Raw genomic sequence first — 57,068 nt, forward strand, 5'->3', positions numbered from 1 at the left:
TGTCCGCCTCGTCTTGCTTTTGAACCATTTCGATGGCCGCGATCCGATGCGCGGTTCTCCAACGCCAGTCAGTCGACCCCCACGGACTGGCCCATGGGTGAAACAGTGACGATCCAGAAGAATTGGCAAGAATTGATTCGGCCGAACAAGCTCCAGGTCACGCCGGGTTCCGACGCGACCCGTTTCGCCACCGTGGTTGCCGAGCCGCTGGAGCGCGGCTTCGGCCAGACGCTGGGCAACGCACTGCGCCGCATCCTGCTGTCGTCGCTGCAGGGCGCCGCCGTGCAGTCGGTGCACATCGACGGCGTGCTGCACGAGTTCTCCTCGATTGCCGGCGTCCGTGAGGATGTCACCGACATCGTTCTGAACATCAAGGACATCGCGATCAAGATGCAGGGCGAAGGCCCGAAGCGCATGGTCGTGAAGAAGCAGGGTCCGGGCTCCGTCACCGCCGGTGACATCCAGACCGTCGGCGACATCGTCGTGCTCAACCCCGACCTGCCGCTCTGCACCCTGGACGAGGGCGCCGAGATCCGCATGGAGTTCACGGTCGCGACCGGCAAGGGCTATGTCGCCGCCGATCGCAACCGGCCCGAGGACGCGCCGATCGGCCTGATCCCGGTCGACAGCCTGTTCTCGCCGGTCCGCAAGGTCTCCTACAAGGTCGAGAACACCCGCGAGGGCCAGATCCTCGACTACGATAAGCTGACCATGACGATCGAGACCAACGGCGCGATCTCGCCGGAGGACGCGGTGGCCTATGCCGCGCGCATCCTGCAGGATCAGCTCAACGTGTTCGTCAACTTCGAAGAGCCGCGCAAGGAAGTCGCCCAGGAGATCATCCCGGACCTCGCCTTCAACCCGGCCTTCCTCAAGAAGGTGGACGAGCTCGAGCTGTCGGTGCGTTCGGCAAACTGCCTGAAGAACGACAACATCGTCTATATCGGCGACCTCGTGCAGAAGTCGGAGGCGGAGATGCTGCGCACCCCGAACTTCGGCCGCAAGTCGCTGAACGAGATCAAGGAAGTGCTGGCCCAGATGGGTCTGCACCTCGGCATGGAAGTGCCGGGCTGGCCGCCGGAGAACATCGACGAGCTGGCCAAGCGCTTCGAGGATCACTACTGAGCGGCTGGCGGGTAGCGATCCTATCCGCCACTCGTAACGACCGGGCGAACGCAGGCAGCCCACCTGAGCAACATGTCCGACGAACCGTCGCGGCAGATTGAAATGAAGGACTAAGACAATGCGTCACGGCAAGGTTCATCGGAAGCTCAACCGCACCGCCGAGCATCGCAAGGCGATGTTCGCCAACATGTGCGCCGCGCTGATCAAGCACGAGCAGATCGTCACCACGCTGCCGAAGGCCAAGGAGCTCCGGCCGATCGTCGAGAAGCTCGTCACCCTCGGCAAGAAGGGCGGCCTCGCGCTGCGCCGCCAGGCGATCGCCGAGATGCGCGATGTCGACCAGGTCAAGAAGCTGTTCGACGTGCTGGCGCCCCGCTACAAGGACCGCAACGGCGGCTACACCCGCATCATCAAGGCCGGCTTCCGCTACGGCGACAACGCTGCGATGGCCGTGATCGAGTTCGTCGATCGCGACGTCGACGCCAAGGGCCAGGACTCGGGTCCGGTGCAGGAGACGTCGGAAGCCGCATAAGCCGCTCCGATCCCGGTTTGCAGAACGGCGCCCTCGGGCGCCGTTTTTGTTTTGAGGGGCGCTCGTAGGGTGGGCAAAGGCGCTCCCGCGCTTTGTCCTCACGCGCGCTCGTCGGCGCGCCGTGCCCACCGTCCCACCCCGAATTCGCCGATCGACGTTGGGCACGCTGCCGCCTGCGGCGACCGTTTTGCCCGCTCGACGCTGCGGCACGGGGAGCGCCGCACGTGAGCACCGCAGAGCTGGACATCGCCCGCGAGCAGGATGATCCGCTCACCCAGCCCGGATCGTCCTGACAAAAGCATCGAGCTCCTGGCGGAGGCGGGTGTTGCCGTCCGTGAGGAGCTGCGCGGCGCTCAGCACTTGCGAGGAGGCCTCGCCGGTCCGCGAGGCGCCTTGCGTGACCTCGACGATGCTGTGGGCGACCTGGGCGGTGCGCTCGGACGCGCCCTGGATGTTGCGGGCGATGTCGCGGGTGGCGTGGCCCTGACCCTCGATTGCCGTGGCGACGTGCGAGGCGATCTCAGAGATCCGTCCGATGATGTCGACGATCGCGCCGATCGCTCCGACTGAATCCCGGGTCGCCGTCTGGATGCCCGCGATCTGCTCGCGGATCTCCTCGGTGGCGTCGGCGGTCTGCTTGGCCAGCGTCTTGACCTCCTGGGCGACGACCGCGAATCCGGCACCGGCTTCGCCGGCCCGCGCGGCCTCGATGGTTGCGTTCAGCGCCAGCAGGTTGGTCTGCTGCGCGATGGTGGCGATCAGCTGCACGACGTTGCCGATGCGCTCGGCGGCGGTGGCGAGCTGCGCCATCCGGTCGTCGGTCTGGCGGGCCTGCAGCACGGCATCGCGCGCGATCCCGGCGGACTCGTTGACCTGGCGTCCGATCTCGCCGGCCGAGGCCGTCATCTGCTCCGTCGCCGCCGCCACCCGCTGCACGTTGAGCGAGGCCTCCTGCGAGGCGGTCGACACCGCGGCCGACAGCGCCTGGGTATGGCGGGCCGTCTCGGTGAGGCCATGGGCCGACAGGGTGAGCTCCTCCGAGGCCGACGACACCGACGCGATCACGTGGCCCGCAGTGGCCTCGAACGACGCGGCGAGCCGCGCCAGCTCAGCGCGGTGGCGCTCCGCGGCGCGGCGATCCTCCTCGCGCCGGGCCTCGAGCTCGGCCGCGGCGCGCTCGCCGGCCTTGAGCTTGAACGTCTCCACCGCCTGCGCCATCGCGCCGATCTCGTCGCTGCGCCCGAGCCCGGGGAGCACGACGTCGAGCCGTCCCGCCGCGAGCGCGTGCATGGCGGTGCTCATGCTGTGGATCAGCCGCGCCACGCGCCGTCCGAACAGGATCGCGAACAGCGCCAGCGCCAGCGCGGTCGCCGCCGTGATCCAGGTCAGCAGCCTGCGCACCTCGGCCGCGCGCTGCTCCGCCGCCTGGCCGCGCAGCTGCGCCGCAGCGGCGGCCTGGATCAGCGCCGGGCGGACCCGGTCGAAGATCTGCTCGAGGTCCTCGGCCTGATCGTCGAGCGCCTGCCGGGAGACCGCGACGCCGGCAAAGGCCTGCTTGTAGGCTCGCGCCAGCGCCAGCAGCTCGGATCTGGCGGCCGGCGCAAGGGCGGACCGGCCGAGCGCGCTCTCGAACTCGCTCTCGCGCTCGTCGAACTGGTCGCTGAGCCTGTCCTCGGGATGCAGCAGGAACTCCTTCTCCAGCCGGCGCATCGCCAGCATCGCGAGCGTCAGCCGGGGCTCGTCGAGGCCGGCGAGCCGGGCTTCGAACTGCCGCGCCGCCGTCTGCAGCTTGCCGAGCAGGCCCTCGCCGGGGCGGAAGCCGAGGATGCGCTGGGCGCCGACGATGTTCTGGAAGCGCGTGGCGTAGAGATTGATGCCGCTGCGCAGCGAGCCGACCTGGCGGATCGGATCGCCGTCGGCCGCGGTGGCCGCGTAGGCTTCCACCGCATCGAGCGCGCGCAGCTCCTCCGCGACCCGCTCGGCATGCTTCGTGACCAGGCCCTCGTCATGGGTCCGCAGGAAGCGGGCCGCAAGCTGCTGGGTTTCGAGGAAGCCGTCGGATAGCGAGGCGATCTCCAGCCGGAAGCGCATGCCGTCGTCGGAGACGCGCTGGACCCGCGTCGCGTGCTCCAGGCCGCCGAGGCACAAGGCGCCGACGATCACGACACCGAGGGTGCCGAGCGCGGCGATTTGGGTGGTCAGGCTGGGCTGCAGCCTGCGCAGGACTCGGAAGGCGAGACTTTTGCGCGTCGCGTGCGCATGGAAGGGGTGCTGCATTCCTCTCACGTCGAACGTGCCGGGCGGCGGGATGGAAAGTGGGTGAAGGGGAGGGCCACTCAGGGGCGGGGTTTGCGACTACGCGGATACCGTGCAAATATTGTGGATTGATGACGCACTGCACCATGCTCGTCAGAAACAACCTTTGGGACCTGACATCGCTTCAGACCACCTGAAGAGGGAGGATCAGCTCTGCGTGCGGTGCGTTGGGTGTCGGCCCGCGGGTCACCCACATCGTGGGCTGCAGAACAACGGAGAGCTACCCATGAACATCGACCTTTCGGGCAAGACTGCGCTCGTCACCGGGTCCACCGCCGGCATCGGCTTCGCCATCGCTAAAGGGTTGGCAGCCTGCGGCGCGGAGGTGGTGGTGAATGGCCGCAGCCAGGGGCGCGTCGATGAAGCGGTCGCGCGGCTCAAGCAGGCCGTACCCGGAGCAAAGGTCCGCGGCGTCGCCGGCGATGTCGCCCAGGTCGACGGCGGCAACGCCATCGTCACCGCGGTCCCCGAGGTCGACATTCTCGTCAACAATGCCGGCATCTTCGAGCCGAAGGACTTCTTCGAGATTCCCGACGAGGACTGGAGCCGCTTCTTCGAGGTCAACGTGCTCTCGGGCGTGCGCATGGCGCGCGCCTACATGCAGGGCATGCTGAAGCGCAACTGGGGTCGCGTGATCTTCATCTCCTCGGAATCAGCGCTGAATATCCCGACCGAGATGATTCACTACGGCATGACCAAGACGGCGCAGCTTGCGATCTCGCGCGGCCTCGCCAAGTTGACGCGCGGCACCGGGGTCACCGTCAATTCGGTGCTGCCGGGTCCGACCATGTCGGAAGGCGTCGAGACCTTCGTCAAGGATCTTGCGCGCCAGAACGGCCAGTCGGAGGAGGAGGCGGCCTCGTCCTTCGTCAAGCAGCACCGGCCGGCCTCGCTGCTGCAACGCTTCGCCAGCGTCGACGAGATCGCCAACATGGTCGTCTATGCCGCGTCTCCGCAAGCCTCCGCCACCAACGGCGCCGCGCTGCGCGCCGAAGGCGGCATCGTCGACACCATCGCCTGAGGCCTGCGATGACGGCTTACGTCCTCTCCGAGGTCGAGGTCCGGGATGCCGAGGCGATGCAGCGCTACCGCGATCTCGCGGCGCGCTCGATCGCGCGCTATGGCGGCCGCTATCTGGTCCGCGGCGGTGCTGCCGAGACGGTCGAGGGCGGCCCGCCCGCGAAGACGTTGATCATCGTCGAGTTCCCGTCGATGGCGCGGCTGCGCGAATGGTATGCGTCGGTCGAATATGCCGAAGCTCTCGGTGAGCGCTGGAAGGCGCTGGACCGGCGGCTGATTTTCGTCGAGGGTGCCGCACCTGCGTAACGCCCGGACCGACGCCGCCCGATGTTGACGATCACTCCCCGCCGCAAGCGCTGGCTGAAGCTGACCTCGGCGCGCTGGCAGCGGCGGGTGCTGTTCGTCGCCGGCGGCCTCGTCGTCGGCGCCGCCGCAGTAGCCCTGGCGAAGCTCGCCGACGAGGCGCAGCTCGCCTTCAACTGGCTGCTGTCGCAGTCGCGCTACGCTTCGCTGATCGTCACGCCGGCCGGCTTCGCGCTGTCAGTCTATCTGACCCGGCGCTTCTTCCCCAACGCACAAGGCAGCGGCATCCCGCAGGCGATCGCCGCGCGGCACCTCACCGACACGAGCGCGCGCAGCCCGCTGGTGTCGATCCGCATCGCTATCGGCAAGGTGCTGCTGACCTTGCTCGGGCTGCTCTGCGGCGGCTCGGTCGGCCGCGAGGGCCCGACGGTGCAGGTCGGCGCCTCCATCATGTTCGCGCTCGGTCGTCTGTCGCCGCGCCGACAGCCGGGCCTGATCCTGGCGGGTGCTGCGGCCGGCGTTGCCGCCGCCTTCAACACGCCGCTGGCCGGCATCGTGTTCGGCATCGAGGAGATGAGCCGCGCCTTCGAGACGCGCACCTCGAGCCTCGTCATCGCCACCGTCATCGCCGCCGGCCTGACCTCGCTCGCGCTGATGGGCAACTACGCCTATTTCGGCTCGACGCCGATCGCGTTAGCCAAGGGCATCGACTGGCTCGCCGTGCCGATCTGCGGCGTCGTCGGCGGCGCCGCCGGCGGGCTGTTCAGCCGCATCCTGATCACCATGGCGCGCGGGCTGCCCGGGGCCGTCGGCCGCGCCATCAAGAGCCAACCCTTGCCGTTCGCGCTCGCCTGCGGCCTCGCGGTGGCGGTCTGCGGCATCGCCTCGGGCGATCTGGTCTATGGCACCGGCTACACGCAGGTGAAGGCGGCGCTGGAGAGCGGCACGCCGCTGCCGGCCGATTTCGGCGTGCTGAAGTTCCTCGCCACCACCTTCGCCGCGATCAGCGGCATGCCCGGCGGCATCTTCGCGCCCTCGCTCGCGGTCGGCGCCGGCATCGGCGCCAATGTCGCGAGCCTGTTCCACAGCACGCCCCTTGCGCCGATCATGCTGCTCGGCATGGTCGCCTATTTCGCCGGCGTCGTGCAGGCGCCGATCACCGCCTTCGTCATCGTCACCGAGATGACCGACAACCACGCGATGGTGGTGCCGCTGATGATGGCCTCGCTGATCGCCTATGGCACCTCGCGACTGATCTGCGAGGAGGGGCTCTACCACGCGCTCGCCAAGGGTTTTGTGGCCAAGGCCGAGGCGGCGCACGCGCCGAAACCCGGCGCTGCCTAGCGGCTGAAGCTTGGCGGTTCCTGATTCACCGGTGGTGACGCCGTTCGAGCGCTCCCAACTAATACGTCGCGCGGCCGCCGGAGATGTCGAACACGGCGCCGGTCGAGAACGAGCACTCCTCCGAGGCAAGCCAGGACACCAGCGCGGCGAGCTCCTCGACGAGGACGAAGCGGCCCTTCGGGATCTTCGACAGCATGAAGTTGATGTGCGCCTCCGTCATCTGGTCGAAGATCGCGGTCTTCGCCGCGGCCGGCGTCACCGCATTCACCGTGATGTTGTGCTGCGCCAGCTCCTTGCCGAGCGACTTGGTCAGCGCGATCAGGCCCGCTTTGGACGCCGAGTAGTGCGCGGCGTTCGGGTTGCCTTCCTTGCCGGCGATCGAGGCGATGTTGACGATGCGGCCATAGGCCTGCTTCAGCATGACAGGCACGATCGCCTTGGCACAGATGAACGGGCCGTCGAGATTGATGCGCAGCACCTTGCGCCATTCCTCGAGATCGGTCTCCCACACCGTCTTGTTGATGCCGGCGATCCCGGCATTGTTGACCAGGATATGTCGATGGTGCCGAACGCCGCCAAGGTCGCATCGCGCGCGCCTTCGACCGCCGCGCTGTCGGTGACGTCGACCTTGAGCGCCAGCACCTCGGGGCCGATCTCCTGGGCGGTCTTCTCGGCCAGCGCAATATCGTGATCCCAGATCGCCACCTTCGCGCCCGACGCCTTGAAGCGCTCGGTGATCGCGCGGCCAAACCCTTGCGCACCGCCGGTGACGACGGCGCAGCGATTGGCGAGGTCGATGTGGTTCATGGTATTCCCCCGTCATGTGAGCCACGCTTCTTGCGACGTGCCCAGTGCGCTCCCTCTCCCCGTCCTTACGGGGAGAGGGCTGGGGTGAGGGGCAGCCGCACGGGTGGTGTCCGTGGTGAGACCTGTACCCCCGTCACCCGGATTGCATCTTCGATGCAATCCGACCTCTCAGCGCGAGCGAAGCTCGTCGCGCCCCCGCATCCGCCTACGCTCCTAGAGCTCCGGCGGACAAGAGCGGGGACAGGTCAGAGTCACAACGTCCAGCCGCCGTCGATCGTATGCGCCACGCCGGTGGTGAACGCGCTCTCGTCGCTGGCGAGATAGACCGCGAGATGCGCGATCTCCTCGGCCGTGCCGAGCCGGCCCATCGGCTGGCGCGAGACAAACATCTCGAGTCCGTTCGGGCCCGCGGCCGCCGCGCGTCCGAGCAGCGACGGCGTCTCGATCGTGCCGGGGCAGATGCAGTTGCAGCGGATCTTCCGGGCGACGTAGTCCGCCGCCACCGAGCGCGTCAGCGCCGCCACAGCCGCCTTGGTCGCCGCGTAGACGTAGCGGTTCGGCGCCGCCTTGAACACGCCGGCGGCCGAGGCGATGTTGACGATGGCGCCGCCGTTCTCGGCCAGCATCTTCGGCAGGAAGGCGCGGATCGTGCGGTGCATCGACTTGACGTTGAGGTCGAAGGAGAAATCGAAGTCGTCGTCGGAGCAGTCGAGGATGGTGCCGTTGTGCACGAAGCCGGCGGCATTGAGCAGGATCTCGACCTTGCCCACCCGTTCGGCCATCGCGTTCACGGCCGCCGTATTGCGCACGTCGAGCGTCGCGACCTCCGCGATGCCCTCGGCCTTCAAGGTCGAAAGACCCTTCTCGTCGATATCGGTGGCGAACACGGTCGCGCCCTGCCGCGCGAAGGCAATGGCGCAGGCGCGGCCGATGCCGGCGGCGGCGGCGGTGACAAAGGCGCGCTTGCCCTTGAGGCGGTCGGACATGGGGTCTCCCTGAAGTACATTTTGCTCTTCGTCATCGTGAGCGCAGTGACGCGATCCAGGGCTGTGCGTGCGGCCCTGGATTGCTTCGTCGCTTCGCTCCTCGCAATGACGGTGGCTGGCTTTGTGCCGTGTGTCTAGTGATTATGCCTGGCGACGCCGACAGTGCCAGCGATGTTCTGGTACCGCGTCGCGATCTCCATGCAGGCGCCGGTGGCCTGCTGGCCGACGGTGTTGCGATAGAGCTCCTGCCAGGGCGTCTGGTTGGCCGGGTGCGGGAAGCCCCCCCGGGCCTTCAACTCGGCGTGGCGCTTGGCAACCTCCTCGTCGGAGATCAGGATGTTGGCCGAGCCCTTATTGAGGTCGATGCGCACCTTGTCGCCGGTCTTGAGGATCGCCAGGCCACCGTCGGCCGCCGCTTCCGGCGAGGCGTTGAGGATCGACGGCGAGCCGGAGGTGCCGGACTGGCGGCCGTCGCCGATGCAGGGCAGGGACAGGATGCCGCGTTTGATCAGCGCCGCCGGCGGCTGCATGTTGACCACCTCGGCGCCACCGGGATAGCCGATCGGGCCGGCGCCGCGGATGAACAGCACGCAGTGCTCGTCGATCGCGAGCGACTCGTCGTCGATACGATCGTGATAATCCTCCGGCCCCTCGAACACGATGGCGCGGCCCTCGAACGCGTTCGGGTCTTTCGGGTTGCTGAGATAGCGGTCGCGGAATTCCTTGGAGATCACGCTGGTCTTCATGATCGCGGAATCGAACAGATTGCCGCGCAGCACCAGGAAGCCGGCGTCCTTCACCAGCGGCTTGTCGTAGGACCAGATCACGTCGTTGTCGGGCTTCGGCGCTTCGCGGCAATTGTCGCCCATGCTGCGGCCGTTGACGGTGATGACGTCCTCGTGGATGCGCTTGTGCCGCATCAGCTCGCCGATCACGGCCGGCACGCCGCCGGCGCGGTGGAATTCCTCGCCGAGATAGAAGCCCGCCGGCTGCATGTTGACCAGCAGCGGCACGCCGTGTCCGACCTTTTGCCAATCGTCGATATCGAGCTCGACGCCGACATGGCGCGCCAGCGCGTTGATGTGGATCGGCGCATTGGTCGAGCCGCCGATCGCGGAGTTGGCGACGATGCAGTTCTCGAACGCCTTGCGGGTCAGAATGTCGGACGGCTTCAGGTCCTCCCAAACCATGTCGACGATGCGCTTGCCGGTCTCGTAGGCGATCTGGCCGCGCTCGCGGTAGGGCGCCGGGATGGCTGCGCAGCCGGGCAGGGACATGCCGAGCGCCTCGGCCAGCGCGTTCATGGTCGAGGCCGTGCCCATGGTGTTGCAGTGCCCAACCGACGGCGCCGACGACGCCACGATCTGCATGAACTCCTCGTAGTCGATCTCGCCGGCGGCGAGCCGCTCGCGCGACTTCCACACCACGGTGCCGGAGCCGGTCCGCTGGCCCTCGTGCCAGCCGTTCAGCATCGGTCCACCCGAGAGCACGATGGCCGGGATGTTCACGGTCGCCGCCGCCATCAGGCAGGCCGGCGTGGTCTTGTCGCAGCCGGTGGTCAGCACCACGCCGTCGAGCGGGTAGCCGAACAGGATTTCCACGAGGCCGAGATACGCGAGGTTGCGGTCCAATGCAGCGGTCGGGCGCTTGCCGGTCTCCTGGATCGGATGGGTCGGAAATTCCATCGCGATGCCGCCGGCCTCGCGGATGCCTTCGCGGACGCGATGCGCCAGCTCAAGGTGGTGGCGGTTGCACGGTGACAGGTCGTTGCCGGTCTGGGCGATGCCGATGATCGGCTTGCCCGACTGCAACTCGGCGCGGGTGAGGCCGAAATTGAGATAGCGCTCGAGATAGAGCGCCGTCATGCCCGGATTGTGCGGATCGTTGAACCACGCCTGCGAGCGCAGCTTGCGGCCTTTGTCAGCGCCGTTGCCGGCATGTCCGTTGGATTTTGTCATTTGCGTCCTCCCGCAGTGCAAACATGGCGAGGTCGGTCTGCTCATGGCGCACACGAGACAAAGCGCCTGACGGCCATCGGCCGGTGTCGAGATCGCCCACGTTCTTCGTTCGAGTCTTTCGTCTAAGCCGTTGTGTTCAGCATGGTTCTAAAACAGCAATTTTGGTTGCGCTACCATTTTGTTCCTGAGGCGCGGTCAGCCTGCGCCGGCACCGTCTTGGCGCTGCGCTGCAATGTCGAGCTCTGCCGTTCGATCACCTCGAAGCCGAGATCGACGACGCGCTCCGTGACCGGCCGGCCTTCGACCTCGTCCATGATCATCGTCGCGGCGCGCAGGCCCATCTCATAGCGATTGGTGCGGACGCTGGTCAGCGTCGGAACCGCCGACGCCATGAACTCCATGTCGTTGAAGCCGACGATGGCGATCTGCTCGGGCACCGCGATGTGGCGGCGTTGGCATTCAAACAGCACGCCGAGCGCGAGATCGTCATTGGCGCAGAACACGGCATCGATGTCCGGTGCCTTCAGCATCAGGTCGGAGAACAGATTGCCGCCGACGGTCGTCGAGGTCGGCACCGCGGTTGTGACGATCCGTCGCGGGTCGAACAGGCCGGCGCTCTTCATCGCGTTCTGATAGCCCTGCAGGCGCCGCTGCACCCTGGGGTCCATGCGCGCGCCGAGGAAGCCGATGCGCCGGCAGCCCTGCGCGAGAAGGTGCGAAATTGCTGCAGAACAGGCATTGACGTGCGAGAAGCCGATCATCATGTCGATCGGATCGGTGCCGAGCTCCATGATCTGCACGACAGGGCAGTCGGCCGCCCGCACGATGGCACGGCCTTCCGCGGTCTGGTCGACGCCGGTGACGATCATCCCGGCCGGCTTCTGCATCAGGAACAGCCGCAGCAGGCGCTCCTCCTGCAACACGCTGTAGCGTGTATTCGCAAGTTGGATGCTGTAGCGGCTGCCTTCGAAGGCATCATAGATGCCGCGCAGCACGTCGGAGAACACGTTGTTGGTGAGGGATGGTATCAGCACGCCGATCACTTCGGTGCGCTGCGATGCGAGCGCGCGGGCGGCGAGGTTGGGGACGTAGCCGAGATCCTTGGCGGCGCTCTCGATGCGCAGGCGGCGTCCGGCCGAGACCGTGTCGGGATTGCGGAAGAAGCGTGACACCGTGATCGGGCTGACGCCCGCCAGTGCCGCGACCTCCGTCAGCCGGACTTTGCCCGGCGTGATACGTTTCCGTCCCATCCGTCGCTCATAGCATAGGCGGTCTGGTACACAAGCGATATTGACAGCGCTATCACGCGGTTGCTAAGCGAAGCATTGCGAAAGACAACTAAACTGCCGACAATGCGTGCCGAGCTGGCGCCACTTCAGCGCCGCCTGCACGATCAGAAGACTACATAACGACAAGCGGCCAGATCAAACGGTCGCGCACAATGGGTGAGAATGCGCCGATCTGCAGCCAATGCAGTCGGTCTTTGAGGAGGAAGTTGATGTCGTCGGTGCAAATTCGCGACGTGCGCAAATCGTTCGGCGGATTCGAGGTCCTGCACGGCGTGACCATTCCGATCGAGGATGGCGAGTTCGTCGTATTGGTCGGTCCGTCCGGCTGCGGCAAGTCGACGCTGCTGCGCATGCTGGCAGGGCTCGAGAACATCACCTCCGGAACCATCTCGATCGGTGAGCGCGTCGTCAACAACGTGCAGCCGAAAGAGCGCGACATCGCGATGGTGTTCCAGAACTACGCGCTCTACCCGCACATGACCGTCGCCGACAACATGGGCTTCTCGCTGAAGCTGCGCGGCGCGCGGCCCGAGGACATCAAGAAGGGCGTGGCACGCGCGGCCGAGATTCTCGCGCTCACGCCGCTGCTTGACCGCTATCCGCGCCAGCTCTCCGGCGGCCAGCGCCAGCGCGTGGCGATGGGCCGCGCGATCGTGCGCGATCCCCAGGTGTTCCTGTTCGACGAGCCCTTGTCGAACCTCGACGCCAAGCTGCGCGTGGCGATGCGCACCGAGATCAAGGAGCTGCACCAGCGGCTCAAGACGACGACCGTCTACGTCACCCACGACCAGATCGAAGCCATGACCATGGCGGACAAGATCGTCGTGATGCATGACGGCATCGTCGAGCAGATGGGCTCGCCGCTCGATCTCTACGACAAGCCGGACAACCAGTTCGTCGCCGGCTTCATCGGCTCGCCGGCCATGAACTTCCTCAACGGCCATCTGAAGTCGAACGGCTCGGTCTATGTCGAGACCGACAACGGCGCCAAGCTGCCGCTGCTGACGGCGCCGGCCGCCTCCGACGGTCGCCCGGTTGTGTATGGCGTGCGGCCGGAGCATCTCGAGCTCGCCAGCGACGGCATCGAGGCCGAGGTGATCGTCGTCGAGCCCACGGGCTCGGAGACCCAGATCGTCGCCCGCATCGGCACCCAGGACATCATCGCGGTGTTCCGCGATCGCCACGAGGTCAATCCCGGCGAGAAGATCCATCTGCGCCCGCGCGCATCGGCGGCGCATCTGTTCGACAAGGATACCGGCCGGAGACTTTGATCCGGCCGCGCGGCGCAAGCTAACTCAGCAGACTAACTAAAAAGGCCGGAAAACCGGCAACAAACAAAACAAGCAATATTCAACGGGAGAAGACTTCAGATGACGCATTTCCTCACGGATCGACGGTCTCTGCTCAAGGGTGGCGCGACCTTGCTGGCGGCTGCGGCGACGATGTCGGCCGACGAGCTGCTCGGCTACGCCAAGGCCTGGGCGCAGACCTCACCCTGGAAGCCGGAAGCCGGCGCCAAGATCAATCTGCTGCGCTGGAAGCGCTTCGTCGAGGCCGAGGACGTGGCCTTCATGAAGATCGTCGACGCCTTCCAGAAGGCCAACAACGTCACCATCAACGTCTCCAACGAGTCCTACGACGACATCCAGCCCAAGGCTTCCGTCGCCGCCAATACGGGGCAGGGCCTCGACATGGTGTGGGGCCTCTACACGCTGCCGTTCCTGTTCTCCAACAAGGTCGCCGACGTCAGCGACGTCGCCGACTATCTCGGCAAGAAGTGCGGTGGCTGGACCGACTCGGGCAAGGCCTATGGCATGCTCGACGGCAAGTGGATCGGCATTCCGGTCGCTGCGACCGGCGGTCTCGTCAACTACCGCATCTCGGCGATGGAGAAGGCCGGGCACAAGGAATTTCCCAAGGATCTCGCCGGCTTTGCCGATCTGATCAAGGGCCTCAACAAGAACGGGACGCCGGCAGGCATGGCGCTCGGCCACGCGTCGGGTGACGCCAACAACTGGACGCATTGGGCATTGTGGGCTCATGGCGGCGCCCTGATCGACAAGGACAACAAGGTCGTCATCAACTCGCCGGAGACCGCCAAGGCGCTCGAATACGTCAAGGGGCTGTACGACAATTTCGCTCCGGGCACCGCGTCCTGGAACGATTCATCCAATAACAAGGCCTTCCTCGCCGGCCAGCTCTACCTCACCGTCAACGGCATCTCGATCTACGTCACCGCGAAGAAGGAGGCGCCGCAGATCGCCGAGGACATGAACCACGCGCATCTGCCGGCGGGCCTCGACGGCAAGACCCGCGAGCTGCATCTCGGCTTCCCGATCCTGATCTACAACTTCACCAAGTTCCCGCAGACCTGCAAGGCGTTCACCGCCTTCATGCTGGAGCCGGAGCAGTTCAATCCCTGGATCGAGGCGGCGCAGGGCTATCTGTCGCATTTCCTCAAGGGCTACGACGCCAACCCGATCTGGACTGCCGATCCGAAGACGACGCCATATCGCGACGTCGCGGCGACGGCGGTGACGCCGGCCGGCGTCGGCAAGCTCGGCGAGGCCTCGGCTGCCGCGATCGCGGATTTCGTCGTGGTCGACATGTTCGCGAACTACTGCACCGGCCGCGAGGATGTGAAGACCGCGATGGCCACCGCGGAGCGGTCGGCCAAGCGCATCTTCCGCTGAGACGCGGTTGATCTTGTAGGGTGGGCAAAGGCGCGCCGGGATGACGGCGAGAGATCGCGATGTCTCGCGCGCCGTGCCCACCGATGTCGATCGCACCACCGGCGGTGGGCGCGGCTCTCGGCACGATGCGCGCATCGTGCCGAGATCCTTTGCCCACCCTACGGGCCCGTCGCGAAGGGAGCTGCTCGAAGAATGAGTACCATCCAGACCTCGATGCCTCCGGGCGCCGCCATGGGCGAGCCCTCGGCGTGGGCACGCGTGAAGACCAACCGCAACTTCGTCGCGCTGTGGTTCATGCTGCCCGCTGCGGCGTTCCTGATCCTCTTCTTGGCCTATCCGCTCGGCCTCGGCGTCTGGATGAGCTTCACCGATGAGAAGATCGGCCGCGCCGGAATCTTCGTCGGGCTGGAGAACTATGAGTGGCTGTGGGACGACGCGATCTTCTGGCTCGCGGTGTTCAATACGCTGCTCTATACGATCGTGGCGTCCGCCATCAAATTCGCGATCGGCCTTTATCTCGCGCTGCTGTTGAACCGGCGGATGCCGTTCAAGGCGATGATCCGCGCGATCGTCCTCGTGCCCTTCATCGTTCCGACGGTGCTGTCGGCGATCGCCTTCTGGTGGATCTACGATTCCCAGTTCTCGATCATCTCTTGGTCGCTAATTAAGCTCGGCCTCATCTCGCAGAACATCAACTTCCTCGGCGATACCAACTGGGCGCGCGCCTCCGTCATCATCGCCAACATCTGGCGCGGCGTGCCCTTCGTCGCCATCACCTTGCTCGCCGGCCTGCAGACCGTGTCGCCCTCGCTCTACGAGGCCGCGACGCTGGACGGCGCCACCAGTTGGCAGCGCTTCCGCTTCATCACCTATCCGCTGCTGACCCCGATCATCGCGGTCGTCATGACCTTCTCGGTGCTGTTCACCTTCACCGATTTCCAACTGATCTGGGCTCTGACCCGCGGCGGCCCCGTCAATGCCACGCATCTGATGGCGACCTTGAGCTACCAGCGCGGCATCATCTCGGGCCGGCTGGGCGAGGGGGCTGCGATCGCCACCGCCATGATCCCATTCCTGCTCGCCGCGATCGCGATCTCCTGGTTCGGCATGCAGCGGCGCAAATGGCAGCAAGGATCCGACCAATGACCGACACCGTGCTGCAACCCAAAGCGCCCTCGAACGCCACAGCCACCGCCGCGGCGCTGGCCGACGACAACAGCGAGGGCATGAGCTATCTCGAGTCGTTCCCGCGCCGGCTCGTGACGCTCTATTTGCCGCTATTTATCATCCTCGTGGTGCTGCTGTTCCCGTTCTATTGGATGGGCCTGACGTCGATCAAACCCGACGAGCAGCTGATCGACATGGAGAAGTACAACCCGTTCTGGGTGGTGCATCCGACCTTCAAGCACATCTCGAAATTGCTGTTCGAGACGCAGTATCCGCGCTGGCTGTGGAACACGATGTATGTCGCGATCGGCGCCACCACGCTGTCGATCTTCGCCTCCGTGCTCGCGGCCTACGCAATCGTGCGGCTGCGCTTCAAGGGCGCCGACACCGTCGGCGTGCTGATCTTCTTCGCGTACCTGGTGCCGCCGTCGATCCTGTTCATCCCGCTCGCCTCGGTGATCCAGGCCTACGGCCTGTTCGACTCCCCGCTGTCCCTGATCCTGGTCTATCCGACGCTTCTGATCCCATTCTCGACCTGGCTCCTGATGGGCTACTTCAAGACCATTCCGTTCGAGCTGGAGGAATGCGCTTTGATCGACGGCGCCAGCCGCTGGCAGATCCTGGTCAAGATCGTGGTGCCCTTGGCGGTGCCGGGCCTGATCTCGGCCTTCATCTTCTCGTTCACCCTGTGCTGGAACGAGTTCATCTACGCGCTGACCTTCCTGCAATCGACGCCGAACAAGACCGTGCCGGTCGCCATCGTCAACGAGTTCGTCGACGGCGACATCTACAAATGGGGATCGCTGATGGCCGGCGCCCTGGTCGGCTCGCTGCCGCTCGTCGTGCTTTACGCCTTCTTCGTCGAGCATTATGTGTCGGCCATGACCGGCGCGGTGAAGGAGTAGGGCGGGCTCGTCGAGTTCTCGTAGGGTGGGCAAAGCGAAGCGTGCCCACCGTCTTCCGGCATCGCCAAGTGATCGCCAAGCGCTGCGGTGGGCACGGCGCTACGCGCCTTTGCCCACCCTACCTTCTGAAGGAGCATCCCCTTGCATATTCTCGTTCTCGGCGCCGCCGGCATGGTCGGGCGCAAGCTGGTGGAGCGGCTGGTCCGCGACGGCCGCATCGGCGATACCGCCATCACCCGCCTGACCCTGCAGGACATCGTCGCGCCGGCGAAGCCCGACACGTCGATTGCCGTCGAGACCATCGCCGGCGACTTCGCCGTCCCCGGCTTTGCCGAAAAGCTGGTCGCTCCGCGTCCCGACGTCATCTTCCATCTCGCCGCGATCGTCTCCGGGGAGGCCGAGCTCGATTTCGACAAGGGCTACCGCATCAATCTCGACGGCACGCGGATGCTGTTCGACGCCGTCAGGCTGATCGGCGACGGCTACAAGCCGCGCCTGGTCTTCACCTCGTCGATCGCGGTGTTCGGCGCGCCGTTCCCCGACGCGATCGGCGACGAGTTCGTCAACGCGCCGCTGCTCAGCTACGGCACCCAGAAGGCGATCGGCGAGCTGCTGCTGGCCGACTACAGCCGCCGCGGCTTCTTCGACGGCGTCGGCATCCGCCTGCCGACCATCTGCATCCGCCCCGGCGCGCCGAACAAGGCGGCGTCCGGCTTCTTCTCCAACATCCTGCGCGAGCCGCTGGCCGGCAAGGAGGCCGTGCTGCCGGTGTCCGAGGACGTCCAGCATTGGCACGCCACGCCGCGCTCGGCGGTCGGCTTCCTGCTGCATGCCGCGACGATGGACACCGCCAAGATCGGCCCGCGCCGGAACCTGACCATGCCCGGCCTGACGGCCACCGTCGGCGAGCAGATCGCAGCCCTTCGCCGCGTCGCCGGCGACAACGTCGCCAACCGCATCAAGCGCGAGCCGGATCCCTTCATCGTCGGCATCGTCGCCGGCTGGCCGCGGACCTTCGAGGCCAAGCGCGCCCGCGAGCTCGGCTTCACCACCGAGGAAAAGACGTTTGACGACATCATCCGCATTCACATCGAGGATGAACTTGGTGGTAAGTTCGTCCCCTGAGAACGCCACCTAAGCCCTGGACCCGGATGGCTGCTATCGCCATCTGGAAGGGGATATATTCGGGAGAGAGAGCATGACCGCCAGCATCGTCGGATGGGCGCATACGCCGTTCGGAAAGTTCGACGCCGAGACCGTCGAGAGCCTCGTCGTCAAGGTCGCCAATGAGGCCCTGGCTGATGCCGGCATCTCAGCCGGCGATGTCGACGAGATCGTGCTCGGTCATTTCAACGCCGGCTTCTCACCGCAGGACTTCACCGCCTCGCTGGTGCTGCAGGCCGACCCCGCGCTGCGCTTCAAGCCGGCGACCCGCGTCGAGAACGCCTGCGCGACGGGATCAGCCGCCGTCCATCAGGGCATCCGCGCCATCGCCGCGGGTGCCGCGAAGATCGTGCTCGTCGTCGGTGTCGAGCAGATGACGCGGACGCCGGGCCCGGAGATCGGCAAGAACCTGCTCAAGGCGTCCTATCTGCCTGAAGATGGCGACACCGTCGGCGGCTTCGCCGGCGTGTTCGGCAAGATCGCGCAGGGCTATTTCCAGACATATGGCGACCAGTCGGACGCGCTGGCGCTGATCGCCGCCAAGAACCACAAGAACGGCGTCGCCAACCCGTTCGCGCAGATGCGCAAGGATTTCGGCTTCGAGTTCTGCCGCTCCGAGAGCGAGAAGAATCCCTATGTCGCCGGCCCGCTGAAACGCACCGACTGCTCGCTGGTCTCCGACGGCGCCGCCGCTTTGGTGCTGACCGACAGCGAGACCGCCAAGAAATTCGCCAAGGCGGTGAACGTGCGCGCCACCGCGCATGCGCAGGACTTCCTGCCGATGAGCAAGCGTGACATCCTCGCCTTCGAGGGCTGCACGGTGGCCTGGCAGCGCGCGCTGGAGAAGGCCGGCGTCACCCTGTCGGATCTCTCCTTTGTCGAGACCCATGACTGCTTCACTGTCGCCGAACTGATCGAGTACGAAGCGATGGGCCTGACGCCCAGGGGGCAGGGCGCTCGCGCCATCAAGGAAGGTTGGACGCTCAAGGATGGCAAGCTGCCGGTCAACCCGTCCGGCGGCCTCAAGGCCAAGGGCCACCCGATCGGCGCCACCGGCGTCTCCATGCACGTGATGACCGCGATGCAGCTCACGGGCACGGCGCCCGAAGGCATGCAACTCCCCAACGCCAAGCTCGGCGGCATCTTCAACATGGGCGGCGCCGCGGTCGCGAACTACGTGTCGATTTTGGAGCCGGTGAAGTAGGGCGAGACGACGGTCTATCCTCCGTCATTGCGAGCGAAGCGACGCAATCCAGGGTCACACGTGCCGCCCTGGATTGCTTCGTCGCGGAGCTTGTCCTCGGGCGCGGCATAGGCGAGACCCGTGGGCTCCTCGCAATGACGGCGCCCCAAGATGGCCTTCTGCGTAGTTGCGGATTTCAATTCTGCTGAACCAGATACTGCCATCATGTTCATCGAAACTGAACGTCTCACCTTGCGCGAATGGCGCGACGCGGATCGCGCACCGTTCGCGGCGATGTCCGCCGATCCCGACGTCATGCGCTACTTGCGCGCGTTGCCGACGCGGCAGGCGTGCGATCAATGGATCGACTTCCAGATCAAGCATCAGGCCGAGCACGGCTTCTGCATCTGGGCCGTCGAAGACCGCGCCACCGGCGCCTTCCTCGGCGCAACCGGGTTATTCCGGGTCTTCTTCGACGCCCCGTTCACGCCGGCGGTCGAGATCGGCTGGCGGCTTGCGCGCGAGGCCTGGGGGCAGGGCATCGCGACGGAAGCTGCGCGGGTCTCACTTGCTTTCGGCTTCGATCAGCTCGGGCTCGATGAGATCGTCGCCTACGCTGCGCCGGCCAACGAAGCGTCCCAGAACGTCATGCGCAAGCTCGGCATGATCCGGGACGAGGCATCCGATTTCGATCATCCGCGCGTCGAGGCGGACAGCCCGCTGCGCCGGCAGGCGATGTACCGGCTTCCGCGCGACGTGTGGACCACACGCGAGATGCGGTAGGGTGGGCAAAGCGGCCGCCGAAGGCGGCAGCGTGCCCACCGTCGGGCAGCGTGCTTGACCGAAGATGGTGGGCACGGCGCCATTGCGAGTGCCCGTGAGGAAGGAGCACGGCAGCGCCTTTGCCCACCCTACAGCTTCCACACCTTCTCCTCGCTGAAGCCCAGCTCGGCGAAATCCTTTGCGCGCAGGCCGGCATCATCGGCCGGAAAGAACTCATCCAGCTGCGGCGGCTTCACGGAAGTCGCTGACAGCATCGCATGCGCCTGGCCGCGGTGGTGGATGTCGTGCTGGAACAGATGCAGCAGCAGGCGGTCGCAGCGCTCGTTCTGCACCCTGGTCTCGCGGTTGATGCGCACGATGTCGTCGAGCCGTGCCGGCGTCAGCGCCTCGCAGAAGCCGATCAGGCGGCGGTCCATCGCGCTCTGCGCTTTCACGAGATCGGCCAGCCGCGGGAACGGCACGCGGTCCTGCCAGGCCATCGGGCCGAGCCAGCCGCCCTCCAGCGCGTCGATGTAGAACAGGTCGATGATGTAGATGTGGTTGAGCGTCTTCTGCAGGCTCGGGAAGAAGCCGGTGCGCTCGGCGGCAAAGTCGTCGGCGCTGAGCTGGCCGCAGGCCGTCAGCAGCCGGTGATTGGCCCAGGCATTGTTATACGCGAAAGCACGGAAAGTCTGGACGAGATCGGCGGGCATTGCGTCTGATCACCCCGTGATGGCTCGTCGCCGATCATACGGAACGAATTGCGCCCTTCACCACCGATTTCCGCGCGGGCCCGCGCATCATCCCCATCGGCGTGACGGAACTCTGCCACAATTGGTCGCGGTGCATCATTTCGCCCCCTGTGCAACAAGTCGAGATGCCGCACGACACACCCCTCATCGCGACCATCGTCGCCGGCCTCGGATTGGCCTTCGTCTTCGGATCTCTCGCGCAGCGCTTCCGGTTCCCGCCGCTGGTCGGCTATCTCCTCGCCGGCGTTGCCGTCGGACCCTTCACGCCGGGCTTCGTCGCCGACCAGGCGCTGGCCACCGAGCTCGCCGAGCTCGGCATAATCCTCCTGATGTTCGGCGTCGGCCTGCATTTCTCGCTCAAGGACCTGATGTCGGTGCGCGCCATCGCCGTGCCCGGCGCGGTGGTCCAGATCACGGTCGCCACCCTGATGGGCATGGCGCTGAGCTGGGCGATGGGCTGGTCGATCGGTGGTGGGCTCGTGTTCGGCCTCGCTTTGTCGGTGGCGAGCACCGTGGTGCTGCTCCGCGCGCTGCAGGAGCGGCGGCTGATGGACACCGAGCGCGGCCGCATCGCGGTCGGCTGGCTGATCGTCGAGGACCTCGCGATGGTGCTGGCGCTGGTGCTGATACCCGCCTTCGCCAGCCTGCAGAGCGGCGATGGCGACGTCGCCGCCGCCGATCCGCTCGCCGCCCGCTTCGGGCTCGGCCTGACCGGCGTGCTGCTGCTGACCTTCGCCAAGATCGGCGTGTTCATGGCGGTGATGCTGCTGGTCGGCCGCCGCCTGATTCCTTGGATCCTGCACTACGTCGCCCACACCGGCTCGCGCGAGTTGTTCCGTCTCGCGGTGCTCGCGATCGCGCTCGGCGTCGCCTTCGGCTCGACGAAGCTGTTCGGCGTGTCGCTGGCGCTCGGCGCCTTCTTCGCCGGCATGATGCTCGGCGAGTCGCCGCTGAGCCAGCGCGCCGCGCAGGAATCGCTGCCGCTGCGGGATGCCTTCGCGGTGCTGTTCTTCGTCTCCGCCGGCATGCTGTTCGATCCCGCCAGCATCATCCGCGAGCCCTGGCCGCTGCTCGCGACGCTCTTCATCATCCTGTTCGGCAAATCGATCGCCGCGTTCCTGATCGTGGTCGCGTTCCGTCATCCGGCCTCGACCGCGCTGACGATCTCGGCAAGCCTGGCGCAGATCGGCGAGTTCTCCTTCATCCTCGCCGAGATCGGCGGCGCCACGAACCTGCTGCCGAAAGAGGGCCGCGATCTGATCCTGGCGGGCGCGATCATCTCGATCATGCTCAATCCGCTGATGTTCGCAGCGCTCGATTGGCTGCTGCCGCGGCTGGAGCGCCGTCGCGCGGACGTCGCTTCAACGCCGGCGCCGAAGCCTGCCGAGATTCCGATGACGGGACTGACCGAGCACACTATCATCGTCGGCTATGGCCGCGTCGGCCGGCTCGTCGGCGAGGCGCTGCAGCAGCGCGGCCACGCCTTCCTTGCGGTGGAAACATCGGAAGACATCCTCAAGCAGTTGAAGAGCGACGGCATCGAGACCATCACCGGCAACGCCGCCCGCAGCAATGTGCTGCGCGCGACCAACCCCTCGGTCGCGCATGCGCTCGTCATCGCCATCCCCGAGGCGTTCGAGGCCGGGCAGATCGTCGAGCAGGCCCGTGCCGCCAACCCGGCGCTGCACATCGTGGCGCGCGCGCATTCCGATGCCGAGGTCGAGCATCTCACATCGCTCGGCGCCGACAGGGTCATCATGGGCGAACGCGAGATCGCGCGCGGCATGATCGAGGAGCTTGATACGCGGCCGCCTGATGTAGCGCCCGAACTGGCACCGCAACGGGCGGCGGAGGGTGTCGAGGCCCAGGCATAGCCCGGATCTGCGCAGCGTAGCCCGGGTGAGCGCAGCGACACCCGGGTTCATCGCAACAGTTCGTGTGAACCCGGATATCGCTAACGCTCATCCGGGCTACGAATTTACTCCGGCATCATCTCGCCGGAGCCGCCGAACTCGGCCGGAAAATCCTTCAGCTTCGGCAGGCCGTCCTTGATCGGCAGCACGCTTTCCGCGTAGTTGACATGCACGCCGGGCGTGAATTTCAAGGTCGGGATGGTCGCGGCATAGACGTCGATCATGCCGAGCGGCGGATGGTCGGTCATCAGGTGGCCGCCGCACTTGGTGCAGTATTTGCGGTGGCTCATGTCGGTCTTGTGATAGGTGCCGATCGCCTCCGCGCCCTTGGTGACGCGCACGTTCGAAGGCTTCCACAAGGTGAAGGCATTCACCGGGCCGGCCGACCAGGAGCGGCAGGACGAGCAATGGCAATAGCCCATCGCATCCGGCTCGCCATCAGCCTCGAGCTCGACCGTGCCGCAAAAGCATTTGCCGTGATAGAGCGTCATGACAGCGTTCTCCCTCAATCATGTTGTTGGTTGGAGCGGCATGCTGACACAGCTGCGCGTCGGAAGGGAATCCCAGAATGCAGGTGTCGGCGCGGAACATCTGGTGCGATGCAGCGGCGCTCCTCCGATCGTGATCCGCGCGGCGGAATGTTGCGACGGCGCAGCCGCGCGCATGGCTCCATACCCGCCGGGCCGCTTGCCCCGGAACCGCCGGTGCCGTTAGCTCTGTCGATAACAACGAACGAGGGAGCCAACGCCGCGATGGGACCGCTTGCGGGCATCAAGGTCATCGATATGACCACCGTGCTGATGGGGCCGTATGCCGCCCAGACGCTCGGCGACTACGGCGCCGATGTCATCAAGGTGGAGTCGCCTGAAGGGGACGTCACCCGCAAGATCGGGCCCTCGCGCCATCCCGGCATGGGGCCGGTGACCCTGAATACCAACCGCAGCAAGCGCGTGATCTGCCTCGACCTCAAGAAGCCGGCCGGTCGCGAGGCCGTGCTGCGCATGGCCAAGGAGGCCGACGTCCTGCTCTACAACATTCGTCCCCAGGCGATGGCGCGGCTGAACCTCGGCTATGACGTCATCTCCGCGCTCAATCCGCGGCTGGTCTATGCCGGCGTGTTCGGCTTCGGCCAGGATGGCCCCTATGCGGCGAAGCCCGCCTATGACGATCTGATCCAGGGCGGGGCGGCGCTGTCGCATCTGATGGCGGTGGCCGGCGACGGCACGCCGCGCTACGTCCCGAACGCGCTGGTCGACCGCATCGTCGGCCTGACCGCCGTCGGCGCGATCTGCGCCAGCCTCGTGCATCGCGACCGCACCGGCCGTGGCCAGCGCCTGGACGTGCCGATGTTCGAGACCATGTCGGCCTTCATCATGGGCGACCACATGGGCGGCCTCACCTATGAGCCGCCGCTGGACAAGGGCGGCTATGCGCGGCACCTGTCGCAGGACCGCCGGCCCTACAAGACCGCCGACGGCCACATCTGCGTCATCGTCTACAACGACAAGCAATGGGACGCGTTCTTCACAGCGTCCGGCCGCACCGATTTGCGCGCCGACGATCGCTTCAACACGTTTGCGCGGCGAGCTGCCAATATCGATATCGTCTATGCCGAGCTCGCGCGCATCTTCCAGACTCGCACGACCGCGGAATGGACCGCGCTGCTGAACGACGCCGACATCCCGGTGATGCCGATGCACGATCTCGAAAGCCTGCTGCACGATCCGCACCTCGTCGCGACCGATTTCTTTCCCATCGTCGAGCATCCGACCGAAGGTCCGATCCGCAGCACGCGCGTATCAGCGACCTGGTCCGAGACCAAGGCTGAGCCGCAGCGTCTGGCCGGCCGGCCCAACGAGCATGGCGAGGAGATCCTGCGCGAGCTCGGCTTCTCGTCCGACGATATCGCCGCGATGATCCGCGACGGCGCGACCATGCCGTCGCCTGCGAAGGAGTGAGCGCATGGATTTCGCACTCTCGGCAAATCAGGAATCGATCCGCGATGCCGTGGCAAAAATCTGTGCCCGCTTCGATGACGCCTATTGGCTGAAGAAGGACAAGGAGGGCGGCTTTCCCGCCGACTTCCACAAGGCGCTGGCGGACGCCGGCTGGCTCGGCATCTGCATCCCCGAAGAGTATGGCGGCTCCGGCCTCGGCATTCTCGATGCCGCGATCATGATGCGCACGATCGCGGAATCCGGCGCCGGCATGTCCGGCGCCTCGGCGATCCACATGAACGTGTTCGGGCTCAACCCTGTCGTCGTGTTCGGTACCAAGGAGCAGTGCGCGCGGATGCTGCCGGGCATCGTCGATGGCAGCGAGAAGGCCTGCTTCGCGGTGACCGAGCCGAACACCGGCCTCAACACCACGCAACTGAAGACCCGCGCGGTGCGCAAGGGCGACCGCTATGTCGTCAACGGCCAGAAGGTATGGATCTCGACCGCGCAGGTGGCTGAGAAAATCCTGCTGCTGGCGCGCACCACGCCGCTGGAGGAGGTGAAGCGCCCGACCCACGGGCTGAGCCTGTTCTACACCGATTTCGATCGCAGCCGCATCAAGGTGCACGAGATCGACAAGATGGGCCGCAAGCCCGTCGACTCCAACGAGCTGTTCTTCGAGGACTTTGAAATCCCCGCTGAGGATCGCCTCGGCGAGGAGGGTCGCGGCTTCGACTACATCCTGCACGGCATGAACCCCGAGCGCATCCTGATCGCCGCGGAAGCGGTCGGGCTCGGCCATCTCGCGCTGTCGCGCGCGAGCGCTTACGCGCGGACGCGCAACGTGTTCAATCGTCCGATCGGCCAAAATCAAGGCATCCAGCATCCCCTCGCCAAGAACTGGATGGAGCTCGAAGCCGCCTGGCTGATGGTGCTGCAGGCCGGCTGGCAATACGACCAGGGCATGGCCTGCGGCCCCGCCGCCAACGCCGCGAAATATCTCGCAGCAGAGGCCGGCTTCCACGCCTGCGAGCAGGCCGTCATGACCCACGGCGGCTTCGGCTACGCCCGCGAGTATCACGTCGAGCGCTATTTGCGGGAATCTCTCATTCCTCGCATCGCGCCGATCAGTCCGCAACTGATTCTGTCGTTCATCGCCGAGAAGGTCCTCGGCATGCCCAAGTCGTATTGAGATGTCGCATTAAGATGGATTGCGCAGAGATGACGAGCCACGCCGTTAGGGACCCACGCTGCCAGCATTCCCTCCCCCCTTGTGGGGGAGGGGCAGGGAGAGGGGTACCCCACGACGACTCGTCGTGTGGTAACGCCCGACCCTTTCCCGCAAATTCAGGGCTGTCGCATCTGACGAAATGCGACAATCGCAGCAGGAAGACCCGCCAATTTGTTGCTCCGTCATGCCCGGGCTTGTCCTGGGCATCCACGTCCTTCCCGGCGCGCTGGCCGACGTGGATGGCCGGCACAAGCCCGGCCATGACGACTTGGAAACAGACGAGCGAAATACGTCATGCTTCAAGTATGATCGCCTTCCCCGCAAGGGGAAGGAGAACGCAGCAAGGGCTGCGGCGATGACCTACATCACCGGCACCGGCCTGACCTCTTTCGGCCGTCATGACGGCCGCTCCTCGCTCGACCTGATGAGCCTGGCGGCGCAGCTCGCGCTCGACGATGCCGAACTCACGCGCCGCGACATCGACGGCATCCTGTGCGGCTATTCCACGGTGTCGCCCCACATCATGCTGGCCACCGTGTTCGCCGAGCATTTCGGCATCACGCCGTCCTACGCTCACGCGGTGCAGGTCGGTGGCGCGACCGGGCTCGCGATGGTGATGCTGGCCCATCACCTCGTCGAGGCCGGCGTCGTCAAAAACATGCTCGTCGTCGCCGGCGAGAATCGCCTGACCGGCCAGAGCCGCGACGCCTCGATCCAGGCGCTGGCGCAAGTGGGTCATCCCGACTATGAGCTGCCGCTGGGCCCGACGATCCCTGCCTATTACGGCCTCGTCGCCTCGCGCTACACGCACGAATATGGCGTGACCGAACAGGATCTCGCCGAGTTTGCCGTGCTGATGCGCAGGCACGCGCTCGATCACCCCGGCGCGCAGTTTCACGAATCGATCACGGTCGCCGACGTCATGGCGTCGAAGCCGGTCGCCAAGCCGCTCAAGCTGCTCGACTGCTGCCCGGTGTCCGACGGCGGCGCCGCCATCATCGTCAGCCGCGAGCCGACCGGGGCGACGGCGGTGCGCGTACGCGGCTGCGCCCAGGCGCACACCCATCAGCACGTCACCGCCGCGCCGGCGCTGAGCGAGCTCGGTGCCGAGATTGCGATCCAGAAGGCCAAGGCGGCCGCGGGCGTTGCGATCGCCGATGTCGATTACGCCGCCGTCTATGACAGCTTCACGATCACGCTATGCATGTTGCTCGAAGATCTCGGCCTTGCCGGCCGTGGCGAGGCCGCGGCGCGCGTGCGGGACGGCCATTTCAGCCGTGACGGTGCCGTGCCGCTCAACACCCATGGCGGCCTCCTGAGCTACGGCCATTGCGGCGTCGGCGGCGCCATGGCGCATCTCAACGAGGCGCATCTGCAGATGACCGGGCGGGCGGGGCCCCGCCAGGTGCGCGATGCGACGCTGACCCTGCTCCATGGCGACGGCGGCGTGCTGTCATCGCATGTCAGCATGTTCTGGGAGCGAGTACGATGAGCGAATCAGCCGACTGGACCAGAGGCGTGGCGGCGATCAGCTATCAGCGCTGCGCGTGCTGCGCCCATGTGCAATATTTCCGCCGCGACTTCTGTGCCGCCTGCGGCTCGCAGGCGCTGACGGATCACGTAGCGAGCGGCGAGGGCACCATCTACGCGGCGTCACTGGTGTGCCGCGCCGCGACGCCGGAGACGCGCGCGCATGTGCCCTACAACATCGTGCTGGTGGATATGCGCGAGGGCTTCCGCATGATGGCCCATGGCGATCATGATCTCGCGATCGGCGACGCCGTCAACGCGCGATTCGTCAGCTTTGCCGGTAGCACCGTGCCCTACTTCGAGAAGGCGCCATGACGGCGGATCACACGAGCGGACTCACAAAAGGCCGACCGCGGGCGGCCGAGGCGGGACGATACGCACAACACATTCGTCCCGACCCGGATCGCCGCGCGATTGACGCAATACTCTACGCTACGCTTACTAACTCAAACGCAACTCAACTCGGTCGTTCGCATGAGCAATCGAGCCCACATTCCCACCTACGGGCGATGAAGCAACTGCGACGCAGAACCTCCAGACAGCCCTTCATCGCCCGTAGAACAGGACGCTGGCGATGACGATCATCGACGTCACGGCCAGCATGTGCGCGAGTGCCTCCGATGTTGCCCTCTTAGTGGCTTCCTTCATGCCGTTTCCTCCCTGGACTGGACACGACTTTCCGTTGCGCAAATACACACGTGACGGCGGCTGGAATTTTACTCGGAACACCCCATTGCGATGTCCGCTTCGCGAGTCCCCACTCGGCGTTCATCGACGGTTCAGAACATCGTCGGGTAATGCGGCGCGAATTGGGCTCGCTTATGGTTGTCCTGCGACCGACTCCCGGTAACGTTTAGGCGAGCCCGTACAATTACGAGTGATGAGACATATCGACTGAAGGCTATGAGCTGCTGTGAATTGCAACCTTAAGTATTTGAGTGCGCCGACGACATGCGACACTCCGATGACAGTCTCAATCGGCCGCAAGCAAATTGAGCCGCGCATTCGCGATCGTCAGACGCTCCACGAGCAGCTGTGCGAGATTGCGCATGATGCGCTCGCCCGCGCGCGGATGCCGCGCACGGAAGCGCTCGAAATCGTCGAGACCGATCTCGAACGCCGTCGCGGAGAAATCGACCGTGACATCGGCGGAGCGTGTCGGTTCGAGCAGCGCCATCTCGCCGAAGCATTGCCCCGCGGTCAGCGTCGCCAGCCGGATGCCGTCGGGCAAGGTGACATGCACGACGCCGGAGCGCAGGAAGAACAGCGACGTCGCCGGTTCTCCGGAGCTGATGATGCGCTCGCTCTGCTGATAGTGCCTGACCGTCGCGAGCGCCGCGATCTCATGGCGCTCGTCGGCGGAGAGGCCGGCGAGCAGCGGCTGCTCGACGAGCTCTGTCGTCTCGAGGAAATCGATCGCGCCGCCGTAGCGGTAGACGATCTGGTCCTCCGCCCATTCGATCGCGGTGTCCAGCAGATAGAAATCGCGCACGTTCCGGATGTCGCCGGTGCGCGCGGTGATCTCCTGCCATTCCGGCGAGGTCCGGCGGATGCCGGAGAGCACGACGGTGACGTGGAAATCCGCCAGCTCGTGAAACAGCTCGGCAAGCAGCCGCAGGCCGGCCGGTGTCATCGCGGTGACGCGGTGCAGATCGAAGATCACGAATTGCGGACGCTCGCTCGCTGCAAGCTGTCGCGAGACGTAGTCGACATTCGAGAACGACAGCGTGCCGACCAGCTCGAGCACGCGCACGGCGTCCGGATGCGCCGACAGGATCTCGCGCTCCTGGGCACGGCGGCTGCGCCGCGACGGATTGGCGCCGATGTCGTAGTCGGCGATGATCGTGGTACGCGCATCGTCGGAGCGGTTCAGCATGTGCAGGCCGTAATGCGCCGACAGCGCCTCGCACACCTTGATGCCGCGCACGCTGTTGCCGTGGCCGTCGAGCCGCGGCGAGTAGCTGCCGAGGCCGAGCCGGGCCGGGAGGCTCGCCAGGATCCCGCCGCCGACGCCGCTCTTCGCCGGGATGCCGACGCGGTAGATCCATTCGCCGGCGAAATCATACATGCCCGAGGACGTCATCACCGAGAGCGTGCGCGACACCGCATAGGGCGTCACGACCTGCTCGCCGGTCACCGGGTTGACGCCGCGATTGGCCAAGGTCGCCGCCATGATCGCACAGTCGCGCGCGGTCACCAGCACGGCGCATTGCCGGAAGTACACCGCGAGCACGTCGTCCACGGGCTCGCTGATGACGTTCGAGGTCCGCAGGAGATAGGCGATGGCGCGGTTGCGGTCGCCCGTCGCGGCCTCCGAGGCGAACACGGCATCGTCCACATCGAGCTTGCGGCCGGCGAAGCGGCCGAGCGCGTCGCGGATGGTCTCGAAGGCATCGGCGTGCCGCGCCTTGCGCACCAGGCCGCTGCAGGCGATCGCGCCAGCATTGACCATGGCATTGAACGGATGGTTCTCGGCATTGAGCCGGATCGAGTTGAAGGGATCGCCGGACGGCTCGACGCCGATGACGCGCTCGACCTCGTCGGAGCCGAGGATGTCGAGCGCGAGCGCGAACACGAACGGCTTCGACATCGACTGGATCGTGAACGGCACACGGCTGTCGCCGACCTCGTAGACATGGCCGTCGAGCGTGGCGAGGCTGATGCCGAAATGCGAAGGATCCGCCTTGCCGAGCTCGGGAATGTAGTTGGCGACCGCGCCGTCATGATCGGGCCAGAAGTCGGCATGACAGGCCGAGAGGAAGCGCTGCAGCGGCGGCATCGCGGCGGACGCCCAATGCTGCGGATTGCGAGGAGGGCGCGGAGTGTCGATGGTCATGATGGGCTCGGCGGGCAGACGGATCGCGCGCCGGTTATGTCGCAGCGGCGTTGGGGCAGCCAGCCCACAGTTGGGGCAGCACTGGTCAAATGTTGCCGCTGCCCAGCGATTGAGCGGTGTCGCGGGACGACGTGGGCGCGACTCGCGGCGATGGTTGCGGTCGGCTGCTGCGGCTGCATGCGGTGCCGCAGCACCGTCCCCGAGCGCGGCGTCTGGGATGCCATTTCGAATTGCGCTGAGAGGTCGAGTCTTGTGCCAACACGCTGAAGAACGGTGGGTTTTAGAAACGCTCTTGTGTTGTGGGGGCAAAACGCCTGGGTTAGCTTGTTCTGTAAGCGGAATTTAATTCCGCATCATGGAATTGAGTGGAACGCGCATGGGACGACGGTCTGAGCGATTGAGCAGGGTGGGCATGCTGCCCGGAGATCTCGCCGGCGAGGGCGAGGTCATTCAGGTGGTGTCGCGAGCGTTCGACGTGCTTCGCTGTTTCGAGGGGCACGATTCGCGGCTCGGCAATCTCGAAATTTCCAACCGCTGCGGCCTGCCGCGGTCGACGGTGTCGCGGCTGACGCACACGCTGACCCGCATGGGCCAGCTGGTCTATCTGCCACGCGATCAGAAATACCGGATCGGCCCGAGCGCGGTGGCGATGAGCACATCGATGACGCGCGGGCTTCAGCTGCGCAACCTGATCCGCCAGCGCCTGCAGGATGTCGCCGAGCAACTGCCGGGCACCGTCGGCTTCGTCATCCCGGATCAGTTTCATCTGGTCTATCTGGAGTTCGGCCGCGCCGCGAATGCGCTGGGGCTGCACGAGACCACCGGCAGCCGGATCTCGATGGCCTCGACGGCCGCGGGGCACGCTTATGTCGCCGCGCTCGAGCCGGAGGTCGGTGACGCGCTGCTCGCCGAGATGGAGCGCGAGATGCCGGATGCAGCGAATCTCTTGCGGCCACGGCTCGAGCACAACAGGCAGTTTTTGAAGGAGCACGGCTACGTCGTGGCCTGCGGCCTGTGGAGCCCGCATATCAACGGCCTCGCGCTGCCGGTGTGGTCGCCGCAGTACCAGACCAATGTCGTGCTCACGATCGGCTTGCTGTCGGCGATGTATGACGAGCAGCGTCTGCACGACGAGGTGGCGCAGCCGATGCGCGAGCTCGGCCGCAACATCGCAGCCCTGCTGCAGGGCGCGGAAGCCGATGTCTTCAACAGCCGGATGGAGAGGAAGCCGCTCCCTGTGACCGCGAAGACCAATCATAAGAACAAGACCATCACCGGGGCAGGGGGAACGAATGAGTTGGCAGCCGGAGCTCGAGGAATTGGCCCGGCGCGAAGCCTTCGCGCGGGAGATGGGCGGGCCTGACAAGGTCAAGCGTCAGCACGACCAGGGCCGCCTCACCGTTCGCGAGCGCATCGACGGCGTCGTCGATCCCGGCAGCTTCCACGAGATCGGCGCCGTCGCCGGTCTCGGTGAGTATGACGAGCAGGGCGAGCTCAAGCATGTGACGCCCGCGAACTGCGTGTTCGGGCGCGCCCGTATCGACGGCCGCACGGTGGTCGTGGTCGGCGACGATTTCACGGTACGCGGCGGCTCGGCCGATGCGTCAATCGCAGCCAAGCCGCTGATGGCGGAGGAGATGGCGCACGACTTCCGTCTGCCGATCATCCGCATCATCGAAGGCTCCGGCGGCGGCGGCTCGGTCAAGACGATCGAGACCAAGGGCGCGGCCAATTTGCCCGGCGGCATCGGCGGCAATCGCTGGTACCGCTATACGACCGAGAACATGTCGCTCGTACCGGTGGTCGCGCTCGGCCTCGGCTCGGTGGCGGGGCTCGGCGCGGCGCGGCTGGCAGCGAGCCACTATTCGGTGATGACCCGGCAGTCGGCGATGTTCGTCGCCGGTCCGCCGGTCGTGAAGCGGCTGGGACAGGACCTCGGCAAGATGGAGCTCGGCGGCGCCGACATCCAGACCAAGGCCGGCGGTGTCGACCATGCTGTGGACACCGAGGCGGAGGCGTTCGCTTGCGCACGGCGCTTCCTCTCCTATTTGCCGTCGTCGGTCTACGAGCTGCCGCCGACCTTGCCCTGCACCGACGATCCGCAGCGCAGCGACGAGCAGCTGATCAGCGCCGTGCCGCGCGATCGCCGCCGCGTCTACAAGATGCGGCCGATCATCGAGTCCGTCGTCGACAGCGGCTCGTTCTTCGAGGTGGCGAAGAACTACGGTCGTCCGGTCATCGTCGGCCTCGCACGGCTCGAAGGCCGCGCGGTGATGGTGCTGGCGAGCGATCCCTATCACTTTGGCGGCTCATGGACGGCGGACGCCTGCCAGAAGGTGATCCGCTGGGTCGACTTCGCCGAGACCTTCCATCTGCCGATCGTGTATCTGATGGACTGCCCGGGCTTCATGGTCGGCCTCGATGCCGAGAAGTCGGCGACCATCCGCCACGGCGTGCGCGCGATGGCGGCGGTCAACCAGTCCACGGTGCCGTGGTGCACGGTGATCGTGCGCAACTCGTTCGGTGTCGCCGGCGTCGTGCACCAGCCGGCCGACCGGTTCTCGATCCGCTACGCCTGGCCGTCCGCCTATTGGGGCTCGCTGCCGCTCGAAGGCGGCATCGAGGCGGCTTATCGCGCCGAGATCGATGCGGCGGCGGATCCGAAGGCCAAGCTGAAGGAGATCGAGGAGCGGCTGACCAAGCTGCGCTCGCCGTTCCGCTCGGCCGAGAAGTTCTGGGTCGAGGAGATCATCGACCCCCGCAAGACGCGCTCACTCCTCTGCGAGTTCGCGCGTCTCGCCGAGCCGTTGCGCACGCCGGGCCCGCCGACCGCGATGACGACGCGGCCGTGATGAGTGTTACGCCGCGGCAGGCTTGGCCTGCCGGGCGATGGCGAGCGCAAGCAGCGCGGCGATGATGCATAGCGCGCCGGCCATGAAGAACGCCGGCAGATAGCTCTGCAGCAACGTGCGCGACAGGCCGGCGCCGAAGGCGGCGGTGCCGGCGCCGAGCTGATGGCCGGCGAACACCCAGCCGAACACGAGGTTGGCGCGCTCCGGCCCGAACCGCTGTGCCGTCAGCCGCACCGTCGGTGGCACGGTCGCAATCCAGTCGAGGCCGTAGAACATCGCGAACAGCGACAAGCCGTAGAACGAGAAGTCGGTGAACGGCAGGAATAGCAGCGAGAGACCACGCAGGCCATAGTACCAGAACAACAGCCAGCGATTGTCGTAGCGGTCCGACAGCCATCCCGACACGATGGTGCCGACGAAGTCGAACATGCCCATTGCGGCGAGCAGGCTCGCGGCCTGGACCTGCGGGATGCCGAAGTCGAGGCACATCGGAATCAGATGCACCTGCACGAGGCCGTTGGTCGAAGCGCCGCAGATGAAGAAGGTCGCAAACAGCATCCAGAACACCGGCACCCGCACCGCATCGCGCAGGGTGCCGAGCGCGGCGGCGAGGATCGGCGTGGTGACCGGGGCGGGCGCCGCGATCGGATCGGTGCCCTTGTCGCCGAACGGGCGCAGACCGACGTCGCTCGGGCGGTCGCGCATCAAAAGCAGGACTGCCGTAGCCGAGACGGCAAGGGCACAGCAGACCAGCGCAAGCGCCGTGCGCCAGCCGAGCCGCTCGGTGAGGCTCGCGAGCAGCGGCAGGAACACGAGCTGTCCGGTGGCGACGCTGGCCGTGAGGATGCCGACCACGAGGCCGCGGCGCGCGACGAACCAGCGCGTGGCGATGGTCGCGCCCAGCACGAGCGCAGTCATGCCGGTGCCCAGGCCGATCACGACGCCCCACAGCAGCACGAGGTGCCAGACCTGGGTCATCGCCAGCGAGGCGAGCAGAGCCGAGACCACGATCAGCTGCGCCAGCAGGGTGATGTTGCGCAGGCCGTAGCGGTTCAAAAGGGCGGCGGCGAACGGCGCCATCAGCCCGAACAGCACGAAGCGGATCGACAGCGCCGAGGAGATCTCCGCGGTGCTCCAGCCGAATTCCTGTTGCAAGGGCACGATGAACACGCCGGGCGCGCCTACCGTGCCGGCGGTGACCAGCGCCGTGAAGAAGGTCACGGCGACCATCACCCAGCCGTAGTGGATGTTGCGCCGTCCGAGGGCTGCTGCGAGTTGATTGGAGATCATGCTGGTCTCGTGATGCTAGGGGCAGCGCCAGTCTGGCAGACGGCGCGCGTGACATAAACGGCGAAGTTCCCTCATTTCAGGACATCAAGGCCGCTCGACCGCAATCGCCGTCGCCTCGCCGCCGCCGATGCACAGCGCCGCGATACCGCGCTTGAGGCCACGGGCCTGCATCGCATGCAGCAAGGTCACGATCAGCCGCGCGCCGGTGGCGCCGATGGGATGGCCGAGCGCGCAAGCCCCGCCATGGACGTTCAGCCTGTCACGGGGGATGCCGAGGTCGCGCTGCGCCGCCATGGCGACGACCGCGAAGGCTTCGTTGATCTCGAAGAGGTCGACATCGTCGACCCGCCAGCCGACCTTGTCCAGCAGCTTCCTGACCGCCGGGATCGGCGCGGTCGTGAACCATTGCGGCTCCTGGCTGTGTGTCGCGTGTCCCTTGATCTCGGCAATCACGGGAAGGCCGTCGCGCTCAGCGCGCGATCGCGGGGCGAGGACGAGAGCTGCTGCGCCATCCGCATTGGCCGAGGACGCCGCCGGCGTGATGGTGCCATCCTTGCGGAACGCCGGCTTCAGCGCCGGGATCTTCGCCGGATCGACCTTGAGCGGATGCTCGTCATTGCGGACCAGCCGCGGACCGGACTTTTCGGTCAGCGTGATCGGCACAATCTCGGCCGCGAACGCGCCGCTTTCGACCGCTTCGCGCGCGCGCGTCAGCGTCTCCACCGCATAGGCATCCTGATCGGCACGGGTGAACTGATAGGCTTCTGCCGTGGCCTCGCCGAAGTCGCCCATCGAGCGGCCGGTGTCGTAGGCGTCTTCCAGCCCGTCCAGCATCATGTGATCGAGAATGCGGTCGTGGCCAGCGCGATAGCCGCCGCGCGCCTTAGCGAGCAGATAGGGCGCATTGCTCATGCTCTCCATGCCGCCGGACACGACGATCTCGGCTGAGCCGGCCCGGATGATGTCGTGCGCCAGCATCGTGGCTTTCATCCCGGAGCCGCAGACCTTGTTGATCGTGGTGGCGCCGGTCGCGTCGGGCAGGCCTGCGCCGCGCGCAGCCTGCCGTGCGGGGGCCTGGCCCTGACCAGCCGGCAGCACGTTGCCCATGAACACTTCGCTCACCGCGTCGGGTGACACGGAAGCGCGGTCGAGTGCCGACTTGATCGCGTGAGCGCCGAGCTCATGCGCACGCAGCGGCGACAATTCGCCCATGAAGCGGCCGAGCGGGGTACGGGCGGCGGACAGGATCACGACGGGATCTGACGAGGCCATGACGGGCTCCCTGAATGAATATGATGGTTATCATATAATGGTGCCCGCAAAATGCAAACCGGCGACCACCCTGACATTGTGGTCAGAAGATGCCGGCGAATCTGCCGGAGTTTGCGGTCGGATACTTGGAAAAACTTGCGGCTCTAGCGCTTGCGCTCGATGAAGTGCTGCATCAGCTGCCTGGGCTCGTCGGTCAGGAACGAGCGGCCGAACGCGCCGATCGAGACCTCGATCGATTCCTTCAGCGGCAGCTCCTCCCATTGCCGCAGCAAGGCTTTCTGCATCCGAAGCGCTTCCGGCCCGCAGGCGAGAAGAGCGTCGACGGCGCGCTCGACCGCCGCATCGAGCTCGCCTTCCGCGGCGACCGAATCGACCAGCCCCCAGGCCAATGCGGTGGGGGCGTCGATCGTCTCGGCTGTCATCAGGAGCCAGCGCGTGCGGCCCCAGCCGATCAGCCGCGGCAGCAGCGCGGCGTGAATGACCGAGGGGATGCCGACGCGCACCTCGGGCATGCCGAACTTGGCGTCATGTCCCGCGATGCGGATATCGCAGGCGGCCGCGACCTCCAGACCGCCGCCGAGACACCAGCCCGGCATTCGCGCGACCACGGGCGCGGGAAAATTCCGCACCGCTTCGCACAGCCCGGCCAGCCGCGAGATGAACGCTTCCGCGGAGGCCTGGTCGAGCGTCGCCATCTCCTTGATGTCGGCGCCGCCGATCATGCTGCGCTCGCTCTCGCCGGCCAACACCACAGCGCGAATGGCTGCGTCGGATGCAAGCGATTGCAGGCCGTTCTGCACGTCCAAAATAGCCGCTGAGCCGAGAATGTTGAGCTTGCCGGCATTGCAGATCGTCAGCCGAACGACGCCGCGACTGTCGCGTTCGATGCCGCAGTGCGGATTGAGCATCTCCATGGTCGTCTCCTCATACGCACGGCCGAGTTCCGGCTTTTGCGAATGGTGTCACGGTCTTGATTTAGATCAACTCGAATTCATCAGATAGCTGCAGCGAGCGGGGCGCAGAGCTGCTATTGTATGACTTCGAACATTCAATGGGACGACAATGCGCTACTCTCCGGAACACAAGGCGGAAACCCACGCGCGAATCGTACGCAAGGCGTCAGTGCGGCTGCGGGAGAAGGGCGCTCACGGCGTCGGTGTTGCTGATCTCATGAAGGAGGCCGGGCTCACCCATGGCGGCTTCTATGCGCATTTCGAATCGCGCGAGGCGCTGGTCGTCGAGGCGTTCGGCTATGCGATCGATCGCTCGGTCGAGCGCTGGCGCAAGCTGTTGGACGAGCTGCCGCCGCAAAAACGGCTGGCCGCGATCGTCGACGGCTATTTGTCGGCCGAGCATCGTGATGATCCCGGCCATGGCTGTGCGGTGCCCGCGCTCGGCGCCGAAATCGCGCGCGAGAGCGCCAAGACGCGTAAGGCTTTCGCAGCCAAGCTCGAGGAGCTGATCGATCTGTTCGCCGACTACATCCTCGACGTGCCGCGCAAGACCGCGCGCAAGCGGGCCTCCGCGATGCTCGCGACCCTGATGGGGACCATCGTGATGGCGCGCATTACCGGTAGCGGCGAATTGTCTGAGGAGATCTTGAGCTCCGGTCGCGAGGTGGCCCTGGCGGTTGCCCATGGTGACGGACCTGGGGGGAAGACAGCGCGAGTGCCCGCGAAAAGGCCCGTGAAGAAGGCTGCTGCCCCGAAGCGTTGAGCCTTCGGACGACGCGCGCGATGGACGGCCTGCCGCGGGAGCGAAGGGGCGGCAATTTCGCAGCGCCGGTCAGCGTTGAGACCCTTCCCAAACGCCGCAAAGACTGCAAGATGCCGGCCAAATCGGCACTGCTTACCCCTGCGGAGGATACCCATGCGTTCGATCGGTCATTTCATTGGCGGCAAAGAGGTCAAGGGCACGTCTGGACGGACGGCCGATGTCTTCGAGCCGATGACCGGTGACGTCCAGGCCAAGGTCGCGCTGGCCTCGCGTTCCGAGCTCCGGGCGGCTGTGGAGAACGCCAAGGCCGCGCAGCCCGCCTGGGCCGCGACCAACCCGCAGCGCCGCGCGCGCGTCATGATGAAGTTTCTGGAACTCGCACAGCGCGACTATGACCAGCTCGCCGAGCTGCTGGCGCGCGAGCACGGCAAGACCATTCCGGACGCCAAGGGGGACATCCAGCGCGGCCTCGAGGTCGTCGAGTTCGCCTGCGGCATTCCGCATTTGATGAAGGGCGAGTACACCGAGGGCGCGGGCCCCGGGATCGACATCTATTCGATGCGCCAGCCGCTCGGCGTCGTTGCCGGCATCACGCCGTTCAATTTCCCGGCGATGATCCCGATGTGGAAGTTCGCGCCCGCCATCGCCTGCGGCAACGCGTTCATTCTCAAGCCCAGCGAGCGTGATCCCGGCGTGCCGATGAAGCTCGCCGAGCTGATGATCGAGGCCGGCCTGCCGGCGGGCATCCTCAACGTCGTCAACGGCGACAAGGAAGCGGTCGACGCCATCCTCGAGGATCCCGATATCATGGCGGTGGGCTTCGTCGGCTCGTCGCCGATCGCGCAATACATCTATGAGCGCGCCGCCGCCCACGGCAAGCGCTGCCAGTGTTTTGGCGGCGCCAAGAACCACGCCATCATCATGCCCGATGCCGATCTCGATCAGGCGGTCGATGCGCTGATCGGTGCCGGCTACGGCTCGGCCGGCGAGCGCTGCATGGCGGTCTCGGTCGCGGTGCCCGTCGGCAAGACCACCGCGGACCGGCTGATGGACAAGCTGATCCCGCGCGTCGAAAGCCTCAAGATCGGCACCTCGATCGATCCGTCGGCCGATTACGGCCCGCTGGTGACCCGCGAGGCCGTCGAGCGCGTCAGGAACTACGTCGACATCGGCGTCAAGGAAGGCGCGACGCTCGCCGTGGACGGCCGCGGCTTCAAGATGCAGGGCTATGAGAACGGCTTCTACATGGGCGGCTGTCTGTTCGACAACGTCACCAAGGACATGCGGATCTACAAGGAAGAGATCTTCGGACCCGTGCTGTCGGTGGTGCGCGCCAAGGATTACGCCGAGGCGCTGGCACTGCCATCGGATCATGATTACGGCAATGGCGTTGCGATCTTCACCCGCGACGGCGACGCGGCCCGCGATTTCGCGGCCAAGGTGAATGTCGGCATGGTCGGCATCAACGTGCCGATTCCGGTGCCGATCGCCTACTACACCTTCGGCGGCTGGAAGAAGTCCGGCTTCGGCGATCTCAACCAGCACGGCCCGGATTCGATCCGCTTCTACACCAAGACCAAGACCGTCACCTCGCGCTGGCCGTCCGGGGTCAAGGAAGGCGCGGAGTTCTCGATCCCGCTGATGAAGTAAGTTGAATGGGAGCCCGAGAGGGCTCCCATTGCGTCGTTCTCGTCGTCATTGCGAGGAGCGGAGCGACGAAGCAATCCAGACTGTCTCCACGGAACGATCCTGGATTGCTTCGCTTCGCTCGCAATGACGGAGTAAGAGGCGCCGACCCGACAAAATAACAAACCTTTGGGAAACGCGGAGAACGAATGCAGTTCGCTCTCGATGAGGATCAGATCGCGGTGCGCGACATGGCGCGCACGTTCGCGGCCGAGAAGATCGCCCCGCATGCGCTGCGCTGGGATGAGGAGAAGCATTTCCCGGTCGACGTCATGCGCGAGGCCGCGGCGCTCGGCATGGGCGGCATCTACATCCGCGACGATGTCGGCGGCTCGGGCCTGTCCCGTCTCGATGCCGCGCTGATCTTCGAGGCGCTGGCGACCGGCTGCCCGACGGTGTCCGCCTTCATCTCCATCCACAACATGGCGTCGTGGATGATCGACACTTTCGGCACCGAGGCGCAGCGCCAGGAATATCTGCCGAAGCTCTGCCCGATGGACCTGATTGCGAGCTACTGCCTGACCGAGCCGGGCGCCGGCTCCGACGCCGCCGCGCTGCGCACGCGCGCGGTGCGCGATGGCGATGTCTACGTGCTCAACGGCCAGAAGCAGTTCATCTCCGGTGCCGGCGCGACCGACATTCTCGTCGCGATGGTGCGCACCGGCGCCGATGGTCCCGGCGGCATCTCGACGCTCGTCATCGACGCCAAGACTCCCGGCGTGTCCTTTGGCATCAATGAGCGCAAGATGGGCTGGAATGCGCAGCCGACGCGCGCGGTGATCTTCGAGAATGCGCGCGTGCCGGTCGCGAACCGGCTCGGCGAGGAGGGCATCGGCTTCAAGATTGCGATGGCCGGACTCGACGGCGGCCGCCTCAACATCGCGGCGTGCTCGCTCGGCGGCGCGCAGGCGGCGCTCGACAAGACGCTGGCCTATACGAAAGAGCGCAAGGCGTTCGGCAAGCGGCTCGATGAATTCCAGGCGCTGCAATTCCGCATCGCCGACATGGCGATCGAGCTGGAAGCCGCGCGCACCTTCGTGTGGCGGGCGGCAGCAGCGCTCGATCGCAAGGATCCGGACGCGACCATGCTCTGCGCGATGGCCAAGCGCTTCGGGACCGATGTCGGCTTCGAGGTGGCCAACCAGGCGCTGCAACTGCATGGCGGCTACGGTTACTTGAGCGAATACGGCATCGAGAAGATCGTGCGCGATCTGCGCGTGCACCAGATCCTCGAAGGCACCAACGAGATCATGCGCCTGATCGTGTCGCGCAAGCTGATCGAGGGCGCGCGATGAGCGAGGTGGTCGAGGGCGATCTGATCGTTCGCCGCGAGGGCTCGGCCGGCATCATCCGGCTCAACCGTCCCAAGGCGATCAACGCGATGACCCTGGAGATGTCCATGGGCATCGACGCGGCGCTCGATCAGTTCGAGGCCGATCCTGCCGTTGCCGTGGTCCTGCTCGAAGGCGCGGGCGAGCGCGGGCTGTGCGCCGGCGGCGACATTCGCGGGCTCTATGAGAGCTCGAAGGTGAATGGCGACCTGGGAAAAGTGTTCTGGCGTCAGGAATACATCATGAATGCGCGCATCGCTGCGTTCCCAAAGCCCTATGTCGCCTACATGGACGGGCTGGTGATGGGCGGCGGCGTCGGCCTGTCGGCGCATGGCCGCCATCGCATCGTGACCGAGAAGACCAAGCTCGCGATGCCCGAGGTCGGCCTCGGCTTCTTCCCCGATGTCGGCGGCACCTGGCTGTTGTCGCGCGCGCCGGGCGAGCTCGGCGCCTATTTCGGGCTTACGGGGCAGACCATGAACGGGCCTGATGCGATCCATGCGCGCTTCGCGGATGCGGTTGTGCCGACGTCGAGCTGGCCCGCGTTGCGGGAGGTCCTGACCAAGGTCAGGCCTGGGACATTGTCTGCCGAGATCGATCGGCTGATCGCAGGTTTTGCCAGCGGCGAGACGGCCGGCCCTGTGGCCGAGCAGCTGGCGAAAATCGATGCATGGTTTGCCCATGACAGCATGCACGACATCTTCGCGGCCCTCGAAGCTGATGACTCCGAGCTCGCGCGCGCGACGTTGAAGACGCTCAAGGAGAAGTCGCCGCGCGGCATGGTCGTGACCTTGAAACTGCTGCGGCTGGCGCGCGGAGCGGCTTCGTTGCAAGTGTGCCTGGTCCGCGAATATCGTGCCGCGCTGGAAGTGTTCCGCAGCGACGATTTCCGCGAGGGCGTGCGCGCCGCGATCATCGACAAGGACCGCAATCCAAAATGGTCGCCGCCGGATGTCGATCAGGTGACGCCCGAGATGCTGGCGCCATATCTGGCCGAGATCGGCGCCGACGAGCTGACATTCCCGCAAACGAGATAACAAGCAGGTCGAGGGAGAGAACGAACCATGGCAACGATCGCATTCATCGGCCTCGGCAACATGGGTGGCCCGATGGCCGCCAATCTCGTCAAGGCCGGCCACAAGGTGGTGGCGTTCGATCTGGTCGAAGCCTCGCGCGCGCAGGCCAAGGCGGATGGCGCTGAGATTGCGGACAGCGCCGTGGCAGCAGCGAAGGGCGCTGACGCCGTCGTCACCATGTTGCCGGCCGGAAAGCATGTGCTGGCGGTGTGGAACGAGGTCGTGCCGGCGATGGCCAAGGGCGCGCTGATCATCGATTCCTCGACCATCGACGTCGAGAGCGCGCGATCAGCGCATGGGCTGGCTGCCAAGCATGGCATCGCCGCCATCGATGCGCCGGTGTCCGGCGGCACTGGCGGCGCCAAGGCCGCTACGCTGACCTTCATGTGCGGGGGCGAGGAAGGCGCATTTGCGGCGGCCAAGCCGATCCTGGAGGCAATGGGCAAGAAGATCGTCCATTGCGGCGGCGCCGGCGCGGGGCAGGCGGCCAAGATCTGCAACAACATGATCCTGGGCATCTCGATGATCGCCGTCGGCGAGGCGTTTGCGTTGGCTGAGAAGCTCGGCCTATCGCATCAGGCGCTGTTCGACGTCGCCTCGACCTCGTCGGGCCAGTGCTGGTCACTGACGTCGTATTGCCCGGTACCCGGCCCGGTGCCGGCCTCGCCCGCCAACAACGACTACAGACCGGGCTTCGCGACCGCGCTAATGCTGAAGGATCTCACGCTGTCGCAGGACGCCGCCAAGGCGGCCGGCGCGGCGACGCCGCTCGGCCAGCATGCGCAGGAGATCTACAAGGCGTTCGACGCCGCCGGTCATGGTGGTGTCGATTTCTCGGGGATCATTCAGCACGTCCGCAAGCTCGCCGGGACCACTTGATGACGACATTCAAGGACGCACGCGCGTTTCTGCTGGCGCATCGCACCGACTACGATGCCGCGGTGAAGGGTTTTCGCTGGCCCGATCCGGTCCCGTTCAACTGGGCGCTCGACTGGTTCGATGCCGAGCTTGCGTCGGACCCCGAAAGCCGCGAGCGCACGGCGCTATGGATTGTCGATGCCGCGCAGGATCGCCAAACGAAACTGTCCTTCGCCGCGCTGTCGCGCCGCTCCAACCAGGTCGCCAACTTCCTGCGCGCGCAAGGCTTGAAGCGCGGCGATCATCTGCTGCTCTTGCTCGGCAATGTCGTGCCGCTGTGGGAGACGATGCTGGCGGCGATGAAGCTCGGCGTGGTCGTCATTCCCGCGACGACGCTGCTGACCACCGATGAGTTGCGCGATCGTCTGGAGCGCGGCCGCGCCAGGGCCGTCGTCGCCGCGCAGGATCAGGTGGCGAAGTTCGCCGATCTTGGCGCGGATGATCTGGTTCGGATTGTCGTGGGGACGACGACATCAGCCGGCTGGCTTCCGTTCGAAAAGGCGGCCGAGGCCAGCGAGGCATTCACACCGGATGGGCCGACGCAGCCGGATGATCCGATGCTGCTGTATTTCACGTCCGGTACGACGGCCAAGCCGAAGCTGGTGCGGCACAGCCATCGCAGCTATCCGGTCGGCCATCTCTCGACGATGTATTGGCTCGGCCTGCAACCGGGCGACGTGCATCTCAACATCTCCTCGCCGGGCTGGGCCAAGCACGCCTGGAGCTGTTTCTTCTCGCCGTGGAATGCCGGCGCTACCGTGTTCGTCGTCAATCAGCCGCGCTTCGACGCCAAGGGGCTGCTCGCGATCATCCGTCGTTGCGGCGTCACGACGCTGTGCGCGCCGCCGACGGTGTGGCGGCTATTCATTCAGGAGCATCTCGCCGACTTCAAGGTATCCTTGCGCGAGGCCTGTGGCGCCGGCGAGCCGCTCAATCCGGAAGTGATCGATCAGGTCCGCGCCGCCTGGGGACTGACGATCCGCGACGGCTACGGCCAGACCGAGACCGCCGCGATCTGCGGCAACTCGCCGGGCCAGAAGCTGAAGATCGGCTCGATGGGCCGTCCGCTGCCGGGCTATCGCGTCGAGGTCGCGGATATCGACGGCAATCTCGCGAGTGAGGGCGAAATCACGCTGTCGCTCTCAGGCGAACGCCCAGCCGGCCTCATGCAAGGCTATCAGGGAGACGACGGCAAGCTCAGCGGCGCCGATGGCGTGCGCTATCGCACCGGCGATGTCGTGTTCCAGGACGAGGAGGGCTACCTGACCTTCGTCGGCCGCTCCGACGACGTGTTCAAATCCTCTGACTATCGCATCTCTCCGTTCGAGCTGGAGAGCGTGCTGCTGGAGCACGAGGCGGTCGCCGAGGCCGCGGTGGTGCCGAGCCCGGATCCGATCCGGCTGGCGATTCCGAAGGCCTATGTGCTGCTGACGTCAGGCGCGGAGCGCTCGCGCGCGACCGCGCTGTCGATCTTCGAGCATCTGCAGGCGCGGCTGGCGCCATTCAAGCGCATCCGCCGGCTCGAGCTGGTCAGCGAGCTGCCGAAGACGATCTCCGGAAAGATCCGCCGCGTGCAGCTGCGCCGGCTGGAGCACGAGGACAACCGCACGGACCATCTGCGCGGCACGGAATTCAAGGAAGAGGACTTCCCGGAGCTGAAGACACGACCGTCCGGGCACGAGGTGTAGGGAACGCATGAACAAGATCTGGAAGAAGCCGCCGATTTCGCTTCAAAGCTATCAGGCCATGGTCGGCCAGGAGATCGGCGTGTCGTTATGGCACGTGCTCGATCAGCAGCGCATCGACACCTATGCCGACGTGATTGAGGACCATCAGTTCATTCACGTCGATCCGGAAGCGGCCAAGGCGACGCCGTTCGGCACCACCATCGCGCACGGCTTCCTCACGATGTCGCTGCTGTCGGTGATGTCCTACGAGGTCATGCCGGCGATCGAGGGCACGGCGATGGGCGTCAATTACGGCTTCGACAAGCTGCGCTTCATCTCGCCGGTCAAGTCAGGCAAGCGCGTGCGCGGCCGCTTCGTTCTGTCGGAGGCCACGCTGCGCAAGCCTGGGGAGTTGCAGTCGCGCACCAACGTCACCGTCGAGATCGAGGGCGAGGACAAGCCCGCCCTGGTCGCCGACTGGATCGGTCTGATCTATCTGAGCTAACCATCTCTCGCTACACCACCCCAACCTCGTCATCGCCGGGCTTGACCCGGCGATCCATCTCCCTGATCGAAGGTGGATGGATGCCCGGGTCAAGCCCGGGCATGACGAGCGCAGAACCGAGGACACAGCATCATGGCAATCAGATTCGACGGACGCGTCGCCATCGTCACTGGCGCAGGCAATGGGCTCGGGCGCGCGCATGCGCTGGGGCTGGCGAGCCGCGGCGCCAAGGTCGTGGTCAATGATTTCGGCGGCGCGCGCGACGGCACCGGCGGCTCGATGACCGCAGCGGAGACCGTGGTCGAGGAGATCCGCAAAGCCGGCGGCACCGCGATGGCCGATGGCGCCGACGTCTCGAATTTCGAGCAGGTCACCGCGATGGTCGAGCGCGCCACCAAGGAGTGGGGCAGCGTCGACATCATGTGCGCCAATGCCGGCATCCTCAGAGACAAGTCGTTCGGCAAGATGGAAGTCGCCGATTTCGCCAAGGTGCTCGACGTGCACCTCGTCGGTAGCTTCTACTGCTGCAAGGCGGTGTGGAACGGCATGCGCGAGCGCAACTACGGCCGCATCGTGCTGACGACCTCGTCCTCCGGCCTGTTCGGCAATTTCGGCCAGGCCAATTACGGCGCGGCCAAGACCGGGATGGTCGGCCTGATGAACGTGCTGGCGGAGGAGGGTCGCAAGACCAACATCCGCGTTAATATCATTTCGCCGACGGCAGCCACCCGCATGACCGAGGAACTGCTGCCGCCGCAGGCGCTGCAACTGATGAAGCCGGAATCGATCACGCCGGCGGTGGAGTATCTGCTCAGCGAGGACGCGCCGACCCGCACCATCATGGGCGCCGGTGCGGGTTCGTTCGCCGTCATCAAGATCCTGGAGAGCGAGGGCATCAACCTGCCGCCGGAGGAATGGACGCCGGACGCGGTCGCCGCGCATTTTGCCGAGATCAGCGACATGTCGAAGGCGCGAGCGCTGCAAGGCGCGTTCGAGCAGACGCAGAAGTATGTGTCGCAGGCTGCGGCGCGGCTGGGAATCAAGCTGTAGATCACGTCGCCCGCCCCACACACCGCCGTCATGGCCGGGCTTGACCCGGCCATCCACGTCTTTGACACCACCTGCGTGGAAAGGCGTGGATGCCCGGGCCTATGCCTCGCCGAAGGGCTTCGGCCCCGCAGGCGGGTCAAGCCCGGGCATGACGACCTTTTGCATTGAGATGGGCGCGGCCTAAACTGGCGACATGTCATCTTCGAAGCAAATCGCCATTATCGGAGCCGGTCCGGCCGGGCTTATGGCCGCCGAGCTGCTGGCCGAAGGCGGAGCCCGCGTCACCGTCTACGATGCGATGCCGTCGGTGGCGCGCAAGTTTCTGATGGCGGGGCGAGGGGGCCTCAATCTCACGCATAGCGAAGAGCTGACCGCATTCCTGTCGCGTTATCGCGAAGCCGCGGCGTGGCTTACGCCGGTGATCAAAGCCTTTTCGCCGCAACAACTACGCGACTGGTGCGAGTCGCTCGGCGAGCCGACCTTCGTTGGCTCCTCCGGCCGCGTATTTCCGGTTGCGATGAAAGCCTCGCCGCCGCTTCGCGCGTGGCTGCGCCGGCTCGACGCACAGGGTGTGCGGATCGAGCTGCGGCATCGCTGGACTGGCTGGGACGATCAGGGACATCTCACCTTCGAGACGCCGGCAGGACCGCGCTCCATCGTGGCCGATGCCGTTGTGCTGGCGCTCGGCGGCGCGAGCTGGCCGCGGCTCGGCTCCGATGGCGGCTGGGTGCCCATCCTGGCGGCAAAAGGCATCGTCATCGCGCCGCTGCGGCCAGCCAATTGCGGCTTCACCGTCGGCTGGTCCGACATCTTCCGCGATCGCTTTGAGGGCCAGCCACTGAAGAGCATCGCGCTGTCGTTCGGCGAGCGCAGCATGCGCGGGGAGGCGATTGTCACGCGCCACGGCATCGAGGGGGGCGCGGTGTATGCGCTGTCGGCAGAGCTGCGGGAGGCCATCGCTGTTCGTGGCGAGGCGACACTGCATGTCGCGCTGCGGCCCGAGGTCGAAGCTGCCGATCTGATCAAGAAGCTCTCGGCGCCGCGCGGCAAGCAGACGTTCTCGAACGTGCTGCGCAAGGCGCTGCAATTGTCTCCGGTCGCGATCGGGCTGCTGCAGGAGGCGGCGAAGACACAAGGCCTGTCGCTGTCGTCGCTGTCGCCGGATCGCCTTGCGGCGCTGATCAACGCCGTGCCGATCAGGCTGACAGGCACCGCCGGTCTCGCCCGCGCTATCTCCAGCGCAGGCGGCATCGTGCGCGACGAGCTCGATTCTAATTTCATGCTGCGCCGACTGCCCGGCGTGTTCGCCGCCGGCGAGATGCTGGACTGGGAAGCGCCGACCGGCGGCTATCTGCTGCAGGCCTCGTTCGCGACCGGCGTGGCAGCGGGGAAGGGGGCGCTGAGCTGGCTACGAGGAGATGGGCAGTTATGACCATACCGCTCCCTGAGCCCTGGTTTGTGCTCACCGAAGATCATATGCGGACGACACTGGAGACCGAGCTCGCGCGTGAAATTGCTCCCGACCATGCATTGGCAAATCTGTCCCTCAGCATCATCGCAAAGCGTGACGATTGCGATGATGTCCTCGTCACATTGCGTGACGGCCGGGTAGCCGTGGTTCACCTCACGTGGTCTGGCGGTCGTGAAGTCGACCCTCGGCGGCCGACAACCGTGCTCTACGACTCGCTCGACGATTGGCGTCTCTCTCTCGACTGATCGTCATTTTGTAAGGAGCGAACTTTAGTTTGTAGGGTGGGCAAAGCGCAGCGTGCCCACCGTCAGCATCAACTGAGACCACGGTGGGCACGATGCGCCGCGGCGTTGCCGCGTCGCCTCTTTGCCCACCCTACGTCTTTGCCGTCATTGCGAGCGAAACAACGACGGGCCGAGAGAGTTGCGCGCCTAACGCAGCTTGCCGCGCGCCGCTACCGGCAGCGTGCCCACGATCTCCTCGCCACGGACCATCACCACCTCGTCCATCATGTTGACGACGACGCAGACATGGTTGGGGACGATGCGGACGACGTCGCCGACATTGGGGCGGGTGTTGCTGCGGGACAGGTCGAGGAAGCCGTGCTCCTCGGCGAAGCGCGCGATCTTCGCTTCCGGGTGCTCCAGGATCAGGCCGTGGCCGTCGAGGCCGCCGGTGTCGGTCGTCAGCGTCTTCGAGCCGGCGTCGAGGATGCCGCGCTCGGGTGCGGCGCGGCTGACGACCGTGGAGTAGATGTGCAGCGCGCAGTCGTCGAAAGCTGCGACGCCGGCAGCGACCTGCATGCGGTCGTTGTAGATGTAGGTGCCGGGACGGTGCTCGGTCGCGCCCTTGAGCTTGCCGAGATTCTTCAGGTTCGGCGAGCCGCCGGTCGAGACGATGCTGGCCTCCAGCCCCTCGGCGCGCACGCCGGTCAGGGCCTCGTCGTAGAAGCGCTGCGCGGCGTCCCAGCCGGACTCAGTAGGATACAACATGAAGCCGGCGAAGCGCAGGCCTTCGCTCGCCTTGATCTGCCGCGCGAGCTGGATCGCCTCGGCCGGTGTCTCGACGCCGGCGCGCTTGCGCCCGGTATCGCATTCGACCACGACCGAGAGCGTGCGGCCGGATTGCTTTGCTGCTTGCGGCAGGCTGGCGATCACGGTCGCGTTGTCGGCGGCAACGGTCATGTCGGCTTTCGCCTGCAGCGCGGCGAGGCGCGCCATCTTCTCCTCGCCGACCAGATTGTAGCTGATCAGGATGTTGCTGATGCCGGCGTCCGCCATGATCTCGGCCTCGCCGATCTTCTGGCACGTGATGCCTTGTGCGCCGGCCTCGATCTGCAGCTTGGCCAGGACCGGGCTCTTGTGCGTCTTGATGTGCGGCCGGTTGGCGACGCCGGCGGCGTCGCATTGCGCCTGGATGCGCGCGATGTTGCGCTCGACCTTGTCCATGTCGATGACGGCGCAGGGCGTGCCGTACTCCCGGGCGATCTTGGCAGCGAGCGGGGTGGTCATGTCGTGAGCTCCATCATCGAGGGTGGCAGCGTGTGCCATCAAACGTAGGGTGGGCAAAGCGAAGCGTGCCCACCGTCTTCAGTTGCACGAGGATTCGGTGGGCACGGCGTTGGCGCGCCTTTGCCCACCCTACGGCAGCGTCATCCGCCCTCGATCTCCTCGCGCAGGACTTCGAGCTCCAGCCAGCGGTCTTCGGCGGCGGTGAGCTCGGCCTGCGCGGTGGCGATGGCGAGGGAGGCGGCGTCGAATTTTTTGCGATCTTTCGCATAGAGTGCGGGATCGGCGAGCACGGCCTGCTGCTTGGCGATCTCGGCCTGCAGCTTGGCGATCGTTTTCGGCAGGGTCTCGAGCGCGTGCTTCTCGTTGAAGGAGAGCTTGCGCTTCGGCGTGCTCGTCGGTGCCGTGGCCGCCGGCTTGGCGTCCTTCTTCTCCTCAGCCGCCTTGGCGTGCTCGCGCTTCAAGTCCGCACCGCGCTGCACCAGCATGTCGCTGTAGCCGCCGGCATATTCCTGCCATTTGCCGTTGCCCTCGGGCACGATCACCGATGTGACGACACGATCGAGGAAGTCACGGTCGTGGCTGATCAGGATCACCGTGCCCTCGTAGTCGCCGAGCATGTCCTCGAGCACGTCCAGCGTTTCCAGGTCGAGATCGTTGGTCGGCTCGTCCAGCACCAGGAGGTTCGACGGCTTGGCCAATGCGCGCGCCAGCATCAGCCGGCCGCGCTCGCCGCCCGACAGAACTTCCAGGGGCGTGCGCATCTGCTCGCGCGAGAACAGGAAGTCTTCCATGTAGCCGACCACGTGCTTCGGCTTGCCGGCGACCATGACGTGATCGCCGCGTCCGCCGGTCAGCGCCTCCGCGAGCGTCGTCCTGGGATCCAGGCTCTCGCGCTGCTGGTCCAGCGTCGCCATCTCCAGATTGACGCCGAGCCGGACGCTGCCGCTGTCCGGCTCGCTGCCGCCGGTGAGCAGATTGACCAGCGTGGTCTTGCCCGCGCCGTTCGGGCCGACGATGCCGATGCGGTCGCCACGCTGAATGCGGATGGAGAAATTATCGATGATCTTGCGGTCGCCGTAACTCTTGCTGGCGCCCTTGGCCTCGATCACCAGCTTGCCGGACTTGTCGGCTTCGGCGGCGGCAAGATTGGCGCTGCCCGCCGTGCCGCGATAATCGCGGCGCTGCTGGCGCAGCGCGTGGAGATTGGCGAGGCGCTTGACGTTGCGCTTGCGCCGGCCGGAGACGCCGTGGCGCAGCCAGTGCTCCTCATTGACGATCTTGCGGTCGAGCTTGTGCTGCTCGCGCTCCTCCTCGGCCAGCACCTCGTCGCGCCACGCCTCGAAGCCGGCGAAGCCGCGGTCGATCTGCTTGATCTGGCCGCGATCGAGCCAGGCGGTGGCGCGGGACAGATTGGTGAGGAAGCGGCGGTCGTGGCTGATCAGCACCAGCGCGCAGCGGCGGCCGTCGAGCTCGTTCTCCAGCCATTCGATGGTGGTGAGATCGAGATGGTTGGTCGGCTCGTCCAAGAGCAGGATGTCGGGATTGGGCGCGAGCACGCGCGCCAGCGCCGCGCGGCGCGCCTCGCCGCCGGAGACATGCGCGGGATCCTCCTCGCCTGATAGCCCGAGCTGCTCGACCAGATAGCGCGCCTGGTAGTGATCGTCGCCGGGCCCGAGCCCGGCCTCGACGTAAGAGAGCGTCGTCGCATGGCCGGAAAAATCCGGCTCCTGCGGCAGATAGCGCACGGTGGCGCCGGGCTGCACGAAGCGCGTGCCGCTGTCGCAATCGACCAGGCCGGCGGCGATCTTGAGCAAGGTGGACTTGCCGGAGCCGTTGCGGCCGATCAGGCAGACGCGCTCGCCCGGCGAGACCGACAGCTCGACACCTTGCAGCAGGGCGGTGCCGCCGAAGGTCAGGCGGATGTCTTTCAACTGGATGAGAGGCGGCGCCATGTCGCTTAGCTCTGTTGCTGGACCCGCGCGGCGCGTTGGCGCTGCACGCGGCGGATCGTGGTGTCGAGGGTGGAGAGGAAGGTCGAGCGGTCGCGCGGCGTGAACGAGCGCGGCCCGCCGGTGACCTCACCGGAGGAGCGCAGGTCGGTCATCAAATTGCGCACCGCCAAGGTCATGCCGATCGATTCCTCGGTGAACGGCTTGCCGTTCGGCGCGATGACGGCGGAGCCTGCCTTGACGCAGCGGCTCGCCAGCGGAATGTCCGCGGTGATGACGATGTCGTCAGCGGTGGTGCGCTCCGCGATCCAGTCGTCCGCGGCATCCATGCCGCTGCCGGCCGCGATGCGCGTGATCAGGGGATCATCGGGCACGCGGATGAAGCCGCCGGCGACGACCACCACCGGCAGGCCATGCCGGATCGCGACGCGGTAGATCTCGTCCTTCACCGGGCAGGCGTCGGCGTCGACATAGATGGTGATGGGGGCGGTTTGGAGCGTCATCGGGCCTTCATTCGGGATGGCCGGTTGGTACTCCATCGCGGGGCGAATTGCGAGCCAAAGGCTGAGCTTGCCAGGGGCTTTCCGGCCGTTACCATCGCCGGAAAAGGGTGAAAGGGAGGCAAGCATGTCCGGCGAAATCGCGCCTTACGCGGTCGAGGCGTTCAACACCGCCAAGCAGTCCGAGAACAAGATGCACGACGACAGCGTCGCCCGCCGCTTCGGCTTCGCTGGCGGCCTGGTCCCGGGCGTCGAGGTGCTGGGCTATATGCTGCATCAGCCGGTCGCGCGCTGGGGCCGGGCATTCCTCGAACGGGGCCTGATCGAGGCGCGCTTCATCAAGCCGGTCTATGACGGGGAGATCGCGGAGGTCCGGGCGAGGGAGACTGCGGATGGCCTTGTGCTCGAGGTGACGAGCCAAGGCCAGCTCTGCGCGACCGGTTCCGCATCGCTTCCGGCGGTGGCGCCGGATGTCGTGCTGGCGGATTATCGTGATGTTCCACCCGCAGACGTGCGACCGCCCATCGGCGCAGACTCATTCGAAGTCGGCAGCTGGCTCGGCACGGCGCCGCGGGCCTGGCCAGGGCCGGCGGCTACGATGTATCTCGACGAGATCCGCGAGCGCGATCCGATCTATGCGAGCGAGCGGCTCGGCCATCCCGGCATGCTGCAACGGGTGATGAACCGGCTCCTGGTCGACAACGTCGTGCTCGGCCCGTGGATTCACGTCGGCAGCCGGATGCAATTGCTGTCGGTGATCGCCGAGACCGACGAGATCACGGCGCGAGGCCGCGTGGTCGCCAACTACGAGAAGAAGGGCCACCGCTTCGTCGAGATCGACGCGCTGGCGGTGGCGAATGGCGATCGACCGGTCGCCCATTGCCATCACGTCGCCATCTACCAGCCTCGTCCGCAGGATTGACGGCTGCGTCATGTCGTCGCCCGCATCAAGACGATTTGATCATTAATAGTGAGGCCGTTCACACGCAATCTAAAATTGTGTGTGGTTCCTTCTGCCCGGCTTTTCAGGGGGGCAAGGATCGGTGAGCATATTCGGCGAGGATGGTGTGTCCCTCGGCTGCTTCGTAGCTGAGCATGCCATCACGAGGCGTATTGTTCTCGGGAACGGCATCGACGGCGTTTGCGGCAACGATGCGCTCGCGATGTTTGGTCGATACCCGCTTTTGGTGCCTTCAGCACGATCATGAAGGACCAGAGGGGACCTGAAGCTGGCGATCACGCCTGGCGCGAATTGGCCCGGATGAGCCGGCCATATCTCGAGGTCGTCGATTTTCTCGTGAGCTATGCGCAGCGTCTGGCGGAGTTGTCGCGCGCCGCGACGGTCGAGATTGCGGTGGCCGATCTCGGACGTATCGTGTTGTCGAGGTCGGGGACCGAGACGGTGCAGGACTGGCTCAGCGAGCGGGATGGGGGCGCGGCGGCAGCCTCCGAGCGTGAGCCGCGACGGGCGCCGCAGTGGCGGCTCGAGCCCACTCCCTCCGTCACGGTGCCGCTGGTCTATGCCGATGTGGGGATGGGTCGCCTGACCCTGGCCTGGGACCGACGACGGAACGGCCCGGATCTTTCGGACGCGCTGGTGGATTGCGCGCGTCAGCTCGCCTTCGTGGTCAAGCGCTACGAGGTCTGCGAATGGGCGCGGCAGCGCCTCGGCCGCTCGCTGCTGCTGGTCGGCGCCAGCGAGGCCGTGCGCAATTTGGAAATATTCGTCGAAAAGGCCTCGCATAGCGATCTGCCCTGCCTGCTGCAGGGTGAGTTCGGCACCGAGACGCCATATCTGGCGGCCGCCATCCATTGTTGCGGACCGCGCCGCGATCTGCCGTTCGTGCAGGTCAATTGCGCGCAGCCGCGCGGGGCGCCGCAGGACTGGTTTCGGCAGGCCGAGGGCGGCACGCTGTTCTTCAGCGACATCGACATGCTGGCGCCGGGCCTGCAGAACGAGCTGCCGCAATACATGCATTCCCGCCTCGGACAATGGCTCGACGTGTCGAGCACGACGCGCGTGCGTGTGATCGCGTCCGCGAGCGGCGATCTGCCGCGGCTGGTCGCCGAGCGCGCCTTCGCGCGCCAATTGCTGGCGGAGCTGGATTTCCTGCCCGTCAGCGTGCCTCCGCTGCGCGAGCGCAGCGACGATATCGAGCCGCTGGTGATTGCCGCGCTCGAGGGACATGGTCACCGCGCCGAGGACAAGATCAGCGCCGAGATGCTCGAACTGTGCCGCAGCTATGCCTGGCCGGAAAACGCGTTCGAGGTCGAGCGCGTGGTCGCACGGCTGGCCGTCATGACCGGGCGGGCAAGGATTCGTGCCGACGACGTCAGGCGCTATTTTCCGGCGATCCACGCGCAGGCCGAGCGCGCCACCGAGCCGCCCGCGGCGCCGACGCCGGTCGCGACCGCCGCGCCTTCCGTGGCAGCCGCCGGCGAGCCGCTGCCGATGTCGACGCCGGTGCAGACGCCCGACGGCGTGAGCGCCGACGACTGGGTTCACCATGTGCTCAACAAGGACATGAAGGCGCTGTCACGTCTGCATCCCAACCTGCGCAAGGCGCTGATCCATCTGGTCGACCACTACGCAGAGCCGATCCGGCTGGACACGCTGGCGAAGCAGGCCAATGTCAGCCAGTCGCATCTGAGCTTCCTGTTTCGCCACAGCCTGCAGACCTCGTGCAAGGCAATGCTGGCGCGCATCCGGGTCGAGAAGGCCAAGGAGCTGCTGGCCACCAACGCGCGGCAGCCGATCACCGACGTGGCGCTGCAGGTCGGCTTCGCCGATCTCAGCCATTTCGAAAAATACTTCCGCCGCCAGGTCGGCCGCACCCCGCGCGAGTACCGCCGCATGGCGGCGGAGTGAGATTGCAATGTCATGATATTTGGCAACGTGTTCTTGCTAGCTGATTCAATCAAGACGATAATGTGGACTGTTCTCTCTTTCGTGCGAGGATGCAATGACAGCAGGAATGACTTTGTTCGACGAAGTTGGTTCTGGGCTTGATTGGGGCCGCGCGGGGAAGCCGGATTCGGCGGCGCTTTTTAAGCGCTCTGTCGATCCTCAAGGCAAGCAATCCGTGACGAAATCTCAAGCGGGTTTGACGATGTCATCGGATCTCTTTCCTGCAACTCGCAAAGTAGAGCGATCTGTCCTGTCTCGACCGACATTCAGTGCGGATCGCTTGGTTGACAATGATGGAAGCGAACAGGCTCGGTCCAGATCCGCGGGTCTCTTCGCCAGCAGTCGTTTTGAGTTGTCCGCCTCTCCCGGCGCCGAGGCCGTGACTCGAGCGGCCACCAGAACCGGTTTGTTTGCCGATGTTGGGAAATCCGTTTCGTCGCTTCAGTGGCCGCGCCTGTGTTCTCCATCGATGGACTCTGTAGGACCATCGTTGCCCTCGGTTCGGCGTGTGGCGCCACGGGAATTCAAAGCATCGTTTCATCGCAAGGGAGCTGACTCATCGCAAACGGCGACGTCTCATCTGAAATGGCCGCAAGGAGGGGCCTCAGGCCTGACGGTCGACATGTCGTTTTCACCAGTTTCTCGGTCCGAGGAGGATCGAAACGGTGGGACTGGTAGCTCGGCCACGCTGTTTGTTGATGCGTCGCGGTCCCACACGACGGTGCAGGCGAGACCTGCGATAAAGGGCATGGGCTTGTTCGCCGATGAAGATCGCTCCTCTCGACGGACGGAGCATGATCTCTTTCCGGTCGGTGCAAGGGGCCGCGGTTCGGCAGGGAGTGCCAGAACGTCGAACTTGAAAATGGCGGCACGTCGAGCAACCCGAGCTGATGGCCTGTTCGACGGAATTGCCGATCACCGCAGGCCGGGAGAACCGCAAACTGTCTCTATCCCCAAGCGTACCAAGAGACGCGTTTCGTTGCTGCTTCGCCGGACGGGATCTGGCTTGAAGAGACGGCGGATTCGCTTGGTGTCTCAGGTGTGAGATAGTGGCGCGGGATACTCGCGCAAGCCTGGGCGCTCGGAGATGATGGACCAGTCCGCCGTCATCTCTCGCGACTCCGTTTGCGGTGTCGTCGCGGGGCCGGAACGAGCGCGTGTTCCAGCAATCGCAGAACTACCCATCTACTTTTTCTGAGCTTCCCATTGCCCCTCGGTGCTTGAATATGCCCAATAAATTCCGAGAGGATCAATGTTGACTTGAAGCTTATTGAAAATCCGGGTAGTGCCGTTGTCGGGAGCCCATTGCAGCACGGATTCAGATCCAGGTAGATCGAGGGTTATGACGACCATGTACGCGTCATTTTCTGTGTAGAGACTGTTTCGGTTTTCCGCGAGCTTGTTCAGATCATTCTGAATCTCGGATATGAGCCCGATGGCGAGCTGATTTATTCTCTGCGTTTTCACTTCGACGAGAATCTGGTCCTCAACCCCGCTTGTCGGATTGATCAGGAGATCAACCCTCTCGTTTTGGTTTTGGTAGACGGGCTGCTCTCTCGCCACGCTGCCTGTCAATGCCAAGTTCAAATAGCCGCCGAAATCGGCTTGGAACCACGCCTCATAGCCGCCCGTCAATGCGGACACCAAGGGCAGTCCCACCGCGCCGCGGGCTTGAACCCACGCGGTCAAACCTTCAAGAAGTTCCTTCCCTGACAGGGGCATCGCGTGATCCTTTCTATTGAATTCTTCCTGCTGGCTGGATCGTCTCAGCCGCGAAATGACGGGCGCACTCGCTCGTCAAGTCAGGATTTCCATGACGCCGCGGCGACAGAATTGGCACTGGTATTTGTCCGTGTCGGTCTTGACGCCCCACCGGAAAATGTCAGTGCCGTCGTAGCTGCCGAGGTGATGCTCGCAGGCGACGAAACCACAATTGGCGCACTGGCCACTGCCTGACACGAGTTCGGCCTTGCAGAGGAAGCGGACGCGATCTCCGGCTCTCGTGAGTTTGGAAACCCACGCTCTGCAAGTGGAAAATGGCACCGCGTCCAACTGGTCGATCTGATTCTGGTGGATCCCTGCGATCGAGATCTCGACGAACGGCAGATGTTCGTCCCAGACCTCTGAGCAGGAGAATTTCAGCGGGAGCTCAGGAACGGTCTGGATGAATTGCGTCGCATCCTGCTTGACATAGAGCTTCAAGGCCCAATGATCCGTGTTCCACCAGTCGCTGCTGCGGACGATCACGTTGTATCTGTTGGTCGCGCTGAAGGGGATCGGCGTTAGGCCATTCACTCGCAACATGATTCGGACGAGGCATTCGAGGAACGAGCGCTGCTCGACATTGTCCTGTTTGAACTTGCCTGGCTCCGATTGTGCATCTTCTAGCAGTCCCGGGAGGAGTGCGAAGTCCGCATCGTTTCCTGGGTACTGGTCCTTGGCGTCGGGCTTGACACTGATCGGATAGCCGCCGACCGTCATGTTCAGAACGTTGTTGATGATGCTGATACTGCTCTTGAAGTCGCTCGCGGTCAGCGTGCCGCCGCTGAGTACCCAGTTCCAGCAGGCGTAGTCGTATACGTTGCCGGTGATCGTGTTGGGGACCTGAGTGCCGTCTCTCGTCCGCATGTAGCTCAAGAGCTTTCGCAGCGCTGCGTTGGAGAGGTGGGCCATCGCGCAAACTCCAAGAAGATCGGTCGGGCGGAAGGGGCTTGTAACGGCGGCAAAAAGATTGGCGTATCACGCGCTTGCAGCCGTCTTCGCCGGCTGGCTCGCGGCCATTGCCGCGCCGATGGAGCGTTCGGCGGCGATGACGCTCTGCTCGGCGGCTTGCTGGGCTTCGGCGATGATGGCGCGGCCGGCGGCGGCCATGGCCGACAGCTGGCGGTCGGTGAAGCCGGTGGCCTGGCGCGTGGCGCTGATCGAGGCGGCGACGGCCTGTTCGGCGGTCTCGACCGTGGGTGATCCGTAATCCATCGGCGGCGGCAGCGGCTCGACCTGCGGCCGGTGTGACAGCATGGCCGCCTGGGTCGCTGCCATCTTGCGCTCCATCGCGGCGGCTGTCCGGCCGACCGCTTCGTTGAAGGCATATTGAGCTGCGGCGATCGCGCGCGCGGCCTCGGCGAGGCGGTGCTCGATCTGATGAATGGAATGGGACGACAGCGGAGGCGCGGCCGGCTCCTCAATCTCGTTCACTGTTGCCTCCTCCGTCATCTCCAACTGCTGCTCGAAGGCGACCGCTTCCTCGGTGCCGGTCTCGATCAGCTCGGCTTCGAGCTCGGCATGGCGGGCGAGCTCTGCCGCCGACTTCTCCTCGATCTGCTCGACGAAGGCTTCGGGCAGCATCGGTCCGGCATAGGGATTGTCGAGCAGGATGTCGGGCTCGTTCTCGGACGGCGAGGTCGGGATCTGCTGCTGCTCGCTCATGATGGCCTGCCTCTCGGATGTCAGCTCTTCTCGGCGGGCGGTGCGATCCGCCTGAATTGGCGCAAGGTGATGTCGCCGTCGGCGCCGAGATAAAGCTCGGCATAGAGATTGCCCGACTGTGTCGGCAGGATGCAGGAGCGGCCATCCTGGCTGATCCGGCCGGTCTTGGGATGGTTGGCGGAGAGGA

At 65.7% G+C, this 57,068-nt stretch carries 47 protein-coding genes and 2 pseudogenes (1 of these 49 running past the window's edge); 31 read left to right on the plus strand and 18 right to left on the minus strand.

The annotated features are described in order from the left end of the window. The first annotated feature begins 93 nt into the window (after window positions 1–93). Window positions 94–1,125, plus strand: coding sequence for a DNA-directed RNA polymerase subunit alpha (locus ACVILH_RS20815; protein WP_456714540.1), 1,032 nt, complete (start codon window positions 94–96; stop codon window positions 1,123–1,125). A 118-nt stretch (window positions 1,126–1,243) separates the two neighbouring features. Beyond that, entirely contained in the window at window positions 1,244–1,657 is a 414-nt protein-coding gene (gene rplQ, locus ACVILH_RS20820; protein ID WP_006611863.1) for a 50S ribosomal protein L17, read from the plus strand. A 270-nt stretch (window positions 1,658–1,927) separates the two neighbouring features. On the opposite strand, the gene ACVILH_RS20825 is transcribed toward rplQ, so the two are convergent. Next, window positions 1,928–3,934, minus strand: a complete 2,007-nt coding sequence (locus ACVILH_RS20825; protein WP_456714541.1) for a methyl-accepting chemotaxis protein — start codon at window positions 3,932–3,934, stop codon at window positions 1,928–1,930. Window positions 3,935–4,199: 265 nt separating this feature from the next. Here ACVILH_RS20825 and ACVILH_RS20830 point away from each other — a divergent pair, with 265 nt between their 5' ends. The 3 genes from ACVILH_RS20830 to ACVILH_RS20840 are packed head-to-tail and all read left to right on the plus strand — an operon-like array spanning window position 4,200 to window position 6,640. Then, window positions 4,200–4,994, plus strand: coding sequence for an SDR family NAD(P)-dependent oxidoreductase (locus tag ACVILH_RS20830; protein ID WP_456714542.1), 795 nt, complete (start codon window positions 4,200–4,202; stop codon window positions 4,992–4,994). A gap of 8 nt (window positions 4,995–5,002) precedes the next feature. Then, window positions 5,003–5,299 (plus strand): DUF1330 domain-containing protein, encoded by a 297-nt coding sequence (locus ACVILH_RS20835; protein ID WP_456714543.1) that lies wholly within the window; start codon window positions 5,003–5,005, stop codon window positions 5,297–5,299. A 21-nt stretch (window positions 5,300–5,320) separates the two neighbouring features. Beyond that, entirely contained in the window at window positions 5,321–6,640 is a 1,320-nt protein-coding gene (locus ACVILH_RS20840; RefSeq protein ID WP_456714544.1) for a chloride channel protein, read from the plus strand. 58 nt (window positions 6,641–6,698) lie between these two features. On the opposite strand, the pseudogene ACVILH_RS20845 reads toward ACVILH_RS20840, so the two are convergent. The 4 genes and pseudogenes from ACVILH_RS20845 to gntR all read right to left on the minus strand — a co-directional run bounded on the left by ACVILH_RS20845 (window position 6,699) and on the right by gntR (window position 11,641). After that, window positions 6,699–7,447 (minus strand): annotated as a pseudogene (locus ACVILH_RS20845) (SDR family NAD(P)-dependent oxidoreductase). A gap of 251 nt (window positions 7,448–7,698) precedes the next feature. Next, a complete protein-coding gene (locus ACVILH_RS20850; protein WP_456714545.1) occupies window positions 7,699–8,433 on the minus strand; it encodes an SDR family oxidoreductase in 735 nt (244 codons plus the stop codon). 134 nt (window positions 8,434–8,567) lie between these two features. Further along, a complete protein-coding gene (locus tag ACVILH_RS20855; protein ID WP_456714546.1) occupies window positions 8,568–10,391 on the minus strand; it encodes an IlvD/Edd family dehydratase in 1,824 nt (607 codons plus the stop codon). A gap of 170 nt (window positions 10,392–10,561) precedes the next feature. Continuing rightward, window positions 10,562–11,641, minus strand: a complete 1,080-nt coding sequence (gene gntR, locus ACVILH_RS20860; protein ID WP_456714547.1) for an HTH-type transcriptional regulator GntR — start codon at window positions 11,639–11,641, stop codon at window positions 10,562–10,564. A gap of 248 nt (window positions 11,642–11,889) precedes the next feature. On the opposite strand from gntR, the gene ACVILH_RS20865 reads away from it, so the two are divergent. The 7 genes from ACVILH_RS20865 (at window position 11,890) to ACVILH_RS20895 (ending at window position 19,575) form a co-directional block, all read left to right on the plus strand. Continuing rightward, window positions 11,890–12,951, plus strand: a complete 1,062-nt coding sequence (locus ACVILH_RS20865) for an ABC transporter ATP-binding protein (RefSeq protein WP_035639096.1) — start codon at window positions 11,890–11,892, stop codon at window positions 12,949–12,951. Window positions 12,952–13,050: 99 nt separating this feature from the next. Next, on the plus strand, window positions 13,051–14,373 hold the full coding sequence (locus ACVILH_RS20870; RefSeq protein ID WP_456714548.1) for an ABC transporter substrate-binding protein: 1,323 nt from the start codon (window positions 13,051–13,053) through the stop codon (window positions 14,371–14,373). Between the two features lie 192 nt (window positions 14,374–14,565). Continuing rightward, window positions 14,566–15,519: a carbohydrate ABC transporter permease gene (locus ACVILH_RS20875; protein ID WP_456714549.1), complete on the plus strand. Its 954-nt coding sequence runs from the start codon at window positions 14,566–14,568 to the stop codon at window positions 15,517–15,519. Next, the gene (locus ACVILH_RS20880; RefSeq protein WP_456714550.1) at window positions 15,516–16,445 is read left to right on the plus strand and encodes a carbohydrate ABC transporter permease; all 930 of its coding nucleotides are present in this window, start codon (window positions 15,516–15,518) and stop codon (window positions 16,443–16,445) included. The genes ACVILH_RS20875 and ACVILH_RS20880 overlap by 4 nt, the downstream gene beginning before the upstream one ends. 141 nt (window positions 16,446–16,586) lie before the next feature. Continuing rightward, window positions 16,587–17,570, plus strand: a complete 984-nt coding sequence (denD, locus tag ACVILH_RS20885) for a D-erythronate dehydrogenase (protein WP_456714551.1) — start codon at window positions 16,587–16,589, stop codon at window positions 17,568–17,570. Window positions 17,571–17,643: 73 nt separating this feature from the next. Next, entirely contained in the window at window positions 17,644–18,813 is a 1,170-nt protein-coding gene (locus ACVILH_RS20890; RefSeq protein ID WP_456714552.1) for an acetyl-CoA acetyltransferase, read from the plus strand. A 204-nt stretch (window positions 18,814–19,017) separates the two neighbouring features. Next, entirely contained in the window at window positions 19,018–19,575 is a 558-nt protein-coding gene (locus ACVILH_RS20895) for a GNAT family N-acetyltransferase (RefSeq protein WP_456714553.1), read from the plus strand. Window positions 19,576–19,703: 128 nt separating this feature from the next. On the opposite strand, the gene ACVILH_RS20900 is transcribed toward ACVILH_RS20895, so the two are convergent. Continuing rightward, window positions 19,704–20,267 carry a DinB family protein gene (locus ACVILH_RS20900; protein ID WP_456714554.1) on the minus strand — a complete coding sequence of 188 codons (564 nt, stop codon included), beginning with the start codon at window positions 20,265–20,267 and terminating at the stop codon, window positions 19,704–19,706. Between the two features lie 164 nt (window positions 20,268–20,431). On the opposite strand from ACVILH_RS20900, the gene ybaL reads away from it, so the two are divergent. Then, window positions 20,432–22,180, plus strand: coding sequence for a YbaL family putative K(+) efflux transporter (gene ybaL, locus ACVILH_RS20905; RefSeq protein WP_456714555.1), 1,749 nt, complete (start codon window positions 20,432–20,434; stop codon window positions 22,178–22,180). A gap of 104 nt (window positions 22,181–22,284) precedes the next feature. Here the strand turns inward: ybaL and ACVILH_RS20910 are convergent, their stop codons facing one another. Beyond that, on the minus strand, window positions 22,285–22,710 hold the full coding sequence (locus ACVILH_RS20910; protein ID WP_456714556.1) for a GFA family protein: 426 nt from the start codon (window positions 22,708–22,710) through the stop codon (window positions 22,285–22,287). Window positions 22,711–22,971: 261 nt separating this feature from the next. Between ACVILH_RS20910 and ACVILH_RS20915 the strand changes: the two genes are divergently transcribed. The 4 genes from ACVILH_RS20915 (at window position 22,972) to ACVILH_RS20930 (ending at window position 27,232) form a co-directional block, all read left to right on the plus strand. After that, entirely contained in the window at window positions 22,972–24,177 is a 1,206-nt protein-coding gene (locus ACVILH_RS20915; RefSeq protein WP_456714557.1) for a CaiB/BaiF CoA transferase family protein, read from the plus strand. A gap of 4 nt (window positions 24,178–24,181) precedes the next feature. Then, window positions 24,182–25,348 carry an acyl-CoA dehydrogenase family protein gene (locus ACVILH_RS20920; protein ID WP_456714558.1) on the plus strand — a complete coding sequence of 389 codons (1,167 nt, stop codon included), beginning with the start codon at window positions 24,182–24,184 and terminating at the stop codon, window positions 25,346–25,348. 394 nt (window positions 25,349–25,742) lie between these two features. Next, on the plus strand, window positions 25,743–26,879 hold the full coding sequence (locus ACVILH_RS20925) for a thiolase family protein (protein ID WP_456714559.1): 1,137 nt from the start codon (window positions 25,743–25,745) through the stop codon (window positions 26,877–26,879). After that, window positions 26,876–27,232 (plus strand): Zn-ribbon domain-containing OB-fold protein, encoded by a 357-nt coding sequence (locus ACVILH_RS20930; RefSeq protein ID WP_456714560.1) that lies wholly within the window; start codon window positions 26,876–26,878, stop codon window positions 27,230–27,232. Before ACVILH_RS20925 ends, ACVILH_RS20930 begins: the two co-directional genes overlap by 4 nt. A 658-nt stretch (window positions 27,233–27,890) precedes the next feature. Here ACVILH_RS20930 and glsA read toward each other — a convergent pair. Further along, window positions 27,891–29,753: a glutaminase A gene (gene glsA / locus ACVILH_RS20935; RefSeq protein ID WP_456714561.1), complete on the minus strand. Its 1,863-nt coding sequence runs from the start codon at window positions 29,751–29,753 to the stop codon at window positions 27,891–27,893. Window positions 29,754–30,129: 376 nt separating this feature from the next. On the opposite strand from glsA, the gene ACVILH_RS20940 reads away from it, so the two are divergent. Then, window positions 30,130–31,116 carry an IclR family transcriptional regulator gene (locus ACVILH_RS20940; protein ID WP_009026494.1) on the plus strand — a complete coding sequence of 329 codons (987 nt, stop codon included), beginning with the start codon at window positions 30,130–30,132 and terminating at the stop codon, window positions 31,114–31,116. Next, on the plus strand, window positions 31,046–32,605 hold the full coding sequence (locus ACVILH_RS20945) for an acyl-CoA carboxylase subunit beta (RefSeq protein ID WP_456714562.1): 1,560 nt from the start codon (window positions 31,046–31,048) through the stop codon (window positions 32,603–32,605). Before ACVILH_RS20940 ends, ACVILH_RS20945 begins: the two co-directional genes overlap by 71 nt. 6 nt (window positions 32,606–32,611) lie before the next feature. Here ACVILH_RS20945 and ACVILH_RS20950 read toward each other — a convergent pair whose 3' ends face one another. The 3 genes from ACVILH_RS20950 to ACVILH_RS20960 all read right to left on the minus strand — a co-directional run bounded on the left by ACVILH_RS20950 (window position 32,612) and on the right by ACVILH_RS20960 (window position 36,081). Further along, the gene (locus ACVILH_RS20950; RefSeq protein ID WP_456714563.1) at window positions 32,612–33,895 is read right to left on the minus strand and encodes an MFS transporter; all 1,284 of its coding nucleotides are present in this window, start codon (window positions 33,893–33,895) and stop codon (window positions 32,612–32,614) included. Window positions 33,896–33,979: 84 nt separating this feature from the next. Beyond that, window positions 33,980–35,167: a thiolase family protein gene (locus ACVILH_RS20955; RefSeq protein ID WP_456714564.1), complete on the minus strand. Its 1,188-nt coding sequence runs from the start codon at window positions 35,165–35,167 to the stop codon at window positions 33,980–33,982. Window positions 35,168–35,310: 143 nt separating this feature from the next. After that, entirely contained in the window at window positions 35,311–36,081 is a 771-nt protein-coding gene (locus ACVILH_RS20960; RefSeq protein WP_456714565.1) for an enoyl-CoA hydratase, read from the minus strand. Window positions 36,082–36,229: 148 nt separating this feature from the next. Here ACVILH_RS20960 and ACVILH_RS20965 point away from each other — a divergent pair, with 148 nt between their 5' ends. The 10 genes and pseudogenes from ACVILH_RS20965 (at window position 36,230) to ACVILH_RS21010 (ending at window position 46,832) form a co-directional block, all read left to right on the plus strand. Beyond that, a complete protein-coding gene (locus ACVILH_RS20965; protein WP_456714566.1) occupies window positions 36,230–36,883 on the plus strand; it encodes a TetR/AcrR family transcriptional regulator in 654 nt (217 codons plus the stop codon). Window positions 36,884–37,036: 153 nt separating this feature from the next. Next, a complete protein-coding gene (locus tag ACVILH_RS20970; RefSeq protein WP_456714567.1) occupies window positions 37,037–38,533 on the plus strand; it encodes a CoA-acylating methylmalonate-semialdehyde dehydrogenase in 1,497 nt (498 codons plus the stop codon). 185 nt (window positions 38,534–38,718) lie between these two features. Beyond that, window positions 38,719–39,864, plus strand: coding sequence for an isobutyryl-CoA dehydrogenase (locus tag ACVILH_RS20975; protein WP_456714568.1), 1,146 nt, complete (start codon window positions 38,719–38,721; stop codon window positions 39,862–39,864). Then, window positions 39,861–40,937 carry an enoyl-CoA hydratase/isomerase family protein gene (locus ACVILH_RS20980; RefSeq protein ID WP_456714569.1) on the plus strand — a complete coding sequence of 359 codons (1,077 nt, stop codon included), beginning with the start codon at window positions 39,861–39,863 and terminating at the stop codon, window positions 40,935–40,937. Before ACVILH_RS20975 ends, ACVILH_RS20980 begins: the two co-directional genes overlap by 4 nt. A 21-nt stretch (window positions 40,938–40,958) precedes the next feature. After that, window positions 40,959–41,855 (plus strand): annotated as a pseudogene (gene mmsB / locus ACVILH_RS20985) (3-hydroxyisobutyrate dehydrogenase); the annotation flags it as partial. Continuing rightward, window positions 41,855–43,582: an AMP-binding protein gene (locus ACVILH_RS20990; RefSeq protein WP_456714570.1), complete on the plus strand. Its 1,728-nt coding sequence runs from the start codon at window positions 41,855–41,857 to the stop codon at window positions 43,580–43,582. The pseudogene mmsB and the gene ACVILH_RS20990, both read left to right, overlap by 1 nt. 7 nt (window positions 43,583–43,589) lie before the next feature. Beyond that, window positions 43,590–44,066: a MaoC family dehydratase gene (locus tag ACVILH_RS20995; protein WP_456714571.1), complete on the plus strand. Its 477-nt coding sequence runs from the start codon at window positions 43,590–43,592 to the stop codon at window positions 44,064–44,066. A gap of 132 nt (window positions 44,067–44,198) precedes the next feature. Next, window positions 44,199–45,116, plus strand: coding sequence for an SDR family NAD(P)-dependent oxidoreductase (locus ACVILH_RS21000; protein ID WP_434857505.1), 918 nt, complete (start codon window positions 44,199–44,201; stop codon window positions 45,114–45,116). 193 nt (window positions 45,117–45,309) lie between these two features. Beyond that, on the plus strand, window positions 45,310–46,548 hold the full coding sequence (locus tag ACVILH_RS21005) for an NAD(P)/FAD-dependent oxidoreductase (protein WP_456714572.1): 1,239 nt from the start codon (window positions 45,310–45,312) through the stop codon (window positions 46,546–46,548). Then, the gene (locus ACVILH_RS21010; protein WP_456714573.1) at window positions 46,545–46,832 is read left to right on the plus strand and encodes a hypothetical protein; all 288 of its coding nucleotides are present in this window, start codon (window positions 46,545–46,547) and stop codon (window positions 46,830–46,832) included. Before ACVILH_RS21005 ends, ACVILH_RS21010 begins: the two co-directional genes overlap by 4 nt. 186 nt (window positions 46,833–47,018) lie before the next feature. Here ACVILH_RS21010 and ACVILH_RS21015 read toward each other — a convergent pair whose 3' ends face one another. From ACVILH_RS21015 to ACVILH_RS21025, 3 genes are all read right to left on the minus strand, one after another. Continuing rightward, window positions 47,019–48,098: a D-TA family PLP-dependent enzyme gene (locus ACVILH_RS21015; protein WP_456714574.1), complete on the minus strand. Its 1,080-nt coding sequence runs from the start codon at window positions 48,096–48,098 to the stop codon at window positions 47,019–47,021. A gap of 140 nt (window positions 48,099–48,238) precedes the next feature. Further along, window positions 48,239–50,050 carry an ABC-F family ATP-binding cassette domain-containing protein gene (locus ACVILH_RS21020; protein ID WP_456714575.1) on the minus strand — a complete coding sequence of 604 codons (1,812 nt, stop codon included), beginning with the start codon at window positions 50,048–50,050 and terminating at the stop codon, window positions 48,239–48,241. A 5-nt stretch (window positions 50,051–50,055) separates the two neighbouring features. Then, complete coding sequence (locus ACVILH_RS21025; RefSeq protein WP_456714576.1) at window positions 50,056–50,550, minus strand: YaiI/YqxD family protein; 495 nt, start codon at window positions 50,548–50,550, stop codon at window positions 50,056–50,058. 124 nt (window positions 50,551–50,674) lie between these two features. Between ACVILH_RS21025 and ACVILH_RS21030 the strand changes: the two genes are divergently transcribed. Together ACVILH_RS21030 and ACVILH_RS21035 are read left to right on the plus strand one after the other, a co-directional pair. Beyond that, window positions 50,675–51,469 (plus strand): hypothetical protein, encoded by a 795-nt coding sequence (locus tag ACVILH_RS21030; RefSeq protein ID WP_456714577.1) that lies wholly within the window; start codon window positions 50,675–50,677, stop codon window positions 51,467–51,469. 282 nt (window positions 51,470–51,751) lie between these two features. After that, window positions 51,752–53,416 carry a helix-turn-helix domain-containing protein gene (locus ACVILH_RS21035; protein ID WP_456714578.1) on the plus strand — a complete coding sequence of 555 codons (1,665 nt, stop codon included), beginning with the start codon at window positions 51,752–51,754 and terminating at the stop codon, window positions 53,414–53,416. A gap of 1,224 nt (window positions 53,417–54,640) precedes the next feature. Here the strand turns inward: ACVILH_RS21035 and ACVILH_RS21040 are convergent. From ACVILH_RS21040 to ACVILH_RS21055, 4 genes are all read right to left on the minus strand, one after another. Further along, window positions 54,641–55,177, minus strand: coding sequence for a hypothetical protein (locus tag ACVILH_RS21040; protein WP_456714579.1), 537 nt, complete (start codon window positions 55,175–55,177; stop codon window positions 54,641–54,643). 75 nt (window positions 55,178–55,252) lie between these two features. Then, a complete protein-coding gene (locus ACVILH_RS21045; protein ID WP_456714580.1) occupies window positions 55,253–56,128 on the minus strand; it encodes a hypothetical protein in 876 nt (291 codons plus the stop codon). A 66-nt stretch (window positions 56,129–56,194) separates the two neighbouring features. Further along, window positions 56,195–56,881, minus strand: a complete 687-nt coding sequence (locus ACVILH_RS21050) for a hypothetical protein (protein WP_456714581.1) — start codon at window positions 56,879–56,881, stop codon at window positions 56,195–56,197. A 20-nt stretch (window positions 56,882–56,901) separates the two neighbouring features. Further along, window positions 56,902–57,068, minus strand: partial view of a hypothetical protein gene (locus ACVILH_RS21055; protein WP_456714582.1) — the final stretch only. 889 nt of this gene lie beyond the right edge of the window; 167 of the gene's 1,056 nt are visible here — the last part of the coding sequence; its start codon lies off the right edge, out of view — the gene reads right to left on this strand; it ends in the stop codon at window positions 56,902–56,904.

The sequence above is a fragment of the Bradyrhizobium sp. USDA 4353 genome, from assembly GCF_054063215.1.

Bases quoted from the DNA above. Each gene is read 5' to 3' on its own strand.
- ACVILH_RS21035 (WP_456714578.1), top strand. From the start codon at position 51,752: ATGAAGGACCAGAGGGGACCTGAAGCTGGCGATCACGCCTGGCGCGAA.
- ACVILH_RS20890 (WP_456714552.1), top strand. From the start codon at position 17,644: ATGACCGCCAGCATCGTCGGATGGGCGCATACGCCGTTCGGAAAGTTC.
- ACVILH_RS20970 (WP_456714567.1), top strand. From the start codon at position 37,037: ATGCGTTCGATCGGTCATTTCATTGGCGGCAAAGAGGTCAAGGGCACG.
- ACVILH_RS20980 (WP_456714569.1), top strand. From the start codon at position 39,861: ATGAGCGAGGTGGTCGAGGGCGATCTGATCGTTCGCCGCGAGGGCTCG.
- ACVILH_RS20910 (WP_456714556.1), bottom strand. From the start codon at position 22,710: ATGACGCTCTATCACGGCAAATGCTTTTGCGGCACGGTCGAGCTCGAG.
- ybaL (WP_456714555.1), top strand. From the start codon at position 20,432: ATGCCGCACGACACACCCCTCATCGCGACCATCGTCGCCGGCCTCGGA.
- rplQ (WP_006611863.1), top strand. From the start codon at position 1,244: ATGCGTCACGGCAAGGTTCATCGGAAGCTCAACCGCACCGCCGAGCAT.
- ACVILH_RS21015 (WP_456714574.1), bottom strand. From the start codon at position 48,098: ATGACCACCCCGCTCGCTGCCAAGATCGCCCGGGAGTACGGCACGCCC.
- ACVILH_RS20835 (WP_456714543.1), top strand. From the start codon at position 5,003: ATGACGGCTTACGTCCTCTCCGAGGTCGAGGTCCGGGATGCCGAGGCG.
- ACVILH_RS21010 (WP_456714573.1), top strand. From the start codon at position 46,545: ATGACCATACCGCTCCCTGAGCCCTGGTTTGTGCTCACCGAAGATCAT.
- ACVILH_RS20975 (WP_456714568.1), top strand. From the start codon at position 38,719: ATGCAGTTCGCTCTCGATGAGGATCAGATCGCGGTGCGCGACATGGCG.
- ACVILH_RS20865 (WP_035639096.1), top strand. From the start codon at position 11,890: ATGTCGTCGGTGCAAATTCGCGACGTGCGCAAATCGTTCGGCGGATTC.
- ACVILH_RS20990 (WP_456714570.1), top strand. From the start codon at position 41,855: ATGACGACATTCAAGGACGCACGCGCGTTTCTGCTGGCGCATCGCACC.
- ACVILH_RS20955 (WP_456714564.1), bottom strand. From the start codon at position 35,167: ATGGCCTCGTCAGATCCCGTCGTGATCCTGTCCGCCGCCCGTACCCCG.
- ACVILH_RS20960 (WP_456714565.1), bottom strand. From the start codon at position 36,081: ATGGAGATGCTCAATCCGCACTGCGGCATCGAACGCGACAGTCGCGGC.
- ACVILH_RS21020 (WP_456714575.1), bottom strand. From the start codon at position 50,050: ATGGCGCCGCCTCTCATCCAGTTGAAAGACATCCGCCTGACCTTCGGC.
- ACVILH_RS20915 (WP_456714557.1), top strand. From the start codon at position 22,972: ATGGGACCGCTTGCGGGCATCAAGGTCATCGATATGACCACCGTGCTG.
- ACVILH_RS20920 (WP_456714558.1), top strand. From the start codon at position 24,182: ATGGATTTCGCACTCTCGGCAAATCAGGAATCGATCCGCGATGCCGTG.
- ACVILH_RS20815 (WP_456714540.1), top strand. From the start codon at position 94: ATGGGTGAAACAGTGACGATCCAGAAGAATTGGCAAGAATTGATTCGG.
- ACVILH_RS20940 (WP_009026494.1), top strand. From the start codon at position 30,130: ATGGGACGACGGTCTGAGCGATTGAGCAGGGTGGGCATGCTGCCCGGA.
- glsA (WP_456714561.1), bottom strand. From the start codon at position 29,753: ATGACCATCGACACTCCGCGCCCTCCTCGCAATCCGCAGCATTGGGCG.
- ACVILH_RS20930 (WP_456714560.1), top strand. From the start codon at position 26,876: ATGAGCGAATCAGCCGACTGGACCAGAGGCGTGGCGGCGATCAGCTAT.
- ACVILH_RS20825 (WP_456714541.1), bottom strand. From the start codon at position 3,934: ATGCAGCACCCCTTCCATGCGCACGCGACGCGCAAAAGTCTCGCCTTC.
- ACVILH_RS21050 (WP_456714581.1), bottom strand. From the start codon at position 56,881: ATGAGCGAGCAGCAGCAGATCCCGACCTCGCCGTCCGAGAACGAGCCC.
- ACVILH_RS20850 (WP_456714545.1), bottom strand. From the start codon at position 8,433: ATGTCCGACCGCCTCAAGGGCAAGCGCGCCTTTGTCACCGCCGCCGCC.
- ACVILH_RS21030 (WP_456714577.1), top strand. From the start codon at position 50,675: ATGTCCGGCGAAATCGCGCCTTACGCGGTCGAGGCGTTCAACACCGCC.
- ACVILH_RS20855 (WP_456714546.1), bottom strand. From the start codon at position 10,391: ATGACAAAATCCAACGGACATGCCGGCAACGGCGCTGACAAAGGCCGC.
- ACVILH_RS20925 (WP_456714559.1), top strand. From the start codon at position 25,743: ATGACCTACATCACCGGCACCGGCCTGACCTCTTTCGGCCGTCATGAC.
- ACVILH_RS20880 (WP_456714550.1), top strand. From the start codon at position 15,516: ATGACCGACACCGTGCTGCAACCCAAAGCGCCCTCGAACGCCACAGCC.
- gntR (WP_456714547.1), bottom strand. From the start codon at position 11,641: ATGGGACGGAAACGTATCACGCCGGGCAAAGTCCGGCTGACGGAGGTC.
- ACVILH_RS21045 (WP_456714580.1), bottom strand. From the start codon at position 56,128: ATGGCCCACCTCTCCAACGCAGCGCTGCGAAAGCTCTTGAGCTACATG.
- ACVILH_RS20870 (WP_456714548.1), top strand. From the start codon at position 13,051: ATGACGCATTTCCTCACGGATCGACGGTCTCTGCTCAAGGGTGGCGCG.
- ACVILH_RS21025 (WP_456714576.1), bottom strand. From the start codon at position 50,550: ATGACGCTCCAAACCGCCCCCATCACCATCTATGTCGACGCCGACGCC.
- ACVILH_RS20945 (WP_456714562.1), top strand. From the start codon at position 31,046: ATGAGTTGGCAGCCGGAGCTCGAGGAATTGGCCCGGCGCGAAGCCTTC.
- ACVILH_RS20840 (WP_456714544.1), top strand. From the start codon at position 5,321: ATGTTGACGATCACTCCCCGCCGCAAGCGCTGGCTGAAGCTGACCTCG.
- ACVILH_RS20875 (WP_456714549.1), top strand. From the start codon at position 14,566: ATGAGTACCATCCAGACCTCGATGCCTCCGGGCGCCGCCATGGGCGAG.
- ACVILH_RS20830 (WP_456714542.1), top strand. From the start codon at position 4,200: ATGAACATCGACCTTTCGGGCAAGACTGCGCTCGTCACCGGGTCCACC.
- ACVILH_RS20895 (WP_456714553.1), top strand. From the start codon at position 19,018: ATGTTCATCGAAACTGAACGTCTCACCTTGCGCGAATGGCGCGACGCG.
- ACVILH_RS20965 (WP_456714566.1), top strand. From the start codon at position 36,230: ATGCGCTACTCTCCGGAACACAAGGCGGAAACCCACGCGCGAATCGTA.
- ACVILH_RS21000 (WP_434857505.1), top strand. From the start codon at position 44,199: ATGGCAATCAGATTCGACGGACGCGTCGCCATCGTCACTGGCGCAGGC.
- ACVILH_RS20950 (WP_456714563.1), bottom strand. From the start codon at position 33,895: ATGATCTCCAATCAACTCGCAGCAGCCCTCGGACGGCGCAACATCCAC.
- ACVILH_RS20995 (WP_456714571.1), top strand. From the start codon at position 43,590: ATGAACAAGATCTGGAAGAAGCCGCCGATTTCGCTTCAAAGCTATCAG.
- ACVILH_RS21005 (WP_456714572.1), top strand. From the start codon at position 45,310: ATGTCATCTTCGAAGCAAATCGCCATTATCGGAGCCGGTCCGGCCGGG.
- ACVILH_RS20900 (WP_456714554.1), bottom strand. From the start codon at position 20,267: ATGCCCGCCGATCTCGTCCAGACTTTCCGTGCTTTCGCGTATAACAAT.
- ACVILH_RS21040 (WP_456714579.1), bottom strand. From the start codon at position 55,177: ATGCCCCTGTCAGGGAAGGAACTTCTTGAAGGTTTGACCGCGTGGGTT.